Here is a 41,431-nt window from a genome sequence, read left to right on the forward strand (position 1 = left end):
CTCCCGTACCACCACACCCACCCCCAACCTCCCCGTACCACGAACGACCCGGAAGGCCGGCATGTCAGAGGTGACCAGCGACGCAGGACGGTTCCTGGAGCTCACGCGAGCCCAGGAGGGAGTGCTGGCGGCACAGCGGATCGACCCGGACAACCCCGGCTACAACGTCGGCCAGTACGTGGAACTCCGGGGCGCGGTCGACACCGCCGCCCTGGAGGAGGCCTTGCGTCTGACCCTCGCCGAGGCCGACGGCCTGCACATCCGCCTCGCCGAGCGCGACGGCCGCACCGTCGCGCTCCCGGTGCCCTTCGACGCCGCCGCCTGGCATCTGCCCCGCCTCGACACCACCGGCGCGGCCTCCCCGGTCGAGGCGGCCGTGGAGCTCGTGCGCGACCAGCTCGCCTGCCCGCCGCGCCTGGAGCCGGCCGACGATTGCGCGGCGGCTCCGGCTCTGACCGGATCGCTGCTGGTGACCGTCGCCCCCGACCACCACCTGTGGTTCCAGTACTTCCACCACCTCGTCGTCGACGGCTACAGCGTCGCCCTGTTCACCCGGCGCGTCGCCGCCGTCTACACCGCGCTCGTCCGCGGCGAGGACGTGCCCGTCTCCCCGTTCGAACCGGTGGCCCTGCTGGCCGCCGCCGACGCCGCCTACCTCGCCTCCGGCAAGCCAGCCGCCGACCGCGCCTACTGGACCGCCCGGCACGCCGGGCGCCCCCGCGTCACCGGCCTGACCGAGCAGACCGCGCAGGCCTCCCGGACGTCCCTGCGGTACCGCACCGGCCTCGGGGCCGAGCGGTCCGCCGCCGTCCTGGACTGCGCGGCCGCCGTCCGCGGCACCTGGGCGGAGGCCGCCACCGCCGCCGTCGCCGCCTACCTGCACCGGATGACCGGCACCACCGACGCCGTCCTCGGCATGCACTTCATGGCCCGCAGCGCGCCGGGCACCATGCGGGTGCCGGGCATGGCCGTCAACGTGCTGCCCGTCCGCCTCGCCGTCGAGGGCTCCGACACCCTCCCGGACCTGATCCGGCGCGCCGCGGGCGAACTCAAGGACGCCCGCCGCCACCAGCACTACCGCGGCGAGGACATCCGGCGCGACCTCGGCCTCGTCGGCAGCGACGAGCGCCTGCACGGGCCGATGCTCAACCTCAAGCCCTTCGACCTCGACCTGGACTTCGCCGGCGTCCCCGGACACACCGTCAACCTCGCCTCCGGGCCCGTCGAGGACCTGTCGGTGTCGGTCAGCAAGAGCCCCGACGACGTCCTCCACCTGGAGTTCGACGCCAACCCCGCGCTCTACGACGCCGCCGCCCTCGCCGCGCACGCCGAGCGCTGCACCGACCTCATGGGACGCCTCGCCGCCGACCCCTCCCTCACCCTCGCCCGGGCCCGGCTCCTCGCCGACGGCGAGTACGAGGACGTCCTGCACACCTGGAACGCCACCCGCCGCGCCGTCCCCCCGGCCACGCTGCCCTCGCTCATCGCCGGGCGGGCCGCCGCCACCCCCGGAGCCACCGCCGTCGTCTTCGAGGACGAGGAGCTCGGCTACGGCGAACTCGACGCGAGGGCCGACGCCCTGGCCCGTACGCTCACCGCCGCCGGCGCGGGCCGCGGCACCGTCGTCGCCGTGGCCGTGCCGCGCTCGGCCGAGCTGATGGTCGCCCTCCTCGGCGTCCTGAAGTCCGGCGCCGCCTACCTGCCGCTGGACACCGACTACCCCGCCGAGCGGCTCGCCGCGATGGTCGAGGACGCGGGCCCGGTCCGCGTCGTCACCGTCCCCGCCGTCCTCGACCGCCTCCCGCGGGCCGCCTGCGAGGCCGCACTGCTGCTGGGCGACACCTCCGACGACGCGGCCGAGGGCGCCACCGGCGCCGGCGTCACGGCCCCCGGCACCGGCACCGGCACCGGCACCGGCGTCACCGCCCCCGGGCCGGACGACGCCGCCTACGTCATCTACACCTCCGGCTCCACCGGCCGCCCCAAGGGCGTCGTCGTCACCCACCGCGCCATCGTCAACCGGCTCGCCTGGATGCAGCACGCCTACCGGCTGCGCCGCGACGACCGCGTCCTGCAGAAGACCCCCGCCAGCTTCGACGTCTCCGTCTGGGAGTTCTTCTGGGCCCTGTGCGAGGGCGCCACCGTCGTTCTCGCCCGCCCCGAAGGCCACAAGGACCCCGCCTACCTGGCCCGGCTCATCGCCGACCGGCACGTCACCACCCTGCACTTCGTCCCGTCGATGCTCCGCGCCTTCCTGGAGGAGCCCGCCGCGGCCGCGGCCTGCGGGGGGCTGCGGCGGGTCTTCTGCTCCGGCGAGGCGCTGCCCGGCGACGTCGTCGACCGCTGGTACGCCGCGCTGCCCGACGTGCCCCTGCACAACCTCTACGGCCCCACCGAGGCCGCCGTCGACGTCACCTACCACCGCACCGAGGCCCGTTCCGGCGTCGTGCCCATCGGCCGGCCGGTGTGGAACACGCGCCTGTACGTCCTGGACGCGGCGCTGCGGCCGGTGCCGGTCGGCGTCCCCGGCGAGCTGTACCTGGCAGGCGACCAGCTCGCCCGCGGCTACCTCGGCCGGCCCGGGCTGACCGCCTCCCGCTTCGTCGCCGACCCCTATGGCAGCGGCGGCGAGCGCATGTACCGCACCGGCGACCTCGTCCGGTGGGCGCCCGGCGGCGTCGTCGAATACCTCGGCCGCACCGACGACCAGGTCAAGGTCCGCGGCTTCCGTATCGAACTCGGCGAGATCGAGGCGGCCCTGGAGGCGCTGCCCGGCGTCGCCCAGGCCGCCGTCACCGCCCGCGAACCGGCGTCCGGCGGCGCGCGCCGCCTCGTCGGCTACGCGGTCCCCGCCGCGGGGGCCGCCCTCGACCCGGAGATCCTGAGGACGGGCCTGGCCACCACGCTGCCCGAGCACATGGTGCCCCCCGTGGTGATGCTCCTGGACTCCCTCCCCCTGAGCCTCAACGGCAAGCTCGACCGCAAGGCCCTGCCGGAGCCCGCCCCCGCCTCGGCGGCGGCTGCGCGCCCGCCGCGCACCGAGGCCGAGCGGGTGATCGCCGGGCTCGTCGCCGAGATCCTCGGCCTGGACGCCGTCGGCGCCGACGACAACTTCTTCTCCCTCGGCGGCGACAGCATCTCCGCCATCCAACTGGGCAGCCGCGCCCGCCGGGCGGGCTGGGGCCTTACTCCCCGCGTGGTCTTCGAGCGCAAGACGGTCGCCGCGGTGGCGGCCGTCGCCGAGCGGCTCGACGGCGCCGCCACCCCCGCCGACCTGCGCGAGGACGCGACCGGCCCGATGCCGCCGACCCCCATCACGGAGTGGCTGCGCGCCCGCGGCGGACCGATCCGCCGCTTCGCCCAGACGACGGTCGTCACGGTCCCGGCCGACCTCGACCCGCAGCGCCTCGCCACGGCCCTCAACGCCCTGACGCAGCGCCACGACGCCCTGCGGCTGCGGCTGGTACCGGGCGGCGCCGAGGGAGCCGAAGGAACGGGCGCGGCCCGGGCCGACCGCCGCCACGCCTCGTCGGCCTTCACCGACGGAGAAGCAACACCCGCCGCAGGGAACCGCGACTCCGGCGGCTACGGCGGCGTCGACGGAGGCCCCTCGGCCGGTGCTGAGGGGGCCGCCGACGCTTTGGGCAGCGCCGCCCGCAGCCGCCCCACCGCCGTGCCGCTGCCGGCACCGGCGCTGCCGGGTGCTGCCCGTGACCTGGGCTCCGCCGGCATGGGCAGCGGGGGCTCCGGTGGCTACGGCGGTATCGACGGGGGTTCCCCGGCCGGTGCCGAGGGGGTCGGCGGTGGCTGTGATGTCCGTGGCTCCGGCTCGCCGGTCGCCGAGGGCGAGGCCGGGTCGGCCGCCGGTGCCTTCGGCAGCGTCTCCCGCCGCCGCTCCGGCGCCGGGCCGCAGCCGGGCGCGGCCCGTGGCCGCGACTCCGGCGGCTACGGCGGCGTCGACGGAGGCCCCTCGGCCGGTGCTGAGGGGGCCAACGGTGTCTTCGGCAGCCCCTCCGCCGCCGTGCCGCCGCCGGGCGCGGCCCGCGGCTTCGGCTCCTGTGGTCATGGCGGAACGGCCGGCGTCCCCGGCGCCGGGGACTGGGGCACCGAGATCCTGCCCCACGGCTCGCTCCCCGATGTCGTTCTCCACCGTGTCGATCTCGCCGGCACGCCCGCCGACGGCATCGACGACGCCCTGCGCCGGGAGCGGGACGCCGCCGCCGACCGGCTCGACCCGGCCGCCGGGGTCGTCCTCGCCGCCACCTGGTGCGACCTGGGGCCGGACGGGCCCGGGCGGCTCGTGCTCGCCGTGCATCACCTCGCCGTGGACGGCGTCTCGTGGCGCATCCTGCTGCCCGACCTGCGCGACGCCTACGAAGGGCGCGAACCGGCCCCCGCGAGCACCCCGCTGCGCCGCTGGGCCCGCGGCCTGAACGCCGCCGCCACCAGTGACGCCGTCCGCGCCCAGCTGCCGCTGTGGCAGGAGATCCTCGCTCCGGGCGCCGGGCCCCTGCTCGGGCGGCGGGCCGTCGACCCGGCCCGGGACACCGTCGGCACCGGCCGCACCCTCCGCCTCACCCTCCCCGCCGAGCGCACCGCGCCGCTCCTCGACCGCGTGCCCGCCACCCGCCGCGCGGGCGTCGACCACGTACTGCTCACCGGACTGGCCCTCGCGTTCGCCGGCCGGCAGCGCGACCTGCTGATCCGCCTGGAGGGCCACGGCCGCCAGGACCACCTCGTGCCCGGCGCGGACACCGCCCGTACCGTCGGCTGGCTCACCAGCGAGTTCCCCGTGCGCCTGAGCCTCGACGGCATCGACCTCGCCGACGCCGCCGCGGGCGGCGAGGCCGCAGGACGGGCCCTGGCCCTGGTCAAGGAGCAGCTGCGCGCGCTGCCCGACGACGGCACCGGCTACGGCCTGCTGCGCCACCTCGACCCCGCCGCGCGCACCGCGCTCGCCGCGTACCCCGCCCCGCAGCTGCTCTTCAACTACCTCGGCCGGTTCACCGCCGACGACACCCCCTGGAGCCCCGCGGGCGACGCGTTCGCCGCGAGCGCCGACCCCGCCCTGCCCGCCCTCCACGCCCTGGAGATCGGCGCGTTCGTCCACGACCGGCCCGCGGGCCCCGAGCTGACCGCCGTCCTGACCTGGCCCGAGGGCGTGCTCACCGAGGACGCCGTACGCGATGTCGCCGACCGCTGGTTCCGCGCCCTGGACGCCCTGACCGCCTACGCCGCCCGCCCCGGCGCCGGCGGGCTCACCCCCTCCGACGTGCCGCTCGCCGGCATCGGCCAGGACGCCCTCGACCGCGTCCTGGCCGCCCGCCCCGGCACCGAGGACGTCCTGCCGCTCTCCCCGCTCCAGGACGGGCTCCTCTTCCACTCCCTCTACGAGACCGCCGCCGACGACCTGTACACCTCGGTCACCGGCCTGGACCTCACCGGCCCGCTGGACGAGACCGCCCTGCGGCGCGCCGTCGACGCCGTCGTGGCGCGCCACCCGGCCCTGCGCGCCGGCTTCGACCACACCAGCGCCGACCGCCCGCTGCAGACCGTCGCCGCGCAGGCCGCCGTCCCGTGGACCGTGCACGACCTCACCGGCACCCCGGCCGACGCCCTCGCCGCCGCCGTGGACGCCGTCGAGACCACCGAGGCCACCGCGCCCTTCGACCTCACCCGGCCGCCCCTGCTGCGCTGCGCCCTGCTGCGCACGGGCGACGAGCGCCACCGCCTCGTCCTGACCCGCCACCACATCGTGATGGACGGCTGGTCCACGCCCGTCATGCTGCGCGAGATCATCAGCGCCTACGCCGCGGGCGGCGACGCCTCCGCCCTGCCGCCCGCCGCCTCCTACGCCGACCACCTCGCCTGGCTGGCGGAGCAGGACGACGCGGCGCACGCCGACGCCTGGGCCGAGGCCCTGGACGGCCTGACCGCGCCCACCCTGCTCGCCGAAACCCTCGCCTCCGAGGCCGGCGGGGAGCCCGGCGCCCGCGCCGGCGAGGTGGACCTGCCGCTTCCCGCGGAGACGGCCACCGCGCTGACCGCGCTCGCCCGCAGCCACGGCCTGACCCTCAACACCCTCGTACAAGGCGCCTGGGCCGTCCTGCTGAGCCGCCTCACCGGCCGCACGGACGTCGTCTTCGGCGCGACCGTCTCCGGCCGCCCCGCCGACGTGCCCGGCGTCGAGTCGATCGTCGGCCTGTTCAGCAACACCGTCCCTGTCCGCTTCGCCCTGGACGAGGACGAGACCGTCGCCGCCGCGCTCGCCCGCCTCCAGGAGCAGCAGTCGCGCCTGCTCGACCACCAGTACGCGGGCCTCGCCGGAATCCAGGCGCGGGCCGGGCTCGGCACGCTCTTCGACACCCTGCTCGTCTTCGAGAACTACCCCGTCGACCCCGACGAGCTCACCGCCGCCGACCCGGCGGGCCGCCCGGGCCGCCTGCGCGTCACCGGCATCGGCAACCGCGGCGCCACCCACTACCCGCTGACCGTCCTCACCCTCCCCGGCGACGCGCCGCGCATCACCGTCGAGTACCGACCCGACGCCTTCACCGCCGACCGGGCCGCCGACCTCGGACGGCGCCTGCTGCGCCTGCTCGCCGCCATGGCGGAGCACCCAGGGGCCACCGTCGGCTCCCTCGACGTCCTCGCCCCGGACGAGCGCCGCACCCTCCTGCGGGCCTGGAACGCCACCGCCCGCGACGTGCCCGAGGGCACCGTCGTCGACGCCTTCGAGGCTCAGGCGGCCGCGACCCCCGGCGAGACCGCCGTCGTCTGCGGCGACGAGCGCCGTACGTACGCCGAACTCGACGCCCGCGCCGACGCGTTCGCCCGCTGCCTCGCCGCCCTCGGCGCGGGCCCGGACACCGTCGTGGCCCTGGCCCTGCCCCGCTCGGCGGAGCTCGTCGCCGCCGTCCTCGGCACGCTCAAGTCCGGCGCCGCCTACCTGCCCGTGGACCTGGACCACCCGGCCGAGCGCGTCGCCCTGATGCTGGAGGACGCCGCCCCCCTCGCGGTCCTGACCACCCGTCCGACCGCCGGGCGCCTGCCCGCCCTGACGGGGGACGGCTTCACGACGCTGTACGCGGAGGACGTCACGGAGAACGCCGCGGCGTCAGCAACCCCCCGGCGGCCCGCCCCCGGCGACCTCGCCTACGTCATCCACACCTCCGGCTCCACCGGCCGCCCCAAGGGCGTCCAGGTGCCGCACCGTGGCCTGGTCAACATGCTCGACCACCACCGCTCCACCGTCTTCGCCCGCGCCGTCGAGGCCGCCGGAGGACGCCGCCTGCGCGCCGCGCACACGGCCTCGTTCTCCTTCGACTCCTCCTGGGAGCAGCTGCTCTGGCTCATCTGCGGCCACGAACTGCACGTCTACGACGAGGAGCTGCGCCGCGACCCGCAGGCCCTGGCCGCCCGGCTGCGCGCCGACCGCATCGACACCCTCGACGTCACCCCGTCCTTCGGCCGCCAGCTCGTCGAATGGGGCCTGCTCGACGGCGAGGGCGAGGGCGAGGGCGAGGGCGAGGGCGACGGCGACGGCCACCGCCCCGTCCTCTTCCTCCTCGGCGGCGAAGCCGTCGACGAAGCCCTGTGGACCCGCATCCGCAAGACGCCGGGCGTCATCGGCCACAACTTCTACGGCCCCACCGAGTACACCGTCGACACGCTCGGCGCCGCACTGGACGACAGCCCCACCCCTTTCGTGGGCCGGCCCATCGCCAACACCCGCGTCTACGTCCTCGACGCCCGTCTGCGGCCCGTCCCGGCCGGCGTCCCCGGCGAGCTGTACATCGCCGGCCCCGGCCTGGCCCGCGGTTACGGCAACCGGCCCGCGCTGACCGCCTCCCGGTTCGTCGCCGATCCGTTCACCGGCAGCGGCGAGCGCATGTACCGCACCGGCGACGTCGTCCGGTGGCGCGCGGACGGCACCCTGGACTACCTCGGCCGCGACGACGACCAGGTCAAGATCCGCGGCTTCCGCGTGGAGACCGGCGAGGTCGAAGCGGCCCTGAACGACCTGGAGGGCGTCGCCCGAGCGGCCGTGCTGGCCCGGGCGGCCGACGGCGGCGTCAAGCGCCTCGTCGCCTACGCCGTCCCCGCGCCCGGCGCCTCCGCGGACCCCGCCGCGCTGCGGAGCGCGCTCGCCGCGCGCCTGCCCGCATACATGGTCCCGTCGGCCGTCGTCGTCCTCGACGGCCTCCCCCTCAACGTCAACGGCAAGCTCGACCGCCGGGCCCTGCCCGAGCCCGGCGCCGCCGACTTCGCCGGGGCCGGCACCGGCGGGCGCGCCCCGCGCGACGAGCGCGAGGCCCTGGTGTGCGGCGCGTTCGCGAGCGTCCTCGGACTGCCCTCCGTCGGCGCCGACGACGACTTCTTCGCCCTCGGCGGCCACTCGCTGCTCGCCACCCGGCTCGTCGGCCGCATCCGCACCGCCCTGCAGCGCCGCACCACCGTCCGCGACCTGTTCGAGGCGCGGACGCCCGCGGCCCTCGCCCGCCGCCTCGACGCCGGCGGCGCCGACCGGCCGGGCCCCGCCGCCCGGCCCCGCCCGCAGGAGGTGCCCCTGTCACCCGCCCAGGCCCGCCTGTGGTTCCTCCACCAGCTCCAGGGCCCGGGCACCGCCTACACCATCCCCTGCTCGCTGCGCATCGACGGCGCCCTCGACACCGGTGCCCTGCGCGCCGCCTTCGCCGACGTCGTCGCCCGCCACGAGGCGCTGCGCACCGCCTTCCCCGCAACCGACGGCCGCCCCCGGCAGAAGGTGCTGACGCCCGAGGAGGCCGGCGTCCCGTTCGAGGTGCGCGAAGTGGCCCCGGAGCGGCTGGAGGAGGCCGTCGCCGAGGCAGGCGCCCGCACCTTCGACCTCGCCGCCGCACCGCCCGTCCACGCCACCCTGCTGACCTCCGGTGCCTCCACCCACGTCCTGTGCGTGGCCCTGCACCACATCGTCGGCGACGAGTGGTCCGAAGGGGTGCTGCTGCGCGACCTCGACACCGCCTACGCCGCCCGCCGCCGGGGAACCGCCCCCGAGTGGCCGCCACTGCCGGTGCAGTTCGCCGACCACACCCTCTGGCATCAGGAGCTGCTGGCAGACCCCGCCGGCGCCCGCCGCCTCACCGCGTACTGGACCGAGCGCCTCGCCGGGCTGCCCGACGAGCCGGCCCTGCCCACCGACCGCCCGCGCCCGGCCGAGCCGAGCGGACGCGGCGGCGCCGTCCGGCTGCGCCTGCCCGACGCCCTGCACCGGGCGCTGCGCGACTACGCGCACCGCACCGGAGTCACCCCGTTCATGGTCACCCAGGCGGCCGGAGCGCTCCTGCTGGGCGCCCTCGCCGGCAGCACCGACGTCGCCCTCGGCACCCCCGTCGCCGGGCGCGCCGACGAGGCCGTGGAGAACGTCGTCGGCTTCTTCGTCAACACCCTGGTCGTACGCCACGACCTGAGCGCCCCCGAAGGCGCCGCCGCGCTCACCTTCGACCAGCTGGTGGAGCGGGCCCGCGAGAGCGTGCTCGGCGCGCTCGCCCACCAGGACCTGCCCTTCGACCGCCTGGTCGAGATCGTCAGCCCCGAGCGCTCACTGGGCCGCCACCCGCTGTTCCAGGTGATGGTCCAGCACCGCAAGGAGGCCGCGGGCTTGGACGCCCTGCTGGGCGCCCGCACCGAGCTGCTGCCCGACCCGCTGCACGCCGCCCGCTTCGACCTGGCGTTCACCTTCGTCGAGTCCGCCGACGGCGCGCACACCGACCTCACCGTCATCCACGCCGCGGACCTGTACGACCGCGGCACCGCCGAGTTGCTCGCCGACCGGCTGCTGCACGTGCTGGACCAGGCCCTCGCCGCGCCCGGCCGGAGCGTGGACCGCGTCGAGCTGATGAGCCCGGGCGAGAGCCGGGCCCTGGCGGGGGAGTGGAACGCCACCGCGCGCGAGGTGCCCGCCGGCACGCTCGTCACCCGCTTCGCCGCGCACCTGGCCGCCACGCCGGACGCCACCGCCGTCGTCTACGCCGGCCGCACCCTGACCTACCGTCAGCTCGACGAGCGGGCAGGTGTCCTGGCCGCCGAACTGGCCGCGGCCGGTGCCGGTCCCGACCGGATCGTCGCCGTGGCCGTGCCGCGGTCGGCCGAGCTGATGGTGTCGCTGCTGGCCGTGCTGAAGTCCGGCGCCGCCTACCTGCCGCTGGACCTCGACTACCCCGCCGAGCGCCTGACGACGATGGCCGAGGACGCCGCACCGGTGTGCGTGGTCACCGTCGAGGCCGAGCGCGGACGGCTCCCGCACCTGGACGGTGTGCCCGTCGTCCTCGCCGACGACCGCTCCCGTACGACCGCAGGCGCCGCACCGGCCTTCGTGCCCACGGCGGCCGGGCCGCGGCATGCCGCGTACGTCATCTACACCTCCGGCTCGACGGGCCGTCCCAAGGGTGTGGTGGTGACGCACGAGGCGATCGTCAACCGCCTGGACTGGATGCGTGAGGCGTACGGCATCGAGCCCGGGGACCGGATCCTGCAGAAGACCCCGGCGAGCTTCGACGTGTCGGTGTGGGAGTTCTTCCTGCCGCTGGTCAGCGGCGCGGCCGTAGTCCTCGCGCGGCCCGGCGGCCACCGCGAACCCGAGCATCTTGCCGAGGTGGCGGCGGCCTCCGGGATCACCACCGCGCACTTCGTCCCGTCGATGCTCGCCGCGTTCACTGCCGCCGCGGAGCAGGACGAGACGATCCGTGAGGGTTTCGCGGGGGTCCGCCGGGTCTTCTGCTCGGGTGAGGCTCTGCCTGCCGCGGCCGTGGATCGTTTCGCCGCGCTGTGGCCGCACATCGAGCTGCACAACCTGTACGGGCCCACCGAAGCCGCCGTCGACGTCACCCACCACCGGGCCGAAGCCGGTGCCGGCGTCGTGCCCATCGGGCGGCCGGTGTGGAACACCCGCCTGCACGTCCTGGACGCGGCCCTGCGCCCCGTCCCGGTGGGCGTGCCCGGCGAGCTGTACCTGGCGGGCGTCCAGCTGGCCCGCGGCTACCTCGGCCGGCCGGGGCTGACGGCGTCGCGCTTCGTGGCCGACCCTTCCGGCAGCGGCGAGCGCATGTATCGCACCGGCGACCTGGTGCGCCGCCGGGCCGACGGCGCCGTGGAGTACCTGGGCCGCACCGACGACCAGGTCAAGGTCCGCGGCTTCCGCATCGAACTCGGCGAGGTCGAAGCCGCCCTGAGCGCCCTGCCGGAGGTCGCCCAGGCAGCCGTCGCCGCCCGCCCCCTGGCCCCCGGCGGCACCCCGCAGCTCCTCGCGTACGCCGTGCCCGCACCGGGCGCCGCCCCCGAACCGCAGCAGCTGCGCGACGCCCTCGCCGGGCGGCTGCCCGAGCACATGGTGCCCGCCGCCGTCACCTTGCTGGACGCGCTGCCGCTGAGCGTCAACGGCAAGCTCGACCGCAAGGCACTGCCTCAGCCCGCCCGCACCACCACCCGCCCGGCCGCCGCGCCCGTGCGGCACACCGGCGGCCCGGCCGCCGCCATGGCCGAGGTGTTCGCCGGGATCCTGGGCCTGCCCGAGGTCGGCGAGGACGACAACTTCTTCGCCCTGGGCGGCGACAGCATCGTCTCCATCCAGCTCGTCAGCGCCGCCCGCAAGGCCGGCTTCGCCATCGCCGCCAAGGACGTCTTCCAGCACCCCACCCCGGCCGCCCTGGCCGCCGCGGGCCGCCCCGAGGACCGGGAACCGGCCGAAGCCCCGGCAGCGCCCGCGGCCGACCAGGACGGCGAACTGCCGCCCCTGCCCGTCGTCCACTGGCTGCGCGAACGCGGCGGCCCCATCGACCGGTTCAACCAGTCCGTCCTCCTCACCGTCCCCGCCGGGCTGCGGACCGGGCCGCTGCGCGAGGCGCTCGCCGACCTCGCCCGCAACCACCCCGCCCTGCGCCTGCGCCTGGACCGGGTCGGCGGCCTGTGGACCCAGGAGGTCCTGCCCGCCGCCCAGGCCCCCGCCGTCACCGATCCGGCGACACTGCGGCGCGCCGACATCACCGGCCTGGACGCGACCGCTCTGCACGACCTGCTCACCAAGGAGGCCGACGCCTCGGCCGCCGCCCTCGACCCGGACACCGGCATCGTGCTGCGCGCCCTGTGGTGCGACGCGGGCCCCGCGGCCGACGGACGGCTGCTCCTGACCGTCCACCACCTGGCCGTCGACGGCGTCTCCTGGCGCATCCTGCTCCCCGAGCTCGCCGACGCCTACGCCGCCCGCGCCGAGGGCCGCCCGCCCGCCCTCGAACCCGAGGCCACCGGGCCGCGCGCCTGGGCCGCACAGCTCCTGCAGCACGCCCACACCCGTAACCGCACGGCCGAAGCCGCCTACTGGCGCACTGCGCTGGCCGGGCCGCAGGCCCCGCTCTCCCGCACCGCCGCCGACCCGCGCCGCGACACCACGGCCGGCCTGCGCACCCTGCGCAGGACCCTGTCCGCCGAGCGCACCGGGCCGCTGCTGACCGCCGTGCCGCAGGCCTTCTCGGCCGGAGTGGACGACGTGCTCCTCGCCGCCCTCGCCCTGGCCGCCGCCGACTGGCGCCGCACCGGCAACCCCGCCCTGCCCGCCGCGTACACCGGCGCCCTGCAGATCGACCTGGAGGGCCACGGGCGCGGAGGCAGCGACACGGCGGGCCTCGCTCCGGACCTGTCGCGCACCGTCGGCTGGTTCACCACCGTCCACCCCGTCCGCCTGGACGTCAGCGCCGTCGACCTCGCCGACGCCCTGGCCGGCGGGCCGCAGGCCGGTGCCGCCCTCAAGCAGGTCAAGGAACAGCTGCGGGCGGTCCCCGACCGCGGCCTCGGGTACGGCCTCCTGCGCCACCTCAACGCCCAGACCGCCCCGGCCCTCGCCGCCCTCCCCGGCTCGCAGCTGCTGTTCAACTACCGCGGCCGCACCGACCGCCGGCCGGACGCGGCCGGCTCCCGCCACTGGTCCTTCGCCCCGGACGCCGAGCGGGCCGCCGTCGCCGAGGGCGCCGCCCCCGACGCGGCCATGCCCGCGCCCTACCCGCTGGAGATCGACGCCGTCGTCGTCTCCGGCCCCGACGGCCGACCCGAGCTGGCCGTCGAATGGAGCTGGCCGCAGGCCCTGTTCGCCGAGGAGCAGGTCGCCGCCCTCGCCACGCGCTGGTTCGACGCCCTCGACGCGCTCGCCCGGCACGCCGAAGGCCCCGGCGCGGGCGGCATCACGCCCTCCGACGTCCGCCTCGTCTCCCTCGACCAGGCCCGCATCGACCGCCTGGAATCCCGTCTGCGCAGGCGCCGATGACCGGCTCCCGCACCCCCGCACCGACCCCCGCCGACTCCCCGACCGAGAGCGCCACCATGACTGACCCCACCGACCTGACCCCGGCAGACGACCCCGGCGCCGGATCCGCGCTCGAGGACGTCTACCCCCTGTCCTCCCTCCAGGAGGGCCTGCTCTTCCACGCCGTCTACGACGACGGCGCGCGCGACGTCTACGTCGTCCAGTCCCACCTCGACCTCGCCGGCCCCCTCGCCACGGCCGACCTCGCCGCCGCCACCGACGCGCTGCTGCAGCGCCACGCCAACCTGCGGGCGGGCTTCTGGTACGACGACGGCGAGGACCCCGTCCAGTTCGTCCAGCGCCACGTCGGCACCCCGCTCCGCGAGCTCGACCTCACCGCGCTCGCCGGCGACCGGCCGGTCCAGGAGGAAGCGGTCCGCGCCGCCATGGAGCAGGACTGGAACCACCGCTTCGACCTCGCCGAGCCGCCGCTGCTGCGGCTGACCCTGCTGCGGCTCGGCGCGGACACCGCCCGGCTCGTCGTCACCTGCCACCACCTGCTCCTCGACGGCTGGTCCATGCCGATCCTCGTCCGCGAGCTGCTCACCCTCGTCGGCTCCCGCGGCGACCTCGCCGCCCTGCCGCCCGTACGCCCCTACCGCGACCACCTCGAACTCCTCGCGGGCCGCGACACCGACGCCGCCCGGCGCGCCTGGACCGCCGCCCTCGACGGCTTCACCGAGCCCCACCCGGTCGCGCCCGGCGCCGGCCTCGGCACCCCCGCCGAACCGGAGGACGTCGAGGCGGAGGCCGACCCGGACCTCACCGCCGCCCTCACCGTCGCCGCCCGCACCCGCGGCCTGACCCTCGGCAACGTCCTGCACACGCTGTGGGGCGTCCTCGTGGGCTCCCTCACCGGCGCCATGGACGTCGTCAGCGGCACCACCGTCTCCGGCCGCCCCGCGGACCTGCCCGGCGCCGACACGATGGTCGGCCTGTTCATCAACACCCTGCCGGTCCGCGTCCGCCTGGCTCCCGGCGCCACGCTCGCCGCCACGGCCGCCGCCGTCCAGGCCGAGCAGGCCGCCCTGATGGACCACCAGCACCTCGGTCTCGGTGGCATCCAGCGCCTGACCGCCGTCGAAGGCCCCCTCTTCGACACGCTGCTGGTCGTGGAGAACTACGCCGGCAGCGACGACGTCTCCGGCATCCTCGGCGCCGCCGCTGCCGCAGGAGGTCTTCAGGTCACCGGCCTCGGCGCCCGCGATGCCACCCACTACCCGCTGACCATGCGTGTCCTGCCCGGCGACACCCTGCGTCTGGAGCTCGGCTACCGCCCGGACGTCTTCGACCGCGCCGCCGCCGAGCGCATCACCGACCGCTTCCTGCACCTGCTCACCGTCTTCGCCGACGCCCCCGAGACGCCCTTGGCCCGGCTCGACCTGCTGCTCCCCGAAGAGCGCCGGGCGCTGGCGGGGGAGTGGAACGCCACGGACCGGGCGGTGCCCGGCGGCACGCTGGTCACGCGGTTCGCCGAGCGGCTGGCGGCGACCCCGGACGCGACCGCCGTGATCTACGCAGGCCGCGAGCTGACGTACAGGCAGCTCGACGAGCAGGCGGGCGCGCTGGCGGCCGAGCTGGCCGCGGCCGGTGCCGGGCCTGACCGGATCGTCGCGGTCGCCGTGCCGCGGTCGGCCGAGCTGATGGTGTCGCTGCTGGCCGTGCTGAAGTCCGGCGCCGCCTACCTGCCGCTGGACCTCGACCACCCCGCCGAGCGCCTCGCGGGAATGGTGGACGACGCCGCCCCCGTATGCGTGCTGACCGCCGGCTCCGAGCGCCCCCGGCTCTCCTGGCTGCAGGACGTGCCCGTCCTGCTCGCCGACGAACACCGCACCCCCGCACCGGCCTTCGCACCCGTTGCGGCGGGGCCGCAGCATGCCGCGTACGTCATCTACACCTCCGGCTCGACGGGCCGTCCCAAGGGTGTGGTGGTGACGCACGAGGCGATCGTCAACCGCCTGGACTGGATGCGCGAGGCGTACGGGATCGGTGCCGGGGACCGGATCCTGCAGAAGACCCCGGCGAGTTTCGACGTGTCGGTGTGGGAGTTCTTCCTGCCGCTGGTCAGTGGCGCTGCCGTGGTCCTCGCCCGGCCCGGTGGCCACCGCGAGCCGGACTACCTCGCCGCCCTGGCCGGGCGGGCCTCCGTCACGACCGCGCACTTCGTCCCGTCGATGCTCGCGGCCTTCACCGTGGCCGCGGAGCAGGACGAGGCGATCCGCAGCGCCTTCCGGCGCGTCCGCCGGGTCTTCTGCTCGGGTGAGGCCCTGCCTGCCGCGGCCGTGGACCGGTTCGCCGCGCTGTGGCCGCACATCGAGCTGCACAACCTGTACGGGCCCACCGAAGCCGCGGTCGACGTTACGTACCACCGCACGGAGCCCGGTTCCGGAGTCGTGCCCATCGGCCGGCCGGTGTGGAACACGCGCCTGCACGTCCTGGACGCGGCCCTGCGCCCCGTCCCGGTGGGCGTGCCCGGTGAGCTGTACCTGGCGGGCGTCCAGCTGGCCCGCGGCTACCTCGGCCGGCCCGGTCTGACCGCCTCGCGCTTCGTCGCCGACCCCTCCGGCAGCGGCGAGCGCATGTATCGCACCGGCGACCTGGTGCGCCGCCGGGCCGACGGCGCCGTCGAGTACCTGGGCCGCACCGACGACCAGGTCAAGGTCCGCGGCTTCCGCATCGAACTCGGCGAGATCGAGGCGGTCCTCGCCGCCCACCCGGCCGTCGCGCACACCGCCGTCCTCGTCCGCACCACCGCGGCCGGCGCCCAGCACGTCGTCGCCTACGTCGTCCCCGCCCCCGGCGCCGGCGCGGACCCCGACGCCCTGCGCGAGGCCTGCGCCGCCCGGCTGCCCGAGTACATGGTCCCGTCCGCCTTCGTGACCCTCGACGCGCTCCCCCTGAGCGTCAACGGCAAGATCGACCGCAAGGCGCTGCCCGACGACATCCCCGAGCGCACCGCGGCCGACAGCGACCGCGCACCTGCCACCGGGACCGAAGCCACGCTGTGCGCCCTCTTCGCCGAGGTCCTCGAACTCCCCGGCGCCGGCGTCCACGACGACTTCTTCCGCCTCGGCGGCGACAGCATCGTCTCCATCCGCCTCGTCGGGGCCGCCCGCGCCGCAGGGCTCACCCTCAGCCCGCGCGACGTCTTCGAAGCCCGCACCCCGGCCGGACTGGCCGAGCGAGCCGGGCACAGTACGCCCACCGGCGACACCACCACCCCGGCGGCCGCCCCCGAACTGCCCGCGCCCGGTGAGCAGGACCTCGCGGCCGTCCGCGCCGCCGCCCCCGGCGCCACCGACATCTGGCCGCTCTCCCCGCTCCAGCAGGGCCTGCTCTTCGAGGCTCTTTACGACGAGGACGCCCTCGACGTCTACACCTCCCGCGACGTCGTCACCCTGCGCCGCCCCGTCCCCGTGGAGACGCTGCGCACCGCGGTGACCGCCGTCCTCGACCGGCACCCCAACCTGCGCGCCGGATTCCTCCACGAGGGACTCGACCGGCCCGTCCAGTTCATCCCCGCCGGCACCACCGTCCCCGTCACCGAGACCGACCTGCGCGCCCTCGCCCCCGAGGCCGCCGGCGCCGAGCTGCGGCGACTGCAGGACGCCGAGGCCCGCACCCGCTTCGACCTCGCGGATCCGCCCCTGGTGCGCCTGTCCTCCGTCCTCACCCCCGACGGCCGCCAGCACGTCCTCGTCACCCACCACACCCTGCTGTGGGACGGCTGGTCCACCGGCCTGTTCCTGCAGGAGCTCCTGGCCTGCTGCCACGCCCTCGTCGCCACCGGCACCCTGCCGCAGCACGCTATGGACGGCGACCGGCCCCTGGCCTACCGCGACTTCCTCGCCTGGCTGCACACCCAGGACACCGCTGCAGGTGAAGACGCCTGGTGCGAAGCCCTGGCGGGCGTCGACGAGCCCACGCTCATCGCCCCGCAGGCCCGCGAGCGCGCCGCCCTGCTGCCCGAGGAGCACGTCACCGAGCTCACCGCCGGCCTCAGCTCCCGCATCACCGGCTACGCCCGGACCCACGGCCTGACCCTCAACACCGTCCTGTCGGGCGTCTGGAGCCTCCTCCTGGCCGGACTGACGGGACGTCAGGACGTGGTCTTCGGCACCACCGTCTCCGGCCGCCCGGCGGAGCTGACGGGCATCGACCGCACCATCGGCATGTTCCTCAACACCGTCCCGGTCCGCGCCCGCCTCGACCGCCACGAGACGGTCGCCGCCTACCTGGCCCGCCTCCAGGGCGAGCAGGCGGCCCTCCTGCCGCACCACCAGCTCAGCCTGGGCACCATCCAGCGCGCCGCCGGAACGGGCCGGCTCTTCGACACGCTCCAGGTGCTGCGCAACACCCCCGTCGACCAGGACGAGCGCGACCGCATCGGACAGGCCCTCGGCGTGGACGACGTCACCGACGTGGACGCCACCCACTTCCCGCTGATCTTCGCGGCCAACCCGGGCGAACGGCTCACCTTCGAGTGGAAGTTCCGCCCCGACGTCTTCACCCGCACGACGGTCGAGGAGCACGCCGAGCGCTTCCTCTCCCTCCTGGAACAGATCACCGCGGACCCCGGCGTCCTCGTCCGGCACCTCGACGTGCTGACGGACACGGAGCGCGGCGTGGTCCTGGGGGAGTGGGCCGCCACGGAGCGCGAGCTGCCGGACGCCTCCGTGGCGGACCTGCTGGCCGAGCGGGCGGCAGCCGTGCCGGACGCGGTGGCACTGGTGGCGGGCGAGCGCGTGTGGACGTTCGCCGAACTGAACGCGCGGGTGAATCGTTTCGCCCGGTTGCTGCTGGCGCGGGGTGCGGGTCCGGAGAGGGTGGTGGCTCTGGGTCTGCCGCGTTCGCTGGAGATGGTGGCGGCGCTGTTCGCGGTGCTGCGCGCCGGTGCCGCTTACCTGCCGCTGGAACTGGACTACCCGCTCGACCGCCTCGCGCACATGGTCGAGGAGACCGCACCCGTCGTCCTGCTCACGGACTCGTCCGTACGCGACCGCATGCCGGACGTGGCGGGGGTTCCACGGGTGGAGCTGGACGACCCTGCGGTCGTCGCCGAGCTGGCCGGTCTGCCGGACGGGCCGGTGGAGGCGCGGGTGGACCTGGATGCGGCCGCGTACATCATCTTCACGTCGGGTTCGACGGGCCGTCCCAAGGGTGTGGTCACGCCCTACCGCGGCCTGACCAACATGCAGCTCAACCACCGCGAGGCCATCTTCAACCCCGTGGTGGAGGCGGCCGGCGGCCGCTGCTTGCGCATCGCGCACACCGTGTCGTTCTCCTTCGACATGTCGTGGGAGGAGTTGCTGTGGCTCGTGGAAGGACATGAAGTCCATGTCCTGGACGAGTCCCTGCGCCGTGACGCCGAAGGACTGGCGGCCTACTGCGCCGAGCGGGCCGTCGACGTCATCAACGTCACGCCGTCCTACGCACAGGCGCTCATCGAATGCGGTCTGCTGGAGGAGGGCCGTCACCGTCCCGTCCTGGTCCTCCTCGGCGGCGAAGCGGTGCCGGAGTCGCTGTGGACCCGGCTGAAGGAGACGCCGGGCCTGATCGGCTACAACCTGTACGGTCCGACCGAGTACACGATCAATACGCTCGGCGGCGGCACGCTCGACAGCGACACCGCCACCGTCGGCCGTCCCATCCGGAACACCCAAGCCCGTGTGCTGGACGCGTGGCTGCGGCCCGTCCCGGTCGGCGTCCCGGGCGAGCTGTACGTGTCGGGCGTCGGCCTGGCCCGCGGCTATCTGAACCGCCCGGGCCTGTCGGCGAGCCGCTTCGTCGCGGACCCCTTCGGCGAGCCGGGCAGCCGGATGTACCGCACGGGTGACGTCGTGCGGTGGCGCCGCGACGGTCTGCTGGACTTCCTCGGGCGCGCCGACGACCAGGTCAAGATCCGCGGCTACCGCGTCGAGCCCGGCGAGATCGAGGACGCGCTGGCGCAGCTGCCCGCCGTGGCACAGGCCGCCGTGATGGTCCGCGAGGACAGCCCGGGCGTCAAGCGCCTGGCGGCCTACCTCGTGCCGGCGGCCGCGAGTGGCGTCGATGTCGCTGCTGTTCGCCGTTCGCTCGCTTCAAGCCTGCCCGAGTACATGGTTCCGTCCGCGTTCGTCGTCCTGGACGCGCTGCCGCTGACCGTCAACGGCAAGCTCGACCGCAAAGCCCTCCCCGCACCCGACCTCGGAGCCACGGGCACGGGCCGTGCTCCCGCCAACTCCCGGGAAGAGCAGCTGTGCGCCCTCTTCGGCGAGGTGCTCGGGACCGGGCCCGTCGGCCCGGACGACCACTTCCTCGACCTGGGCGGCCACTCCCTCCTGGCCACCCGCCTCGTCAGCCGGATCCGTACCGCCCTCGGCACCGACCTCGCCATCCGCGACCTCTTCGAGGCACCGACCCCGGCAGCGCTCGCCGAGCGCACCGCCGCGGAGACGGCCGGCCGGCCCGCGCTCGTACGCCGCGAGCGCCCGGCCGAGCTGCCCCTCTCGCACGCCCAGCGCCGCATGTGGTTCCTGCAGAAACTCGACGGCTCGGGCGCCACGTACAACGTCCCGCTCGTCGTCCGGGTGACCGGCGGGCTCGACACGGCCGCGCTGCGCCTCGCCGTGACCGACGTGACCGGCCGCCACGAGAGCCTGCGCACCGTCATCGGCGAGCACGAGGGCCGCCTCGTCCAGCGCATCCTCGACGCGCCCGAGCCCGCCGAGGCGCTGCACGTCACCGTCACCACGGAGGCGGCGCTGGAGGCGGACGTGGAGGCGGCCGTCCGGCACGGCTTCGACCTCTCCCGCGAACTGCCCCTGCGCGTCACCGTGCTGGAGATCGGCCCCCTGGACCACGTCCTGGTGCTGCTCTTCCACCACATCGCCGGCGACGAGTGGTCCATGCTGCCCTTCGTCGACGACCTCACCGAGGCGTACGCCGGCCGTGTCCGCAGTACTGCTCCCGCCTGGCAGCCGCTGCCGGTCCAGTACGCGGACTACGCGCTGTGGCAGCGCGACCTGCTGGGCGATCCCGCGGACGAGCAGAGCCTGCACAGCCGCGAGGCCGCGTACTGGAAGCAGGCACTCGCCGGGATCCCGGAAGAGCCGGCCCTGCCCACCGACCGGCCGCGCACCCCGGCCGCGCGCCTGCGCGGCGACACCGTACGCGCCCACGTGCCGCAGACCGTCTACCGCGGGCTGCGCGCCGCCGCCGCTGCCACCGGCACGACCACGTTCATGGTCCTGCAGGCGGCCGTCGCCACTCTGCTCCACCGGCTCGGCGCCGGCGACGACATCCCCCTCGGCGCCCCCGTCGCGGGCCGCTCGGATGCCGCGCTCGACGGACTCGTCGGCTTCTTCGTCAACACGCTCGTGCTGCGCAACGACCTGTCCGGCGACCCGACGTTCGCCGAGCTCCTCGGCCGCGTCCGTGAGCACGACCTGGCGGCCTTCGCCCACCAGGACCTGCCCTTCGACAGCCTGGTCGAGGCCGTCAACCCGCCGCGCGTCCCCGGCCGTCACCCGCTGTTCCAGGTGATGCTGGGCTACCGCAACAGCGACGGCGAGGCCCGCCGCCTGCTCGGACTGGAGAGCCGCATCCTCCCGTTCGAGCTGGGCTCCGTGAAGTTCGAGCTCGACTTCAACTTCGAGGAGACCCCGAGCACGGAGGAGATCGACATCGCCTTCGAGTACGCGGCCGACCTCTACGACCGCGCCACCGCCGAAGCCCTCGTCGAGCGGCTCCTGTCCCTCCTCGCCCAGGTGGCCGAGGACCCGGCCCGCCGCATCGGCGCCCTCGACGTCCTCACGCAGGGCGAGCGGGACGCGGTCCTGGGGGAGTGGGTTCGGACGGAGCACGAACTGCCGGACGCCTCGGTGGCGGACCTGCTCGCGGAGCAGGCGGCTCGCACGCCGCAGGCCCCCGCCCTGGTGGCGGGCGACCGGGTGTGGTCGTTCGCCGAACTGGACGCGCGGGTGAACCGTTTCGCCCGGTTGCTGCTGGCGCGGGGCGCGGGTCCGGAGCGGGTGGTGGCCCTGGGTCTGCCGCGTTCGCTGGAGATGGTGGCGGCGCTGTTCGCGGTGCTGCGCACCGGTGCCGCTTACCTGCCGCTGGAGCTGGACTACCCGCTCGACCGCCTCGCGCACATGGTCGAGGAGACGCAACCCGTCGTCTTGCTCACCGACTCCACGGCGCGCGACCGTATGCCGGACGTGGCGGGGGTTCCGCGGGTGGAGCTGGACGACCCTGCGGTCGTCGCCGAGTTGGCGGGTCTGCCGGACGGGCCGGTGGAGGCGCGGGTGGATCTGGATGCTGCCGCGTACGTCATCTTCACGTCGGGTTCGACGGGCCGCCCGAAGGGTGTGGTCACGCCCTACCGCGGCCTGACCAACATGCTCCTGAACCACCGCGAGGCCATCTTCCGCCCCGTCGTCGCCTCAGCCGACGGGCGACGACTGCGCATCGCGCACACCGTGTCGTTCTCCTTCGACATGTCGTGGGAGGAGTTGTTGTGGCTCGTGGAGGGACATGAGGTCCATGTCCTGGACGAGTCGCTGCGCCGTGACGCGGAAGGACTGGCGGCCTACTGCGCGGAGCAGGCGGTCGACGTCATCAACGTCACGCCGTCGTACGCGCAGGCGTTGGTGGAGTGCGGTCTGCTGGAGGAGGGCCGTCACCGTCCGGTGCTGGTCCTCCTCGGTGGCGAGGCGGTCCCCGAGTCGCTGTGGACGCGGCTGTGCGAGACGCCCGGCCTCATGGGCTACAACCTGTATGGTCCGACCGAGTACACGATCAACACGCTCGGCGGCGGCACCCTCGACAGCGACACCGCCACCGTCGGCCGCCCCATCCGGAATACGCGCGCCTACGTCCTGGACGCCGCGCTGCAGCCGGTGCCGGTGGGCGTCCCCGGTGAGCTGTACGTGTCCGGCGTCGGCCTGGCCCGCGGCTACCTCGACCGCCCGGGCCTGACCGCCGGCCGGTTCGTCGCCGACCCGTTCGGTGCGGCCTTCGGCGAGCCGGGCGCCCGCATGTACCGCACCGGTGACGTCGTGCGGTGGCGCCGCGACGGTCTGCTGGACTTCCTCGGCCGCGCCGACGACCAGGTTAAGATCCGCGGTTATCGTGTGGAGCCCGGCGAGATCGAGGACGCTCTGACCGGCCTGTCCTCGATCGCGCAGGCCGCGGTGGTCGTCCGCGAGGACACCCCGGGTGTCAAGCGCCTGGCGGCCTACCTCGTGCCGGCGGCCGCGAGTGGCGTCGATGTCGCTGCCGTTCGCCGTTCGCTCGCTTCAAGCTTGCCCGAGTACATGGTTCCGTCGGCGTTCGTCGTCCTGGACGCGCTGCCGCTGACCGTCAACGGCAAGCTCGACCGTAAGGCCCTCCCCGCACCCACCTCCGCCGACATGACCGCCGGGGGCGCGGGCCGGGCCCCGCGCGACGTGGCGGAGAAGACGCTGTGCGACGTTTTCGCCGACGTGCTCGGGCTGCCCGAGGTCACCGTCGACGACAGCTTCTTCGAACTCGGCGGCCACTCGCTGCTCGCGATGACGCTGCTGCACCGCATCCGCGAGGCGTTCGGCACCGGCGACGCCGGTCCGGGCATCGGCGACCTGCTGGCCGGGCCCACCGTCGCCGAACTCGCCGCCCGCTTCCGGGAGACCGCACCCGCGGCTTCCTGACCCCTCTCTTCCCTCTCACCTCACTGCACAAAGGAGCACATCACCATGAGCAACACCACCAACCCGTTCGAGGACAACGACGCCCGCTACCTCGTTCTCGTCAACGCCGAGAACCAGCACTCCCTGTGGCCCGCCTTCGCCGAGGTCCCCGACGGCTGGACCGCCGTCCACGGCGAGGACTCCCTGCAGGCCTGCACCGACTACGTCGACGCGCACTGGACCGACATGCGCCCGGCGAGCCTCGTCGCCCGGTCCTGACCGGCCCCTCCCGAACACCCGCCGCCGCGGGCGGACCGGGCACCCACCCGGTCCGCCCGCGGCGGCCGAGCCGACCTGCTGAGAGCGGATACCTGACGTCGTGAGCACCCAACACGCCCGGCCGGAGCACCACCCCGGCACCGCCGACGAGCCCCCGGGCCCGCCGCCCGCCGAGGAGGCCCCGCCCGCGGACGCCGCCCCGGACGCCGTCCTGGAGGCCGCCCCGGAGGAGGAAGAAGAGCAGAGCCCGCAGGACCTCTCGCCCGAACGGCGGCAACGGGCCCGCGCCCTGCTGCGCGGCGCCCTGCGGCCGCACTGGGCCACGATCGGCGCGGCCATGGCCGCCGCCGGAGTCCGGCAGCTCGCCTTCCTCGCGGTCCCGTGGTGCATCCAGAAGGCGCTGGACGACGGCGTCACGGCCAAGGACACCCACGCGCTCGTGGTGTGGGCGGCCGCGACGCTGTGCGCCGCCGCCGTCCAGTTCGCCGGGCTCTACGGCTGGCAGTACTGGGCCGGTTCCGCCGACGCCAAGGTGGGAGCCGACCTGCGCTCCCGGCTCCTGCGGCACCTGGCCGGTCTCGACCGGGCCGCGCTCGCCTCCCGGGGCCACGGCGACCTGGCCATGCGCGCCGGCCGGGACACCGACATGGTGCGCGAGTGGGTGCACGGCCTGGCCGTCTGGGTCGTGCTGGCCACCACCTTCGCCGGCGTCCTGACCGGCATGGGCGTGCTCGACGTGTCGCTGCTGCTGGTGACGCTGGGGATGCTGCCGTTCCTGATCTGGGTCAACCTCTCCTTCCCGCGCCGCTTCGGGGCGGCCAGCGGTGCGCTGGCCGAGGCGCACGGCGTCCGCGCCGAGGCCGTCGCCGACCTCCTCCAGCTCGGTACGGGCCTGCGTGGCACGGGCGGTCACCGGCCGCTCGTGGCCCGGCACGCCGCGGCCAGCGCCGCCGTCACCGACCGCACCGTCAAGGCGGCCCGGATCGAGGCCTCCTGGGCGTCCGTCGCCCCCTTCGTGCCGCGGATGGCCGTGGCCGTCGGCGTGGGCTTCGGCGGGCTCGCGGTCCTCGACGGGCGGCTGACCATCGGTGGCCTGGTCGCCTTCACGTCCTGGATGGCCGGCATCACCCTCGCCACCCGGGTCCTGGTCGACCGGCTCCTCGCCCGCGGGCAGGCCGACGTGGCCGCCGCCCGCATCGACGAGGCGCTGTCCATCGAAGCCGGCGTCACCGACCCGGCCGCGCCGGTCGCCCTCTCTGCGGGCGGCGACCTGGAGCTCTCGGGCGTCAGCGCGGTGCGCGACGGCGTGACCGTCCTCGCGCCGATCGACCTGACCGTACGGGCGGGGGAGTTCGTCGCCGTGAGCGGCGCCACCGGCTCCGGCAAGAGCACCCTGCTGCGGCTGCCCGTCCGGCTCGACGACCCGGACACGGGCACCGTCCGCTACGGCGGCACGGACCTGCGGAAGGCCGCCCTGGACGACATCCGCGGCCGGATCGCGTACGTCGCCCAGCGGCCGCTGCTGCTGTCCGGCACGGTCGCCGAGAACCTGCGGCTCGGCCGCGACCTGCAGGACGACGCCCTGCGCACCGCGTGCGAAACCGCCGGCATCCACGACCAGATCGCCGCGATGCCCGACGGCTACGACACCGAGCTCGGCGAGAGCGGCACCGCCCTGTCGGGCGGTCAGGTGCAGCGGCTGGCCATCGCCCGCGCGCTGCTCGGCGAGCCGGAGGTGCTGATCCTGGACGACTCGACGTCCGCGCTGGACACGACCACCGAACGGCTGGTCCTGGACCGCCTGCGAACGTGGGCGAACGGCCGCACGATCGTCTTCGCCACGCACCGCGCGGCGGTCCTGGAGTCGGCCGACCGCGTCGTCACGCTGTCGGCCGTGCCCCGCGCGGACACCGCCGCCTCCACCGGCAAGAACCCCCGCCCGTCCGATACCGAGCCCGGCTCCGGCATCACCTCTGCCCATGGCGTGGGCGCCGCCCCCCGTCCGGCAGATGCCGTCCCCGCCGCCGGCGTCGCCCGTCCGGCCGACGCCGGCCCCGGCACCGCCGCAGGCGATACCGACGCCGACGCCGACGCGGAATCCCGCTCCGGCAACACCACCGGCACCGGCCCCCGCCCGGCGTCTTCTGAGGCCGATGCCGGCGTCGGCAGTGACTCCCGCGCTGTCCCGGCTTCCCCCGATGCCGACGCCGGCACCGTCAGTGACTCCGGCATCGTTCCGGCGTCTCCCGATGCCGATGCCGATGCCGGCACCGGCTGTGGCTCCCGCGCCGTCCCCGCGTCCCCCGACGCCGATGCCCGCCCTGGCAAGGGCACCGCACCCACCCCCGTCACCACCCCGGAGGGCCCCCGTGGCTGAGCCGGTTCTGCTCGACGAGCAGCCCGACGAGCGGCGCGTGCTGCGCCGTGCCGCTCCCCATCTGCGCCCGCACCGGCGTGCGCTCGCCGTCGCCGTCGTGGTCGGGCTGGCCGACTCGGCCGCGCTGGTGGCCGTCGCCCCGCTCATCGGGCGGGCGACGGACGCCCTGCTCGACCGGGACCGCGGCGGGCTGCTGACCGCCGCCGTGGTCCTCGTCCTCCTCGCGGTGCTCCAGCTGGGCCTCGCCCGCGCCGGCGAACTGCTCCTGGCGAAGGCCGGCGAGAACGTCGTGCGCAGCCTGCGCGAGAAGTGCGTGGAGAACCTGGCGGCGGCGCCGCTGCGGTTCCTGGAGTCGCACCGCACCGGCGACCTGCTGCGCCGCACGACGGGCGAGGTGGCCGCGCTGGCCTCCTTCGTGCGCATGCACCTGCGCAGGCTGGTCTCGGCGACGGCCACGCTCCTGTTCACCCTCGTCGTGCTCTTCGGCTACTCGTGGCAGCTGGCGCTGGTGCAACTGGCCGTCTTCGTGCCGCTGACGCTGCTGGTGATGCGCTGGTTCCAGCGGTCCGCGCCGCGCGCGTTCGGCGGGAAGGCGGCGGCGGAGGCGACGGTCGCGGCGACGTTCACCGAGACCCTGACGGTGCGGGAGGCGCTGCAGAGCGCCCGCGGACTGCCCGGCTGGCTGCGCCGGTTCGACCGGGAGAACGCCGTGGCCGTCGGTGCGGCCCGGCGCGCGATCCGGGTGGAGAACCGCATCGACCTGGTCGGTCTGATCGAGGGGTTCGCCCTGGTCGTGCTGCTGCTGGTGGGCGGCTGGTCCGTCTCGCGCGGGGCGATGGGCGTCGGCACGGTCGTCGTCTTCGTCCTGGCGAGCCGTAACCTCTTCGACTCGTTCTCGGACATCTCGCAGCTCGTGGGCGAGGTGCAGACGGCGCGTACGGGCCTGGCCCGGCTGCTGGACCTGCTGGCGGCCACCGACCGGGCCGCCGCGCACGAGCCCGCTGCGGACGGGGTCGCCGACGAGCTTCCCCTGCGCGGCGCACTCGACTGCGAGGACCTCGGCTACTCCTACCGCGACGGTACGGACGTGCTGCACGGCGTCTCGCTGAGCTTCCCGGTGGGCGACCGCAGCGGCGTGGTCGGCGAGACCGGTTCGGGCAAGACGACGCTGTCGAAGCTGCTGTGCGGCCTGTATGCGCCCGACCGGGGCGTGGTGCGCTTCGCGGGCGTCGACCTGCGGGAGATCCCGGAGGCGGAGCTGCGCCGGCGCGTGGTGCTGGTGCCGCAGGAGGTCCGCATGGTGACGGGCACGGTGGCCGCGAACCTGGAGCTGGTGCACAGCGCGCCGGGGCGGCCCGAGATGGAACGGGCCGTGGCCGAGCTGGGACTTCGGGAGTGGGTCCGCGATCTGGGCGGTCTCGACGCGGAGGTGGGCGTGCGCGGCTCGCGCCTGTCGGCGGGGGAGCGGCAGATCGTCGGGCTGCTGAGGGCGGCCCTGGCCGATCCGGCGGTGCTCGTCCTGGACGAGGCGACCGCCGACATCGACCCGGTGACGGCGGGCCGGCTGGAGCACGCCCTGGACGGTATGCGCGGCGACCGCACGATCATCGTCGTCGCGCACCGGCCGGCCACCATCGCCCGGTTGCCGCGGGTGATCGCGCTGGACGGCGGCCGGGTGGCCGGAACGATGGCCAATACACAATGAGTTAGGTTAGGGTTGCCTAAGTTCGGTTCGGGGGGTGCTCTCCGGCCGTCCACGTGAAGCCCGGTGGCCCTCGCGCGCCCGCGCGGGGGCCACCGCGACGCGGTGCCGGTCCCGCGGCACACCCCGGCCAGATTGGGATGATCGATGACCATTGAGACGCTCCCGCCGCGCATGCGCATCGTCCGCCACCCCCTCAAGTACCGCCTGCTGGAGGTGCGCAGGGTCGACCGGCTCACCCCCTCCACCGTGCGGGTGACGTTCGGCGGCCCCGCGCTGGAGGGCTTCTGCGAGCAGGCGCCGACCGACCACGTGAAGCTCTGCTTCGCCGAACCGGGCGCCGAGCTGCCGGTCGAGCCGGTCATCCGCAACGACACCTGGATGGACGCCCCCGTGGAGCCCATCACCCGCGACTACACCGTCCGTCACTACCGCCGCGAGGCGCAGGAACTGGACGTCGACATGGTCCTGCACGGCGACGGCGTGGGCTCCGCCTGGGCCGCGCGGGCGGAGCCGGGCATGCGGCTCGGCGTCCTCGGCCCCCGCGGCTCCGAGATCCTGCCGATGGTCCACGACTGGTACCTGCTGGCCGCCGAGGAGACCGCCCTGCCCGCGCTCGGCCGCTGGCTGGAGATGCTGCCCGCGGGCGTACGCGTCCTCGCCTTCGCCGAGGTGCCCGGGCCGCAGGACGAGCAGGAGTTCACCACCGCCGCCGACTGCACCCTGACCTGGCTGCACCGCGGGGACGCCCCGGCCGGCACGAGCGACCTGCTGGAACGGGCCATCCGTCACGCCGAACTTCCCGCAGGCGGGCTGGGCTACGCCTGGGTCGCCGGTGAGGCCGGCACCCTCAAGCCCATCCGCCGCTACCTGCGCCGCGAGCTCGGCATGGCCAAGGAGCAGGTGGACATCGACGGTTACTGGAAGCGCGGCGTGGAGAACCACGACCACCACGCGGACGAAGAGCACGAGCACGCGTGAGCGCCACCGCCCCTCCCACCACCACCGACGGCCCCCACCCCGTGCAGCACGCCGCGGGCGAGGGGCGGCCCCCGGCCCGCCGCGCGTGCTGAGCATCGGCATCGGCGCCAAGACGATCCCGCCCGGCGACGTCCTGCACGCCCTCCTGCACCCCGACCCCGGCAACGACGACTGGATCGTCGTCCGCACCTCCCGGCTGCCGCGCAGCCTCCTCGGCATCGGCGTCGGCATCGCCCTCGGCCTGTCGGGCGCGCTCATGCAGGCGCTCACGCGCAACCCGCTCGCCGACCCGGGCCTCCTCGGCGTCAACGCAGGCGCCGCTGCCGCCGTCGCCGCCGCGACCGCCCTGCTGGACCTCGGCAGCTTCCACGCCTACGTGTGGTGCGCGCTGCTGGGCGCGGCCCTCGCCGCCGCGGCCGTCCACCTGCTGGGCACCCGCGGCCGCTCCCGGGCCACCCCCGTGCGCCTCGCCCTCGCGGGCACCGCCGTCACCGCCGTCCTCACCGCGGTCGTCAACGGCCTGATCCTGCTCGACCCGCTCACCCTCAACCGCTTCCGGTTCTGGCAGATCGGCACCCTCGGCGGCGTGGACGGCGCCCTGATCCGCCAAGTGCTGCCGTTCCTCGCCGCGGGCACGCTGCTGGCCGCACTGCTGGCCCGGCCGCTGAACGCCGTCGCCCTGGGAGACGACACCGCCCGCGCGCTCGGCGCCCACCCGGGCCGCACTCAGTTCGCCACCATGCTCGCCATCACCCTGCTGTGCGGAGCCGCCACCGCCGCCGTCGGCCCGATCGCCTTCGTCGGCCTGGCCGTGCCGCACGCCGCGCGGCTGATCGCCGGCCCCGACCAGCGCTGGGTCCTGCCCTACAGCGCCGTCCTCGCCGCCGCGCTGCTGCTCGCCGCCGACATCCTCGGGCGCGTCGTGCTGCGCCCGCAGGAGCTGGAGGCCGGAGTGGTCACCGCGTTCCTCGGGGCGCCCCTGTTCATCGCACTCGTCCGCCGCAAGAGGATCAGCGAACTGTGACCAGCCGTACCCCGCTTGCGCACCCCCGCCCGGCCGAACAGCCGCCGGGTACCCCTGTGCGGACGACGCGCCTGCGCACCCTGCGCCTGTCGCCGCCCGGCCGCCCCGCCCTCTCCGTGCGCTGGGACCCGCGCTCCGCCGCCGTCTGCCTCGGCCTGCTCCTGGCGGCGGCCGCCACCGGCGTATGGACGCTCACCACGGGCGACTTCCCCATCCCCGTGCCCGACGTCCTGCGCGTCCTCGCCGGCGACGGCAACCCCGCGCACACGTACATCGTCCAGGAGCTGCGGCTGCCGCGGTTGCTGACGGCCCTTCTGGTCGGCGCCGCCCTCGGCCTGTCCGGTGCGCTCTTCCAGAGCGTCGCCCGCAACCCGCTCGGCAGCCCCGACGTCATCGGCTTCACCGTCGGCTCCGCCACCGGCGCCCTCGTCACCCTCCTCGTGCTGGGCGCGGGCACCGCCTCGGTCGCCGCCGGTTCGGTCACCGGCTGCGCGCTCACCGGCGCCGCCGTCCACCTGCTCGCCCGGCAGCGCGGCGCCGCCACCTTCCGGCTCGTCCTCGTCGGCATCGGCGTGAGCGCACTGCTCTCCTCGGCCAACGCCTACCTGATCGCGAAGGCGTCCTTCACCGACGCGCAGAGCGCCCAGGTCTGGCTCACCGGCAGCCTCAACGGCCGCGGCTGGCAGCACGTGAGCACGATGGCCGCGGCCCTCGCCGTCCTCGCCCCCGCGGCCCTGCTCCTGGCCCGGCCGCTGCGCATGCTGGAGATGGGCGAGGACACGGCGTCGGCGCTGGGCGTACGGGTGGAGCGGGTCAAGGCCGGGGCGCTCGTCGCCGGCCTGGGGCTCACCGCCCTGGCCACGGCCGTCGCGGGGCCCGTACCGTTCGTCGCCCTCGTGGCGCCCCAGGTGGTGCGCCGGCTCACCCGCGCCCCGGGCCCCGGCCTCGCCCCGTCGGCCGTCCTGGGCGCCCTGCTGCTGACGGCCGGTGACCTGGCCGCACAGCGGATGCTGGCCCCCACGCAGCTTCCCGTGGGGGTCCTGACCGGGGTCCTGGGCGGCTGCTACCTCGTGTACGTGCTCGCGCGGCAGTGGCGCGCGGGCCAGGGCTGAACGGGAGCGCCCTCCTCGGGGAGCGCGGACCCGGGCAGGGGGCGGGCGAAGACGCGGGAGCCGCGGGCGGGATCGAGGGCCGCCACCCACGTGCGCGGCGCCCGCGCGGGGTCCGTCTCGCGGAAGCCGCTGCGGAGGAAGGCCTCGCCGCCTCCGGTCGTCGCCGCGAACACCTCGGTCACCGACCGGTCGGAGGCGTCCAGCAGCAGCGCCGTCAGCAGCCGCGAGCCGACGCCGCGACGCCGGCGGTCGGGACGCACACAGAAGTTGTGCAGCACTCCCGCCGGTCCGGTGGCCGCCGGCCCGGCACCGGGGAACGTGCGCAGGGCCACGCAGCCTTCGAGAGCCCCGTGGGCGTCCTCCGCCACGAAGAACTCGGCGAACCGGGCCGCGTAGACGTGCGGGGTGCGGCGGCGCAGCGCGCCGGTCCCCATGGCGGGTTCCGACAGCGCGTACAGCCCGGGTGCGTCGGCGGCCCGTGCTCTTCGCACGCCTCCGGGCGCCGGGAGGACCGGACGGTCCTCTCCCGTACGGACCGCCAGCGGACCCAGCCTCATAGAGGGCTCCCGGTTCTCACGTTCACCTGCAGAAAGTGAGGTTAGCCTAACCTAACTAAATCTTGGTCTCCGGGGAGGGGAGGCAGCCGGTTCAGCCGGTTTAGCCGGGAGAAGTCCGGGCACCCGACGGATTCCAGCCACGCCGACCATCAGGAGGCACGAACGATGGACCGGGGAAGCAGCAAGCACGGCGCCAAGCGGGACGACGAGCTGAAGAAGGAAGTGGCGGAGCTGACCCGCTCGGGCCGGCCCACCCGGACCGAGGAGTGGCGCGACGCCGAACCCCTCACCCCGGAGGAGCCGGGCACGGAACGGGGGGAAGCGGGCGCCCCCGGCGGGCGGTAGGCGCGGCCGGCCGCCGGGGCCCGGCGCCTAAAGGACCTCGTGCGCCGTGCGCCGGTACGTGGAGCGGCGCTCGTCGATGGCGGGCCAGCGGTCGCCGTAGACGTTCCGCGTGATGCCCGGCTCCCGCAGGAACTCGTGCGGGAACCCCAGCGGCACCGCGCTCACCTCGTCCAGCCGCGCCACGGCGCCGGCGTCGAGCCGCACGTCCACCGAGGCCAGGTTGTCGGCCAGCTGGCTCTCCTTGGTGGCCGCGACGATCGGGACGACGTTGCCCGGCCGGCCGCGCAGCCACGCCAGCGCCACCTGCGCCGGGCTCCAGCCGCCCTGCTCGGCGACCTCCAGGACCGCGGTGACGATCGCGTCCTCCCGGGCCCCCGACGAGCCCTGCTCGCCCTCCGCGGTCAGCCTTCCCGACTCGCCGCGGCGGTACTTGCCGGTCAGCTTGCCGGCCGCCAGCGGGCTCCACGCCAGCACCGCCAGGTCGAAGGCGCGGGCCTGCGGCAGCAGTTCGCGCTCGGGCGTGCGGTCCAGCAGGTGGTAGCGCAGCTGCGAACCCGCGAAGGCCGTCCAGCCGCGCAGCTCGGCGAGCGTGTTCGCCTGCGCGATCTCCCACGCCGGCCAGTCGGAGACGCCGACGTAGAGCACCTTCCCGCTGCGCACGACGTCGTCCAGGGCCCGCATCACCTCCTCGACGGGCGTGAAGTTGTCCCGCGCGTGCACCCACAGCACGTCCACGTAGTCCGTGCGCAGCCGGCGCAGGCTCGCCTCCACCGACTGCACCAGGTTCTTGCGGTGGTTGCCCGCGGCGTTCACGTCTCCCGGCGCGGTGGCGCAGCTGTACTTCGTGGCCAGCACGAAGCGTTCCCGGCGGCCTTCCAGCAGCTCGCCGAGGATGCGCTCCGAGGTGCCGTCGGTGTAGATGTCGGCGGTGTCGACGAAATTGCCGCCCGCGTCCGCGTAGGCGTCGACGATGCGCCGGCTGGTGTCCTTGCCGGTGCCCCAGCCCCAGTCGCCGCCGATGGTCATGGCCCCCAGGGCCAGCTCGCTGACCCGCAGGCCGGTCCTGCCGAACAGTGTGTAACGCATGAAGTACCCCTTCGGTCCGGTGATGGCGGTCCGGTCGTGGGCCCGACGCTACGAGCTGGAGCGCGCTCCACCGCAAACTCCGCGGTGGCGCGGCGCGGTGGTCCGCCTCGCCCATGGCGGCGAGCTCCGCCGCCGACGCGGTCTACGGACGAGGCGCGGACGGCAATGCCCCCCGTATCGCGGGCAGCGACAGCATCACGGCCACCGCCGCGAGCTGCCAGAGCGCACCGAATCCCAGCACCCCCGACGTGCCCACGAAAACCGAGAGCGGCCCCGCGGCGGCCAGCCCGACCGGGCCGAGCGCGAACGCCCCGAACGCGCCGTAGGCACTGACCCGGGCGAGCGTGCCGGGCGCCACCTGACGCTGCGTCGCGGTCGCGTAGAGCGTGCCGCAGACCGCCGAGCCGGCACCGGCGGCCAGCGCACCGGCGCATATCCACGGCAACGGCTGCCCCGTCGCCAGAGCGGCGGAGGGCAGCGACCAGCCCACCGTGGCGGACGTCGCCACGAGCAGGGGACGGCGCGGCCGGCGGCCCAGCACGGCCAGGCCACCGGCCATCGCCCCCGCCCCGTACAGCGCCATGACCAGCCCCCACGACGCCGCGCCGCCCAGCCGCCGCTCGGCGACGACCGGGCCCAGCACCAGCAGCGGTCCCCAGACGAACAGGTTGAACAGGCACACGTGCGCCGTGGTCACCCACAGCCAGGTCCGTGAGCGGAACTCCGCCCACCCTTCCCGGAGTTCGGCGAGGAACGGCGCCCGTGCGGCTGCCTTCCGCTCCGGGCCGGGCAGCAGGGCCAGGGCGGCGGCGCTCACCGCGTAGCTGGCGGCGTCGAGCGCGAGCACGCAGGACGGCCCGGCCGCCGCCGTCAGCACGCCCGCGAGCGCAGGGCCCGCCACGGCCGTCGCCGAACGCGCCACGCCCAGCAGCGCGTTGGCGTCCGACAGCGACTCGTCACGGGCCATGCGCGGCACGTACGCCTCCAGCGCCGGCGTGAAGAGCGCCTCCGCCGCACCCCACAGGGCCACGAGGACCAGCAGGGTGCCGAGCCCCGGCATCCCGCCCAGCAGGGCCAGAGCCAGCCCGGCCTGCGTCAGGCAGCGCAGGGCGTCCGCGGCCAGCATCACCTGACGACTGCCCAGCCGGTCGGAGACGACGCCGCCCGCCAACAGGACGAGCACGAGCGGCACGATCCGCGCCGAGAGGACCAGCCCCAGCTCGGGACCCCCGCCGCCGGCCCGCAGAACGGCGAAGGACAGGGCGATCGAGGCCATGGACGACCCCAGCAGCGAGGTGACGTAGCCGGTGAAGAAGAGACGGAAGTGCCGCTCCCGCAGCACCGCCGCCGGACGGATATCGAGTGACATGCGGGCAGAGTGCAGGGCGCGCGGCGGGACACGCCAGGACATCGCGAAATGAAGTTGAGCCGTGCAGTGTCAACTTATGCTGGGCACAAGCCCGCATCGGTTCGCATTTACTGCGGTGAGTGAGAGGGGGGGCCTCCTTGAACCGTCCGGTGGAGTACGCCGTCGCCGTCGAGCGATACCTCGCCGCCTCCGGCCTGGGTGCCGGTTCCCGGCGCGTGTACGGCATCGCCCTGGCGACCTGGTCCTGGGCCCTGGTGGAACGCACGCCGCCCCCGGGCGCAGTCCGCCGCAAAGCAGTCCCCCCGTCCGTACCGCTCGCCCTGCTGGAGGCCCCGCAGACCCCTGCCCGCCTGCGCGAAGCCTTCGCCGCCCGGTCGGCCACGGTCGGCGCCCGCACCGCCAACCGCGAGCTGTCCGCCCTGGGCAGTGCCGTCGCCTGGTGGTGCGCCCGCGGCTGGCTGGCCGCCGACCCCACCGCCGGACTGCGCCCCCTGCCCGTGCCGAAACCGCGCGACGCGTCGGCGGGACTCCGCCCGCACGAGGTCCGGGCCGTCCTCGCACTCCCCGCCCCGCTGCGCGAACAGGCCTTCTGGCACCTGCTGCACGAGACCCGCGCCCCCATCGAACGCCTTCTCGCCCTCGACGTCGACGACCTGGACCTCCCCGGCCGTCGCACCAGGAGCCGCACGGCCCCGGTGCTGCGCTGGAGCGACGGCGCGGCGCGGCTGCTGCCGCTGCTGACCCTCGGGCGCGTCGGCGGACCGCTGTTCACGACCGCACGCGGCCGCCTCTCCTACCGCCGCGCCGCGGAGACCTTCACGGCCGCCACCCGCCCCCTCGATCCCAACGGGCGGGGCTGGACGCTGCGGCGGCTGCAGGGGGCGGGCGGCTCCGGGAGGCCTTAGCGGAAGCGGTGCGCGTGCGGTGACGCGGCGCGGCCCGGACCGGCGCGCCGCCCTGCTGCGAAAACCCGTTGCCCGCCTGCCCCCGCCGCCGCGACGATCGGGTCATGACCTCACGCCGCGCCCTTCCGCCGCTGCCGTCCGTCACCGCCGTCCCCGTGCGTGGCCGACAGCAGCAGGCCGGGGCCGCGGAGAGGCCGACGCCCTTCCCGGCGTGAGCGGCGCGCTGGTCGCGGGGCTCGTCGCCGGGTTCGGCATCGCCGTGCCGGTCGGCGCCGTCGGGGCCTATCTCGTCGCCCTGTCCTCCCGGGTGCCGTGGCGGACCGGGGCGTGCGCCGCTCTGGGCGTCGCCACGGCCGACGGCCTCTACGCGCTGATCGCGGTGGCGGGCGGCGCGGCACTCGCCCCGGCCGTCCAGGCGGCCGAGACGCCGCTGCGCCGGGCCTCCGCGCTCGTCCTCCTGGCACTCGCCGCCCGCACCGGTGTCACCGCCGTCGCCCGGTACCGCGGGCGTCAGCCGTCCGGCCGAGCCGGCGGGACCCCGCCCGGGCCGCTCCGCGCGTACGTCACGCTGCTGGGCGTCACCCTGCTGAACCCCGCCACCGTCGTGTACTTCACGGCCCTCGTGCTCGGCGCCCGCGCCACGGCCGCCACGGCCACTCGCCCGGACGAGACGGTCTTCGTCCTGGCCGCGTTCGTCGCGTCCGCCGGCTGGCAGCTGCTGCTCGCGGGCGGCGGCACGGTCCTCGGACGGTTCCTGGCGGGCCCGCGCGGGCGGCTCGGCACGGCCCTGCTGTCCACGGCCCTCGTCGCCGCCCTGGCCGTACGCCTGCTGGTCACGGGCCCGTGAGGCTGCGGTTGCGGACCCGGTGGGCCCGGCACAGGGTGGATTCCGGGAAACCCCCGTTCACCGCACAGACAGGGAGGCCCGGTCATGGGCAAAGGCAAGGCGAAGGCCAAGCAGGTCAAGGGCAAGCTGAAGGAGACCGCGGGCGACGTGACGGGCAACCGGCGCATGGAGGCCGAGGGCCGTGCCGAGAAGGTCTCGGGCAAGGCCCAGGACGCCGCGGAGAAAGCCAGGAAGAACCTGCGCGACCGCTGAGCGCGCCCAGGCGCCTGCAGCACCCGAAGGACGGGCCGGAGCGACCGGCCCGTCCTTCACTGTGCCCGCGCCGCGCCTACGCCCCGCGCCGTTCCCATGCCGCGCGCGGTGCCCGCGCCTTCGCCCGTCACGCCAGCGGCTGCTCCGCCCAGATCACCTTGCCCTCCGGCGTGTAGCGCGTCCCCCAGCGCTCCGCCAGCTGGGCGACGAGGAACAGGCCGCGGCCGCCCTCGTCCTCCGCGGCGGCGTAGCGCAGGTGGGGTGAGGTGCTGCTGCCGTCGGCGACCTCGCAGATCAGGGCGCGGTCGCGCACGAGGCGGACGCGGACCGGGCCCGAGGCGTGGCGGATGGCGTTGGTGACCAGTTCGCTCAGGATCAGCTCGGTGGTGAACGCGGCTTCGTCCAGACCCCACTCGGTCAGCTGCCGGGTGACGTCGGCGCGGGCGCGCGCGACGACCGCGGGGTCGGAGGGCAGCTCCCACTCGGCGGTCCGGTCGGGGTCGAGGCAGCGGGTGCGGGCGACGAGCAGGGCGATGTCGTCGCGCTGCCGGGCCGGGAGCAGGGCGTCGAGCACGTCCTCGCAGGTCTCGTCCGGCGTCCGCCCGGGCCGGGAGAGCGTGGAGGTGAGGATGGCGAGCCCGGCGTCGATGTCCCGCTTGCGGTCCTCGATGAGCCCGTCGGTGTAGAGGACGAGGCTGCTGCCCTCGCGCAGCCGCAGCTCCCCGGCCTCGAAGGGCAGCCCGCCCAGGCCCAGCGGCGGCCCGGCGGGGAGCTCGGGGTACTCCACCCTGCCCCCGGGGTGGACGACGGCCGGCAGCGGGTGGCCGGCCCGCGCCATGGCGCAGACGCCGGTCGCCGGGTCGTAGATCGCGTACAGGCAGGTCGCGCCCGCGATCGCGTCCTCTCCGCCCATCCCCGCGGACTCCAGGTCGATGCGGCCGACCAGCTCGTCGAGGTGTCCGAGGAGCTCGTCGGGCGGCAGGTCCAGGGCGGAGAAGTTCTGCACGGCGGTGCGCAGGCGGCCCATCGTGGCGGCGGCGTGCAGGCCGTGGCCGACGACGTCGCCGACGACCAGCGCCACCCGGGCCCCCGGCAGCGGGATCACGTCGAACCAGTCGCCGCCCACCCCGGCCTGGGCCGGCAGGTAGCGGTAGGCGACGTCGAGGGCGTTCTGCTCGGGCAGGCCGCGCGGCAGCAGGCTGTGCTGCAGCGTTACGGCCATGGCGTGCTCGCGCGTGAAGCGCCGGGCGTTGTCGATGCACACGGCGGCCCGCGCCGCCAGCTCCTCGGCCAGGGACAGGTCGTCCTCTTCGAAGGTGGGGCTGTCCCCCGCCCGCCAGAAGTTGGCGATGCCCATCAGCACGCCGCGCGCCTTGAGCGGCACGGTGATGAGGGAGTGGAAGCCGTAGTCCAGTATCGCCTGCGTCCGTTCGACGTCCTGGGTGCGCCAGCCGGAGGACGCCGCCAGGTCCGCTACGAGGACGGCGTGCCCGCTGACGAACCCCGTCGCCTGCGGGGTGGGCGAGGCGAACCGGTGCAGCTCGCCCGCCCGGTACAGCGGATGGTCGTCGCTGACGCCGCTGAGCGCCACCCGCCGCAGCTCGGGCGCGTCGCTGCCGACGCCCGCGCGCGGCTCGTCGCCGCGCAGGACGGGCTCGGCCAGGTCGACGGTGGCGTAGTCGGTGAACCGGGGCGCGGCCACCTGCGTGAGCTCCTCGGCGGTGCGCTGGACGTCGAGGGTCGTCCCGACGTCCACGCTCGCGTCGTACAGCAGCTTCAGCCGCTCGCGCGCGGCCTCGGCCTTGCCCGCGAGGGCGCGCAGCTCGGTGGAGTCCCGCAGGGTCGCCACGCTGCCCGGCGGCCCGCCCCGGCGGTCGGTGGGACGGTTGTTCACGGCCAGCAGCCGGTCCCCGACGGGCAGCACCACGTCGTTGGCGACGCGCCGGGACCCCAGCAGCTCGGCCATCCGGGGCTCCAGGTCGAGCTCGGCGACGGCCCGCCCCTCCACGTCCTGCGGCAGGCCCAGGAGCCGGCGCGCCTCGTCGTTGGCGAGCATCACCCGGCCGTCGTCGCCGACGATCACGACGCCCTCGCGCACCGCGTGCAGGACCGCGTCGTGGTGTTCGTACATCCGGGTCATCTCGGCCGGGCCGAGGCCGTGCGTCTGGCGCTGCAGACGTCTGCTGACCAGGGCCGCACCGCCCGTGGCCAGGGCCAGCGCGGCGCCGCCGGCGGCGAGCACGAGCGGCAGCTGCCGGTCGACCGCGCTGCTCACGGAGCTGACCTTCACCCCGGAGGAGACGAGGCCGACGACGGTGCCGTGGTCGTCCTGCACGGGCACGACGGCCTGCACTTCCTCGCCGAGGGGGCCGTGGACGCTCTCGATGGTGACGTGGCCGGCCTGCGAGGGGGCGATGGTGCCGATGAACTGCTTGCCGATGAGCTCGGGCCGGGGGTGCGTGTAGCGCTTGCCGTTGCGGTCGGTCACGACGACGAAGTCGACGCCCGCCTCCTTGCGGGCGGCCTCGGTCAGCGGCTGGAGCACCTTGCTGGGGTCCGGGCTCCGCAGGGTCGCCACCAGCCCGGGGCTGTGGGCGAACGACTGCGCGGCGGCGAGCGATCGGTCGCGCGCCGCCTGGAACCTGTCGCTCCGCGCCTGGAGCACCAACGTGACCACCGCGGCGACGACGAGCAGCAGGACGATCAGCAGCTGCAGCAGGAACATCTGACCGGCGACGCTGCGGCTGCGCACCATCGACCGGAGACGTCCGGCCGACGGCCCTCGCGAGCCGTTGCGCGACTGCCCCGGCTCACGCGTGCTGTCTCGGCGCCGACCGGTGAACCAGCGGCCCGAGGGCCCCGAGGAGCGGTCCCGGTTTCGGGCCATATCCCATGTCTACCCCGCTCTCTTCCGCAGCGCGAACGGGAGCCGCAGCCGGGCGGCCCCTTCCGGCCGCCGAAGGGGGCCCGGGAGGCGCCGGGGCCACCCTCCGGACCCGCCGCCGGACCAGCTCGGGCCCGGGCCTCAGGCCGTGGCGATGGCCGGGTCGCTCACTCCACTCTCGCCGGTCTCGACGTGCCCGGCGAAGCGGCGCAGGAAGGTCCCGTCGGCGTCCGAGACCACACTCAGGTCGTACCAGCGCTTGCTGCGGCGCAGGTCCACCGCGTGGACCAGCCGGCCGCCCGCGCGTACCGTGAAGGTCTCGCTCTTCCCACCGTACGCGTCGGTGACCGTCAGGTGGCAGTCGGTGGTGCCCGCGTTCGTCATCGTCAGGCTGACACCGCCCGTGCGGGCGTCGTGGCGCGCGGTCACCTCCGGGCCGGCGGCCTTGCCGGGCCCGCGGAAGGTGCGCAGGAAGCCGTTCGGGCCGAAGACCGACAGGTCGTAGACGCCCTTCGAGTACGCCGTGTTCCAGGTGTCGGAGAGCTGCTTGCCCGCTCCGGCCGTGTACGTCCACGGGCCGTCCGTGCGGTTCGCGGACGTGACGGTGAAGCACACGCCCGCGGCTTCCCCTGCGCCGAAGGTGAGGGTGAAGCGCCCGGTCGACGGGGCCGCGGCCCCGTCCACCAGCGGGGCGTACGGCAGCGGGCGCGCCGGCCGCGACCCCTTCTCCTGCTTGGGCAGGGAGGAGCCGGACGGCGGCTTCGGGACGTAGTCCGGGTGCCTCTTGCGGTCCGGCGGCTCGTAGGCCGCGGTGCCGGGCAGCGCGGCGGGCCGCGCGTCCGCGAGGCGGAAGTCGAAGGCCGAGGTCAGGTCGCCGCAGACGGCCCGCCGCCACGGCGAGATGTTCGGCTCGCGCACCCCGAAGCGGCGCTCCATGAAGCGGATGACGGAGGTGTGGTCGAAGACCTCCGAGCACACGAAGCCGCCCGTGCTCCAGGGGGAGACCACGAGCATGGGCACGCGCTGGCCCAGGCCGTAGGGCCCGGCGCCGTAGCGGGCGTTCCCGGCGAAGACGTCGAGCGAGGCGTCCGCGGTGGAGGCGCCCCGGTCGGCGGAGGCGGGTGGGAACGGCGGCAGGACGTGGTCGAAGTAGCCGTCGTTCTCGTCGTACGTGATGAACAGGGCCGTTCTGCTCCACACCTCGGGGTTGGAGGTCAGGGCGTCCAGGACCCGCGAGATGTACCAGGCGCCGTAGTTGACCGGCCAGTTCGGGTGTTCCGAGAAGGCCTCGGGCGCCGCGATCCAGGAGATCTGCGGCAGTTTGCCGGCCTTGACGTCGGCCTTGAGGACGTCGAAGTAACCGTCGCCCTTCTTGACGTTCGTGCCGGTGCGCGCCTTCTCGTAGAGGGGGGTGCCGGGCTTGGCGTTGCGGTAGTTGTTGAAGTAGAGCAGGGAGTTGTCGCCGTAGTTGCCGCGGTAGGCGTCCTCGATCCAGCCCCAGGAGCCGGCCTTGTCCAGGCCGTCGCCCTCGTCCTGGTAGATCTTCCACGAGACGCCGGCTTTCTCCAGCCGCTCGGGGTAGGTCGTCCAGTCGTATCCGGCCTCCTCGTTGCCGAGGACCGGCCCGCCGCCCTTGCCGTCGTTGCCCGTGTGGCCGGTCCACAGGTAGTAGCGGTTGGGGTCGGTGGCCCCGATGAACGAGCAGTGGTAGGCGTCGCACACGGTGAACGCGTCGGCGAGCGCGTAGTGGAAGGGGATGTCCTGACGTGTCAGGTAGGCCATCGTGCCCGTGCCCTTGGCGGGCAGCCACTGGTCGTACCGGCCGTTGTTCCAGGCCTTGTGCCCGCCCGCCCAGTCGTGGTTGAGGCCCGCGATGAACTGCATGCCGAGGTTCTCGGCGTCCGGGTGGTAGGGCGGCACCTCCTTGGACCCGTCCGACTGGTACCACACCGGCTTGCCGCTCGGCAGGGACACCGGGCGGGGGTCGCCGAAGCCGCGTACGCCCTTCAGTGTGCCGAAGTAGTGGTCGAAGGAACGATTCTCCTGCATCAGGACGACGATGTGCTCGACGTCCTGGATCGTGCCGGTGCTGCGGTGCGCGGGGATGGCGCCGGCACGGTCGATGCTGCTCGACAGGGCCGCGTAACTCGCGGTCGCGCCGGCGATCTGGAGGAATCGCCGCCGGTTCAGTTCAGGCATGGAAGTGAGGACCTCTTGGGAGTCGGGACGGGAAGCCGGGTGTTCCAAGAGCAGCGAGCGCCGGGGAAGGGGCCGTGTCGCCGGTGTGACGGGGGGCGGTACGCGAGGCGAACGTAGCGGACGACACGGGAGATGGGGAGCCTCTGCGACGGGGGAGTCTCCTGCTCCTCTACCGCGCCCCGTCGCGCGCGCGTTCTTCTGCGCGCCGGAAACTGCCCTTCCAGTCGCTCAGCGAGCGGGGTCCCCGAACCTGCTTGTCGGAGCGGGTCCCGTCGGCGACTTCGATGAGGGCGTATTGGTTTCCGGAGAAGATCCAGTACTGGTTGCGGTTGTCGGGTGTTTGCATGACGGCGTCGATGCGCTGTGGAGTTCCTGTGAGTCCTTCGAGGCTCGTCCAGTTGGTGAGCGGGCGGGGTCCGGTGATCTGTTTGTCGGAGTGGCTTCCGTCGGCGACTTCGATGAGGGCGTATTGGTTTCCGGAGAAGATCCAGTACTGGTTGCGGTTGTCGGGTGTTTGCATGACGGCGTCGATGCG

The 41,431-nt window shown here is 75.1% G+C and carries 17 protein-coding genes and 1 pseudogene; 12 read left to right on the forward strand and 6 right to left on the reverse strand.

All coding sequences use genetic code 11. From position 1 onward, the window contains the following. The first annotated feature begins 61 nt into the window (after window positions 1-61). The 8 genes and pseudogenes from ACSNOG_RS13395 (at window position 62) to ACSNOG_RS13430 (ending at window position 30,452) form a co-directional block, all read left to right on the forward strand. Window positions 62-13,291, forward strand: a complete 13,230-nt coding sequence (locus ACSNOG_RS13395) for an amino acid adenylation domain-containing protein (RefSeq protein ID WP_436752849.1) — start codon at window positions 62-64, stop codon at window positions 13,289-13,291. A gap of 56 nt (window positions 13,292-13,347) precedes the next feature. Further along, a pseudogene (locus ACSNOG_RS13400) lies at window positions 13,348-22,959 on the forward strand (amino acid adenylation domain-containing protein); the annotation flags it as partial. Between the two features lie 84 nt (window positions 22,960-23,043). Further along, window positions 23,044-23,256 carry an MbtH family protein gene (locus ACSNOG_RS13405; protein WP_436752850.1) on the forward strand — a complete coding sequence of 71 codons (213 nt, stop codon included), beginning with the start codon at window positions 23,044-23,046 and terminating at the stop codon, window positions 23,254-23,256. A 100-nt stretch (window positions 23,257-23,356) separates the two neighbouring features. After that, window positions 23,357-25,633: an ATP-binding cassette domain-containing protein gene (locus tag ACSNOG_RS13410; protein WP_436752851.1), complete on the forward strand. Its 2,277-nt coding sequence runs from the start codon at window positions 23,357-23,359 to the stop codon at window positions 25,631-25,633. Next, on the forward strand, window positions 25,626-27,338 hold the full coding sequence (locus ACSNOG_RS13415) for an ABC transporter ATP-binding protein (RefSeq protein WP_436752852.1): 1,713 nt from the start codon (window positions 25,626-25,628) through the stop codon (window positions 27,336-27,338). The genes ACSNOG_RS13410 and ACSNOG_RS13415 overlap by 8 nt, the downstream gene beginning before the upstream one ends. Window positions 27,339-27,482: 144 nt before the next feature. Continuing rightward, window positions 27,483-28,316, forward strand: a complete 834-nt coding sequence (locus ACSNOG_RS13420) for a siderophore-interacting protein (protein WP_436752853.1) — start codon at window positions 27,483-27,485, stop codon at window positions 28,314-28,316. Window positions 28,317-28,401: 85 nt separating this feature from the next. Continuing rightward, entirely contained in the window at window positions 28,402-29,340 is a 939-nt protein-coding gene (locus ACSNOG_RS13425) for a FecCD family ABC transporter permease (RefSeq protein ID WP_436752854.1), read from the forward strand. After that, window positions 29,337-30,452 (forward strand): FecCD family ABC transporter permease, encoded by a 1,116-nt coding sequence (locus ACSNOG_RS13430; protein WP_436752855.1) that lies wholly within the window; start codon window positions 29,337-29,339, stop codon window positions 30,450-30,452. The genes ACSNOG_RS13425 and ACSNOG_RS13430 overlap by 4 nt, the downstream gene beginning before the upstream one ends. Here the strand turns inward: ACSNOG_RS13430 and ACSNOG_RS13435 are convergent. After that, window positions 30,404-31,009 carry a GNAT family N-acetyltransferase gene (locus ACSNOG_RS13435; RefSeq protein ID WP_436752856.1) on the reverse strand — a complete coding sequence of 202 codons (606 nt, stop codon included), beginning with the start codon at window positions 31,007-31,009 and terminating at the stop codon, window positions 30,404-30,406. The genes ACSNOG_RS13430 and ACSNOG_RS13435 overlap by 49 nt on opposite strands. Window positions 31,010-31,174: 165 nt before the next feature. Between ACSNOG_RS13435 and ACSNOG_RS13440 the strand changes: the two genes are divergently transcribed. Next, window positions 31,175-31,354, forward strand: coding sequence for a hypothetical protein (locus ACSNOG_RS13440; RefSeq protein WP_436752857.1), 180 nt, complete (start codon window positions 31,175-31,177; stop codon window positions 31,352-31,354). Between the two features lie 27 nt (window positions 31,355-31,381). Here ACSNOG_RS13440 and ACSNOG_RS13445 read toward each other — a convergent pair whose 3' ends face one another. Both ACSNOG_RS13445 and ACSNOG_RS13450 read right to left on the reverse strand, forming a co-directional pair. Next, window positions 31,382-32,440 (reverse strand): aldo/keto reductase, encoded by a 1,059-nt coding sequence (locus ACSNOG_RS13445; protein ID WP_436752858.1) that lies wholly within the window; start codon window positions 32,438-32,440, stop codon window positions 31,382-31,384. Window positions 32,441-32,582: 142 nt separating this feature from the next. Then, window positions 32,583-33,809: an MFS transporter gene (locus ACSNOG_RS13450; RefSeq protein WP_436752859.1), complete on the reverse strand. Its 1,227-nt coding sequence runs from the start codon at window positions 33,807-33,809 to the stop codon at window positions 32,583-32,585. 137 nt (window positions 33,810-33,946) lie between these two features. Here ACSNOG_RS13450 and ACSNOG_RS13455 point away from each other — a divergent pair, with 137 nt between their 5' ends. The 3 genes from ACSNOG_RS13455 (at window position 33,947) to ACSNOG_RS13465 (ending at window position 35,813) form a co-directional block, all read left to right on the forward strand. Further along, window positions 33,947-34,714 carry a hypothetical protein gene (locus tag ACSNOG_RS13455; RefSeq protein WP_436752860.1) on the forward strand — a complete coding sequence of 256 codons (768 nt, stop codon included), beginning with the start codon at window positions 33,947-33,949 and terminating at the stop codon, window positions 34,712-34,714. Between the two features lie 211 nt (window positions 34,715-34,925). Then, on the forward strand, window positions 34,926-35,561 hold the full coding sequence (locus tag ACSNOG_RS13460; protein WP_436752861.1) for a LysE family transporter: 636 nt from the start codon (window positions 34,926-34,928) through the stop codon (window positions 35,559-35,561). Window positions 35,562-35,645: 84 nt separating this feature from the next. Continuing rightward, window positions 35,646-35,813: a CsbD family protein gene (locus ACSNOG_RS13465; RefSeq protein WP_436752862.1), complete on the forward strand. Its 168-nt coding sequence runs from the start codon at window positions 35,646-35,648 to the stop codon at window positions 35,811-35,813. A 127-nt stretch (window positions 35,814-35,940) separates the two neighbouring features. Here ACSNOG_RS13465 and ACSNOG_RS13470 read toward each other — a convergent pair whose 3' ends face one another. The 3 genes from ACSNOG_RS13470 to ACSNOG_RS13480 form a co-directional block, all read right to left on the reverse strand. Beyond that, complete coding sequence (locus ACSNOG_RS13470) at window positions 35,941-38,568, reverse strand: SpoIIE family protein phosphatase (RefSeq protein WP_436752863.1); 2,628 nt, start codon at window positions 38,566-38,568, stop codon at window positions 35,941-35,943. Window positions 38,569-38,838: 270 nt separating this feature from the next. Then, a complete protein-coding gene (locus ACSNOG_RS13475) occupies window positions 38,839-40,896 on the reverse strand; it encodes a phosphocholine-specific phospholipase C (RefSeq protein ID WP_436752864.1) in 2,058 nt (685 codons plus the stop codon). Between the two features lie 169 nt (window positions 40,897-41,065). Next, window positions 41,066-41,431, reverse strand: a 366-nt coding sequence (locus ACSNOG_RS13480) for a hypothetical protein (RefSeq protein ID WP_436752865.1), incomplete at its 5' end; no start/stop codon positions are given.

This window comes from Streptomyces sp. URMC 124 (assembly GCF_051386455.1).
Taxonomy (GTDB): domain Bacteria; phylum Actinomycetota; class Actinomycetes; order Streptomycetales; family Streptomycetaceae; genus Streptomyces.

Bases quoted from the DNA above. Each gene is read 5' to 3' on its own strand.
- ACSNOG_RS13420 (WP_436752853.1), top strand. From the start codon at position 27,483: ATGACCATTGAGACGCTCCCGCCGCGCATGCGCATCGTCCGCCACCCC.
- ACSNOG_RS13450 (WP_436752859.1), bottom strand. From the start codon at position 33,809: ATGTCACTCGATATCCGTCCGGCGGCGGTGCTGCGGGAGCGGCACTTC.
- ACSNOG_RS13445 (WP_436752858.1), bottom strand. From the start codon at position 32,440: ATGCGTTACACACTGTTCGGCAGGACCGGCCTGCGGGTCAGCGAGCTG.
- ACSNOG_RS13395 (WP_436752849.1), top strand. From the start codon at position 62: ATGTCAGAGGTGACCAGCGACGCAGGACGGTTCCTGGAGCTCACGCGA.
- ACSNOG_RS13405 (WP_436752850.1), top strand. From the start codon at position 23,044: ATGAGCAACACCACCAACCCGTTCGAGGACAACGACGCCCGCTACCTC.
- ACSNOG_RS13435 (WP_436752856.1), bottom strand. From the start codon at position 31,009: ATGAGGCTGGGTCCGCTGGCGGTCCGTACGGGAGAGGACCGTCCGGTC.
- ACSNOG_RS13475 (WP_436752864.1), bottom strand. From the start codon at position 40,896: ATGCCTGAACTGAACCGGCGGCGATTCCTCCAGATCGCCGGCGCGACC.
- ACSNOG_RS13440 (WP_436752857.1), top strand. From the start codon at position 31,175: ATGGACCGGGGAAGCAGCAAGCACGGCGCCAAGCGGGACGACGAGCTG.
- ACSNOG_RS13465 (WP_436752862.1), top strand. From the start codon at position 35,646: ATGGGCAAAGGCAAGGCGAAGGCCAAGCAGGTCAAGGGCAAGCTGAAG.
- ACSNOG_RS13470 (WP_436752863.1), bottom strand. From the start codon at position 38,568: ATGGTGCGCAGCCGCAGCGTCGCCGGTCAGATGTTCCTGCTGCAGCTG.